The organism is Planococcus circulans (assembly GCF_020023385.1).
Taxonomy (GTDB): domain Bacteria; phylum Bacillota; class Bacilli; order Bacillales_A; family Planococcaceae; genus Planococcus.
Genome location: NZ_JAIQCL010000016.1, coordinates 1 through 50,867 on the forward strand (window position 1 = coordinate 1; position 50,867 = coordinate 50,867).

The window sequence follows — 50,867 nt, forward strand, 5'->3', positions numbered from 1 at the left end:
TGTTGACGTTTTGCTGTTCAGTTTTCAAGGTTCAAGTTGTTTGTCGCGCTCATTGGCGACTCAATTAATATACCATGTTTACTATATGAGAGTCAACACTTTATGCAAAAAAACTTCAAGTATATAAGAAATGCTTTTATTGTTAATGAAGAATGTCCAAAACTTCTATATGAAACAACTGCTCTAATCGAACCTTATTTACTTCCCAAGCCACATTGAGGCATTAAAGAAACCCTTGCAAAGGCACAATAAACTAACTGCAAAAAAGATTGTGCGATTTCCAAGTAAGCTTTATAGTCTGAGACACTGGTGGGCCAGGAGCAGGCTTCGCAGATTCTGAAGACTGCCGTGCGGAGCCTAGCAAATGCAAAAAGGTCTAAGCTAAGCTTCACGTTTTTGTTGAAGACGAAGAAAATAAGCAGAGGTGCCGAAAGACGACGCGCATCTTCCCGTCAAGACAGAAATGTATCCAGGCTCCAAGAGATAACCTTCTATATAATGAATATCCGATTTTGTATTTATGGTAGACAAGAGATCGCACCAAAGAAAACTCCGCAAGAAATTCCCCAGTCCCACAACCAAACAACAGTCTCCAACTTCTCTAGTGTCCTCGTAATTCTTCGAAGCCGCACAAGTCTCTGCTGAAATTTCTCCATAAAAAAGCCCGCTGAATATTTATCAGCGAGCTGCAAGTTCGTTCTTATTCTTCGTCTTCTTCTGGAGTTTCTTCTATATCATCAATCTTCTCGTCAGCCACGACATCTTCTTCTTCATAGACATCTGCTTCAGCGCTTTCTTCGATCAATTTCTTTTCAACATCTTCTTCAAGTTCTTCCAACTCTTCAGGGATGTCGATATCTTTCTTGACTTTAGCCACAGTAGCCACGATTTCATCGTCACCGAGACGAATCAAACGAACGCCTTGTGTGCTTCTGCCTGTTGTTGAAATATCATTGACGTCCATGCGGATCAAAATTCCGTTGACGGTGATCAGCATGATGTCTTCTGTTCCGTTAATCGTTCTAACAGCAACAAGCGGTCCGTTCTTGTCGGTGATCTGGCAGGTCTTGATTCCCATACCGCCACGCGATTGAACCCGGTATTCGGATTCTTTCGTCTGTTTGCCGTATCCTTTTTCCGTGATGACCAATACATTGTCGTTAGGATCCAAAATCTCCATGCCAACCACTGCATCTCCATCACGAAGACGGATGCCCCGGACTCCACTGGCTGTTCGGCCCATGCTGCGAATATCCGTTTCAGGGAATCGGATCAATGCACCGTTTCGTGTGCCGATGACCATTTCCTTACTGCCGTCTGTCAACTTAACTGAAATCAGTTCGTCTTCTTCGCGAAGGCTGATGGCAATCAAACCGTTTTGGCGGATGTTGGCGTAGTTCGTCACAGGCGTCCGTTTGCTGATGCCTTCGCGTGTCGTAAAGAAGAAGAAAGCATCTTCCTTGAATTCGTCGACGCGTATAACAGCTGTCACTTTCTCTTCCTTGCTGATCTCCAACAGGTTGACCAGCGGCAAGCCTTTGGCAGTTCGGCCGTATTCAGGAATCTGATACCCTTTTTTACGGTAGACTTTTCCTTTGTTGGTGAAGAACAGAATTGTGTCGTGAGTGGATGTGTACAGTAAATGTTCTACGAAATCGTCTTCGTTGGTGCCCATCCCCTGCACTCCGCGCCCGCCGCGTTTTTGGCTGCGGTAGGTATTGGCCGGCAAACGTTTGATATAGCCATTATGTGTAAGCGTCAATACAGATGCTTCCACTGGAATCAGATCTTCATCTTCAAACATTTCCGCTCCGCCGGTCGTAATTTCCGTTCTCCGTTTATCGCTGAATCGCTCTTTGATTTCAAGCATTTCTTCCTGAATAATTTCAAGGATGCGGTATTCATTCGCCAGAATCTCTCTAAGGTCGTCAATCAATTTCACCAGACCTAGATATTCTTCCTCGATCTTATCCCGCTCCAAACCAGTCAAGCGCTGCAGACGCATATCTAAAATCGCTTGGGATTGGCGTTCAGACAGATTAAAATCGGTCATCAAGCCATTGCGTGCCTGTTCAGCAGTCTGTGATCCACGGATCAAGGCGATAATGGCATCGATATGATCCAATGCAATACGCAAGCCTTCCAGAATATGTGCGCGGTCTTCCGCTTTGGTCAGTTCGAATTGCGTACGGCGGCGAATCACTACTTTTTGGTGCTCCAGGTAATGGAACAGAATTTCTTTTAAACCAAGAACTTTTGGATGGCCGTCTACTAGTGCCAGCATATTGATGCCGAAGCTTGTTTGCATTGCGGTTTGTTTGTATAAATTATTCAATAACACACTTGCACTCGCATCTCTGCGTACTTCAATGACGATACGCATGCCGTTGCGGTCAGACTCATCCCGAAGATCCGTGATGCCGTCGATCCGCTTATCACGAACAAGCTCGGCGATCTTTTCAATCAATCGGGCTTTGTTTACCTGATAAGGGATTTCGTTGACGATAATGACTTCTTTGCCGTTGGCTTTTGTTTCGATATCGACTACCGAACGGACCATAATCGAACCTTTACCCGTTTCATAAGCACGGCGAATGCCGCTGCGGCCAAGAATGATGCCGCCAGTCGGGAAATCAGGTCCCGGGATGAATTCCATCAGCTCTTCAGTAGTGATTGCCGGGTTTTCAGCCAATGCCAAAACAGCATCAATGGTTTCACCCAGGTGATGAGGGGGAATATTAGTGGCCATACCGACTGCGATGCCTGAAGTTCCGTTTACCAATAGATTCGGGAAACGGCTCGGCAAAACAACCGGCTCTTTTTCCTGGCCATCGTAGTTGTCTCGATAATCAATTGTGTTTTTATTCAAATCACGGAGCAATTCCATGGAAATCTTCGACATTTTAGATTCAGTGTACCGCATTGCAGCAGCAGAATCGCCATCAACAGATCCGAAGTTTCCGTGTCCATCCACCAGCATATAGCGGTAGCTGAAATCCTGTGCCATGCGGACCATGGTTTCATAAACCGCTGTATCGCCGTGGGGATGGTATTTACCAATAACATCTCCGACGATACGCGCTGATTTTTTATAGCCTTTGTCTGCAGTAATCCCTAAATCGTACATTGCATAAAGAATACGGCGATGGACAGGTTTTAATCCATCACGCACATCCGGTAAGGCACGGGATACGATAACGCTCATTGCGTAATCCAAAAACGAAGTCCGCATTTCCGTACTTATATTTATTTCTTCAACACCACTGCTAGGCCGTTCAGCCATACCCGCAGCCTCCTCTCAACTCTATATCACTTAAACGTCCAGATTTTTAACGTATTTCGCATTTTCTTCGATAAAGTTACGGCGTGGTTCGACGTCGTCCCCCATTAGAATATGGAAAGTTTCATCCGCCACCATCGCATCGTTTAATGTAACCTGGAGCAATGTCCGCACATCCGGATCCATTGTCGTGTCCCATAGCTGTGTAGCGTTCATCTCTCCAAGCCCTTTATACCGCTGAATATTCGGTTTCGGTGTCGGAGATAATTTTTCAAGTGCATCTTTCAATTGTTGATCTGTATAAACATAATCCACGTGCTTGCCTTGTTTGATCTGGAACAATGGCGGCTGGGCAATATAAATATAGCCTGCTTCAAGCAATGGGCGCATGTAACGGAAGAAGAACGTCAACAGCAAAGTGCGGATATGGGCACCATCAACATCGGCATCGGTCATGATGACGACTTTATGGTAGCGTGCTTTTTCCAGATTGAATTCTTCGCCGATCCCTGTGCCCAGTGCTGTAATGATATTGCGGATTTCAGCGTTGGTGAGGATCCGGTCAAGACGGGCTTTTTCAACGTTCAGGATTTTCCCTCGAAGCGGCAAAATAGCCTGGAAATGACGATCACGGCCTGATTTTGCAGAACCGCCGGCTGAGTCACCCTCAACGATATAAATTTCACTCACTTTCGGATCACGTGATGAACAATCTGCCAGTTTACCCGGAAGGCTGGAGACTTCAAGAACGGACTTGCGGCGCGTGAACTCACGGGCTTTTTTAGCAGCCATCCGCGCATGGGAAGCCATAATTCCTTTTTCAACGATTTTTCGCGAAACGGAAGGATTCTCCAATAAGAATCGCTCAAATCCGCCAGAGAATAAATTATTGACGATGGTGCTGACTTCCGTATTGCCTAATTTGGTTTTTGTTTGGCCTTCAAATTGAGGATCCGGATGCTTGACGGAAATGATTGCAGTAAGACCTTCTCGCACATCGTCTCCGGTCAAGTTAAGATCCTGTTCTTTCAACATGCCGTTTTTCCGGCCATAGTCATTAATGACACGGGTCAAAGCGGTCTTAAAGCCGGATTCATGCGTTCCGCCTTCGTGGGTATTGATGTTATTGGCGAAAGAGAAGATATTTGCTGCGTAGCCCGCATTGTACTGCATCGCTACTTCAACGGTGATGCCTTCTCTTTCAGCTTCAACAAAGATCGCTTCTTCATGAAGGGGATCTTTGGTTTTATTCAGGTGTTCAACATAAGACTTGATGCCGCCTTCGAAATGATAGACTTTCTCTTTTTCTTCGCCTTCGCGCTCATCTCTTGCAATAATTCTCAAACCGCGGTTCAAATAAGCAAGTTCACGCAGACGATGATCCAGGAGGTCAAATTCGTAGACCGTAGTTTCCGTAAAGATTTCTGCATCGGCTTTAAAACGGATTGTCGTCCCCGTATTTTCTGAATCTCCGATTACACGCAGATCTTCTGTTACCGCTCCGCGCTCAAATTTGATGTAATGTCGTTTGTCATCACGGTTTACAAATACTTCTGTCGTTTCAGACAAAGCATTCACTACAGAAGCGCCTACCCCATGAAGGCCGCCGGATACTTTATAGCCGCCGCCGCCGAATTTACCGCCTGCGTGCAGTACCGTCATAATGACTTCAACTGCCGGACGCCCCATCTTCTCCTGCATGCCGACCGGAATTCCGCGTCCGTTGTCTTCCACACGAATCCAGTTGTCCGGTTCAATTGTTACTTGAATCTCAGTGCAATGACCGGCCAATGCTTCATCTATACTATTATCGACGATTTCCCAAACCAAATGGTGAAGCCCTCTTGAACCCGTAGAACCAATATACATCCCTGGTCTTTTACGAACGGCTTCCAATCCTTCCAACACTTGAATCTGACTAGCTTCATACGACTCCTGTAGACCTTTTTCTTCCATAGCCATTCCATTCACCTGCTCTTTCTTACGCATTTCTTACTTCGACCCTGCATATTCACAATCTATTTTCTTCTATTTTTTTCATGATCGCCTGTGTCCGATAAGGGGAACCGTAGATGAAATCTTCGGTCACCACTAAAGATTTTACGGATTCCACAGGAACAAGCAGCCGCACAAAAGCAGCCGGCATCTTATTTTCATATTGAATGACGGCTATAATGTCAGCTATTGGGAGAATTTGTGCTGCTCCAATCTGGATATACACACATCTTCACTCCTTGACTGTCCCTTCGGAAACCTCAAAAAGACGGGCACTTTGAATCGTTTCATGCTGGATGCCTTCAACACTTGTCGTCGTGACAAAGGTTTGCACGGATCCTTTAATCGTATTTAGTAGATGGGACTGCCTGTAATCATCCAATTCGGAAAGTACGTCGTCCAGCAACAATACTGGTGCTTCTCCGACTTCCTGTTTGATCAGCTCAATTTCGGCTAATTTCAATGACAGTGCCGTAGTGCGCTGCTGTCCTTGCGAACCATAGGTCTGCACGTCATAGCCATTGACGAAGAATTGCAGTTCGTCGCGGTGCGGACCGACAAGGGTCACTCCGCGATCAATCTCACGTTTGCGCACTTCCATCAGTTTCTGCTCTAAAAAAGACGCCATTTCTTCAGGCGTCCATTCAGGCTTTAAACCGCTGATCGGTTGATAGCGGATTTGAAGTTGTTCCAGCCCCCGGGAAATGCCGTGATGGATCGGTTCTGCCCATTTTTGCAAAAGTTCCATGAACTGATACCGCTTGCGGATGATTTTGACAGCCGATTCGATGAATTGTTCTGTGTAGACATCGAACATGACGTCGTTGATTGTTTGTTTCCCATAATGTTGCTTCAATATATGATTTCTTTGTTTGAGGAGTTTTTGATAAGTGACCAAATCATGCAGATAAACCGGAGAGATCTGCCCAATTTCCATATCGATGAAACGTCTGCGCACTTGTGGACTCCCTTTGACAAGGTGCAAGTCTTCCGGGGCAAACATGACGACATTCAATTGGCCAATATAATCACTCAGCCTGCGTTGCTCCAAATGATTGACTTTTGCTTTCTTCCCTTTTTTTGACAAGGTGATTTCAAGGGGCAGTTTGCCGTATTTACGGTAAACATCAGCTTTTATTTTACCATATTCAGCTTCCCAGCGTATCAATTCCTTGTCATTCGAAGTGCGATGCGATTTCGCCATGGATAAAACATACAGAGATTCCATGACATTGGTCTTGCCTTGTGCATTTTCTCCTATAAAGACGTTGATCTCTGGAGAAAAATTCAATTCTAGCGATTCGTAGTTCCGATAATTGACAAGCTCAAGGCGGTCAATCCGCATCGAAGCTCATGCCTTCAGCCGTCACGATACGAAAATCTCCAAACCCTGGAATATTTACGAGATCATTTGGACGCAGCTTGCGGCCTCTGCGGTTTTCAGCCTCACCATTTACGAAAACTTCATGCTCACCCAAAAACCACTTGGCCATTCCGCCTGAACTTATTGTATCCGTCATCTTCAACAATTGCCCAAGTGTTATATATTCAGTCTCAATCCCGATTTCTCTCAAAATGCACTCATCCTTCGATTCATAGTCTATCCCTCTATTTTACCCTATTTTAGCTAAAAAGTAAAAAGGATAGCCTATATGGCTATCCTGAGGGTCTGTTTTAAATTTAATATGTTCGGACAGGAAGAATCAGCTGCAAGATCGAATCATCCAATGCTGATTTCAAGATGAATGGACGCATCGCCCCAGTAAACTGGATGACGACATCTTGCCCGTCGATCGCTTTTAACGCATCCATCATAAATTTGGCACTGAAAGAGATTTTCAGCTCTTCGCCTTCGATGCTTTGTGCCTGAAGCTGCTCTTCCACTTTCCCGACTTCCGGTGAGTTGGAAGAAACTTCGACTTCGTTGCCGGCATTCGCTGAAAAACGCACCACGTTATTGCGTTCTTCTCTAGCCAATAGAGATGCTCGGTCAATTGCCTGAAGAAGTGAGCGGCCGTTTACGGTCACCGTTGTCTTGTATTCTGCAGGGATGAGTCGGCTTGTATCCGGATAGTTGCCTTCTAATAGACGGGAAAAGAAAAGAATGTGCTTGGATTTGAATAAAACCTGCTGGTTGGTCATGACGATTTCAACCGCTTCAGACGTATCATCCAGGATCTTGTTCAATTCGGTCAGGCTTTTCCCAGGAATTACAACGCTGTATTCCCCTTCCGGCAAAGTTTCCAATTTGGTTTTACGGCGTGCTAAACGGTGGCTGTCAGTTGCAACACAAACCAGCTCCCCATCTTTTACCTCCCAGTGGACGCCTGTTAATACAGGGCGTGTTTCAGAACTTGATACAGCAAAAACAGTTTCACGGTTGATGGTCTTCAATAGATCTGCAGGAATCGTAAACAAACGATCGTCCTGAATATCCGGCAATTGTGGATAATCCATTGCATCTAAACCGATTAAATGGAATTCGGACTTCCCTGACCGGATATGGGTCTGGAAATTCCCTGTGATTTCAATTTCGACTTCGTTAGTCGGCAATTTACGGATGATCTCTCCAAATACTTTTGCTTGAAGAACAATACTTCCTCCATCTGTTACCTGGATGATCTGTTCCCCATCTTCTTCAGCAGGAATGAATGTCTGGATCGTGATATCAGAATCACTTCCTGTTAATCTCATCCCATCAGAAGAAACATCCATTTTAATTCCCGTTAAGATCGGAATCGTCGTTTTTGAACTTACTGCTTTCATTACATCGTTTAATCCTTCAACTAATCGCTCACGCTTTATCTCGAATTTCATTCTCGAACCTCGCTTATATATATATTTTATTTAAAGGCTTTTAAAGTAATAGTAGTAGTAGGGGCTGTGAATATGTGGATAAGCCCTTTGAAGTCAATAAAAGCAGCTTATCCACATGTAGACAGTCTGTGCATAAACTGCTTGCTTATTTATTGGGTTATCCACAGCCGATTTTACTTGCCAAGCGCACTTTTGATGTCCTTGACGTCCTGCTGGAGCTGCTGATTGTCTTTCAGCATTTTGGAAATCTTGTCGTGCGCGTGAATAACGGTCGTATGATCACGTCCACCAAACTCTTCGCCAATTTTAGGCAAAGAGAAATCGGTCATTTCACGTGACAGGTACATCGCTACTTGGCGCGGATAAGCAATATCCTTGGTGCGGCGTTTTGTTTTAAAATCTTCCAATTTGACATTGAATTGGTCGCCGACTGCGTTTTGGATGTCCAAGATCGTAATGACCTTTGGTTTGGAATTCGGCATGATGTCTTTTAAAGCTTCTGCAGCCAGTTCGGCGCTCATATCACGGTTGATCAAAGAGGAATAAGCCACAACGCGGATCAATGCCCCTTCAAGTTCACGGATATTCGAATCGATGGAATTGGCAATATAGGTCATGACGTCATTCGGGATATCCAGTCCATCCGCTTTTGCTTTTTTGCGTAGAATCGCAATTCGGGTTTCCAGATCAGGAGGTGTAATATCCGTAATCAGGCCCCATTCAAAGCGGGAGCGGAGGCGATCTTCCAATGTCGGGATCTCTTTTGGAGGCCGGTCACTGGAAATGATGATCTGTTTGGATTCTTCATGGAGCGTGTTGAATGTATGGAAGAACTCTTCCTGTGTCTGCTCTTTACCTGCCAAAAATTGAATATCATCGATCAGGAGGATGTCGACACCCCTGTATTTGTCGCGAAATTCACCCGTTTTATTGTCGCGGATCGAGTTGATGAATTCGTTTGTAAATTTCTCCGAAGACAAGTAAACCACTTTGGCGTTCGGATTGTGTTCGAGGACGTAATGTCCGATTGCATGCATTAGATGTGTCTTGCCAAGTCCTACTCCCCCATAGATAAACAGCGGGTTATATGCTTTTGCTGGCGCTTCGGCCACGGCCAAAGAGGCGGCATGGGCGAAGCGGTTGCCTGAACCAATTACAAATGTGTCGAAAGTGTATTTAGGATTCAGCATGCCAGGCAAAAACTCTTGCTGCTGGTCTTGCCCCGGTTTAATGCGAGGCGCAGGGAGTTGAAAATCATCCATATCCTGATCTTTGGGCACAACAAATTTGATCATCATATCATCACCGGTGGAATCTGATAAGATCCCAGTAATCAAGTGCACATAATGGTTTTCCAACCAATCGCGGGCAAAGGAATTCGGCGCTGAAATGGTGACTGTATCATCCTGGTAGGATAAAAGTTTTGTCGATTTTAACCACGTTTCAAAACTTGGTTTGGAGATTTTAGTTTCAACTTGTGCTAAGACACTCGACCAAAGTTCGTCTAAGTGTTCCAATAGCTCTTCTCCTTTATATATAACGATATTTTATAGTATATCATACACAAAATCACAGCTTGTGGATAACATTCATAAACAGGGTGGTGAATAACTGTCCACACCTTACCCACAATTTGTGGATAACTTATTTAGGGTAAAAACTATTAACAAGTGAAAACAAGTTAATGTTACCAAAAAAGAATAGACAATACAAGAAGTTCTTTGAGTTATCCACACATCTTTTTTTGTTCACACAGGAACTATCCACAAGGGGTTTGTATGTTAAAAAACTGTAGATAAGGCTTGTGGATAATTATTTTTCGGAAAAAAACAATACACAGGTCACGCAGGGATAAGAAAAGGAATTGTGCATAACTCGAGAAGAGGAAAAGAAGGAGATCGAGAGAGGTTTTACAATAAGATATTGACATTTATACCCGTGCGCCCTTATAATAGTCGAGACTGTCTTTAGAAAAATAGTTGACTCTTATTATAGGAGGTGTCACATATGACATTGCGCACATACCAACCAAATACACGCAAACACAGCAAAGTACACGGCTTCAGAGCACGTATGAGCACAAAGAACGGACGCAGAATAATAGCTGCACGCCGTCGTAAAGGAAGAAAAGTATTATCAGCTTAAGTCCACTGACCGCATCAGTGGTCTTTTTTTCTTTTCTGCAGCATTTTCAGCAGAGAAGCATTAAAATAAGCAGGTGAATGAATGAACAAGCACCAACGGATCAAGAAGAACAAAGAGTTTCAGCAGATATTTAAAAAAGGAAAGTCCTTTGCGAACCGGCAGTTCATCGTTTATGTAATGAAAAATGAGCAGCCCGAATTCCGCCTGGGGTTATCCGTCAGCAAAAAAGTAGGAAATGCAGTAGCACGCAACCGCATTAAACGTTATATCCGCCAAACTTTCTTGGAATTGAAAGATGATTTATTGCCGAATGCGGATTACATTATCATCGCCCGACCACAGGCGGCCACTTTGGATTTTCACGAAAGCAAGAAAAGCCTTGAACATGTTTTGAAAATTGCACGTGCATTGCCGAAGAAGTAGAAGGCCATAAAGAATAGATGTTATTATAGAAGTAATTGAAATTAGTTTGGGGGAAGAAGGGTGAATAAGAAATTAGTTTTACTTATTTCACTGATTGCAGTGACATTGCTGCTTGCGGGCTGTACAGAGTTTGATCAGCCGATCAGTGACCAGAGTGAAGGGTTTTGGAATAAGTTTATCGTTTGGCCATTGGTGTCAGCCATCACATACTTCAAAGACATACTGGGAACTTACGGTTTCGGGATTATCGCTGTTACGATCATCATCCGATTGGTGATGCTGCCATTGATGGTCAAGCAGACGAAAAGTTCAAAACGTATGCAGGAAGTACAGCCTGAACTTGTTAAACTGAAAGAAAAATACAAGTCGAAAGATGCTGTCACGCAACAGAAATACCAAAAAGAAATGATGGCGTTGTTCCAGGAAAAAGGCGTCAATCCGATGGCAGGTTGTTTGCCGGTTTTGATTCAAATGCCGGTGTTGATCGGGTTTTATCACGCAATCAGCCGTATGAACAGCACACCTGAAATCGATTTGGGCGCATTTCTTATTTTTCCGCTGGCAGAACCAAGCATCATTTTAGCGGTTATCGCCGGTTTGATGCAGTTCGTCGTATTGCGGACTGGACCAGCAATGGACAATCCGCAAATGAAGATCATGATGTATTTCATGCCGGTTATGATCATTGGATTCGGTATTGTTTTACCGTCTGCGTTGACGCTCTATTGGGTTATCGGGAATATCATTTCACTTATCCAAAACCTGGTCATCTATCGTCCATGGGAGAAAAAAGAAGTACAGCAACCTGTTAAAACGAAAGCAGGAGGGGTTAAAAAGTGAAACAGATTACGCAAACGGGTCTAACTGTTGAAAACGCGATATCTGAAGCATTAGAAAAACTCCAAGTTACACGTGAAGAAGTAGACATTAAAGTAATTCAGGAAGAGAAAAAGGGTTTTTTCGGCTTTGGTGCCAAAAAAGCAGAAGTTGAAATCACTGTAATTGAAAAAACCTCTCTTCCTGAAACAGAAAAAACAGCAGAAAATATTGTTGAAGTTCCGGAAAAGTCCGAAATTCTGCCTGAAAAAGAGGGACAAGAGGAAGAAATTCCTGCTGTTTCCAATGAACAGGCGATCCAAGAGACAAAAAATTACATTCAATCAATTGCTGAAGGCATGAAAATTGAAGATTTGTCGATTACACATGAACAACGCGGTAAAAAAGTGAATTTTTATCTGGAAAGCGAGAAAGTAGCCATGCTGATCGGCAAACGGGGACAAACCTTGAATTCCCTTCAGCAATTGGCTCAACTTGTGGCCAATAAATATTCAAACCAGTTTATGATGGTTCAATTGGACGCTGAGAATTACCGGGAACGCCGCCAGGAGACGCTGGAGCAATTGGCGGATCGGATGGCGGACAAAGCGATTCGGACAGGTGGACGTGTGCAATTCGAACCGATGCCGTCTTACGAACGAAAAGTCATTCACCAAGCCTTATCAAGGCGTTTGGACATCGATACGTATTCGGAGGGGAAAGATCCCAACCGTTATCTCGTGATTGAACCGCATAAATAAGTTGAAGCCCGCCATTTCGGCGGGCTTTTTTTATGCCGAATTGACGGAATTTATCAAAATGAAGTGCTGTGTCTTTTGATTTCAAGCGCTTTATGCTAATGTAGTATGTTAGAAAGCCATGTGCATTTACTGGTTGTCCACATGTGGACAACTTTTTTAAAGCAGAAAATAAAGTTATGAACATATATTGTAGCATTTTGGCTGCTGCGTTGCTTTGTTTGTTATCCACAGGGCAGCGTTGCCGCTTTTCTTAAGAGGAGGGAACATCATGGATTTCGACACAATTGCTGCCATATCGACACCGAGCGGAGAAGGGGCAATCGCAATCGTCCGATTGAGTGGTCCGGAAGCTGTCGCCATTGCGGACAAACTATTCCGGGCTCCCAGCAACAAGGCGCTGGCTGCCCAAACGACCCATACCATCCATTACGGACATCTCGAAGATCCGGCGACAGGGGAAGTCGTAGAGGAAGTAATGGTATCGCTCATGAAAGCGCCCAAAACATTTACGCGTGAAGACGTCATTGAAATCAATTGCCACGGCGGAATTGTTTCAGTCAACCGGGTATTGGAATTGGCATTGCGTGCAGGAGCAAGACTTGCAGAGCCTGGCGAGTTCACCAAACGGGCATTTTTGAACGGCCGCATCGATCTGTCCCAGGCAGAAGCGGTCATGGACCTCATTCGCGCGAAGACGGACCGTGCCATGGATGTCGCACTCAATCAGATGGAAGGGCGGCTGTCAAAGCTGATTGGCACGCTGCGCCAGGCATTGCTGGAATCGATAGCCCAGATGGAAGTCAATATCGACTATCCGGAATATGACGACGTGGAGGAAATGACACGTCCGATCATGCTGGAAAAATCAAAATGGGTCCGTTCGGAAATCGATAAATTGCTTCAGACATCCTCACAAGGGAAAATCTTGAGAGAAGGGCTTTCTACCGTTATTTTGGGGCGCCCCAATGTCGGTAAATCTTCTCTATTGAACAGCCTTGTTCAGGAAAATAAAGCCATTGTTACAGAAATAGCGGGGACGACCCGTGATATAATAGAAGAATACGTAAATGTTCGCGGTGTTCCGCTGCGTTTGGTCGATACCGCGGGAATTCGGGAAACAGAAGATATTGTCGAGCGGATCGGTGTTGAACGTTCACGAAAAGTACTGAAGGAAGCCGATTTGATTCTTTATGTCCTGAATTATGCAGAGGCACTCACTCCGGAAGATGAGCTTTTGTTTGAGGCCGTCAAGGATATGGACTATATTGTCGTTATCAATAAAACCGATTTGCCTCAGAAAATCGACCTGGAGCAAGTGCAGAAACTGGCAGGCGATAAATTGCTGGTGACGACTTCTTTAATCGAAGAAGAAGGCATCGATCAGCTTGAAGAAGCCATTGCTGACCTGTTTTTCCAGGGAGAGATCGAAGCAGGGGACATGACCTATGTATCCAATGTGCGCCATATCGCCTTGTTGCATCAGGCACACCAAACCATTTCAGATGCCATTGGAGCTGCGGAAATGGAAGTTCCCGTAGATATGATTCAAATTGACGTCACCCGAACTTGGGAGATTCTTGGTGAAATTATTGGGGATACCGCAGATGATGGCCTCCTGAACCAATTATTCTCGCAGTTCTGTCTAGGGAAATAAAACTCGAAGGGAATGAACGAACATGCCACAATACGAAGCAGGCACGTTCGATGTCATCGTCGTAGGAGCCGGACATGCAGGAGCGGAAGCTGCTCTTGCATCGGCACGGATGGGCGCTAAAACGCTTGTTTTGACGATGAATCTGGATATGATCGCATTCATGCCATGCAACCCATCCATCGGTGGGCCAGCGAAAGGCATCGTTGTACGTGAAATTGACGCACTTGGCGGAGCCATGGGACGCGTTATCGATAAAACACACATTCAAATGAGAATGTTGAATACAGCTAAAGGACCGGCAGTACGCGCATTGCGTGCGCAAGCCGACAAAGTGCTCTATCAGCAGGAAATGAAACGCCTGATGGAAGAGGAACCGAATTTAACCTTGCATCAAGGAATAGCTGAAGAATTAGTTGTCGAAGACGGCAAAATTCAAGGATTGCTCACACAAGTAGGGGGCATTTACCGTGCAAACTCAGTGGTCATCACAACCGGGACATTCCTGCGCGGTGAAGTCATCATAGGGGATCTGCGCTATTCAAGCGGGCCGAATAACCAGCAGCCGTCCATCAAATTGGCTGAAAATCTGGAAAAGCTCGGTTTTGAAACGGTTCGTTTTAAAACCGGGACACCGCCGCGTGTCAACAGCAACAGCATTGACTACAGCAAAACCGAAATTCAGCCCGGCGACGATGTGCCGCGCGCGTTCGGCCATGAAACCACTGAATACATCACCGACCAGCTGCCATGCTGGCTCACTTACACAAACGAAAAAACGCATCAGATAATTGATGATAATCTGCACTTGTCCCCGATGTATTCCGGCATGATCAAAGGGACCGGACCGCGCTATTGTCCGTCGATCGAAGACAAAGTTGTCCGTTTCAATGATAAGCCACGCCACCAGATCTTCCTGGAGCCGGAAGGCCGTAATACGCGTGAGGTTTACGTACAAGGCCTTTCAACCAGTTTGCCTGAACATGTGCAGCGGAAGCTTCTGGAATCGATTCCAGGGCTTGAGAAGGCTGAAATGATGCGTGCAGGTTATGCCATCGAATACGATGCCATCGTACCGACGCAATTATGGCCGACACTGGAGTCGAAACAGATAGAAAATCTGTATACGGCAGGGCAGATCAACGGAACTTCCGGTTACGAAGAAGCAGCCGGCCAGGGACTGATGGCCGGTATCAACGCAGCCGCGAAAGTGCTTGGCAAAGAAGAAGTCATTCTGAGCCGTTCGGATGCGTATATCGGCGTACTGATCGATGATTTGGTGACAAAAGGGACGAATGAACCTTATCGTCTGTTGACTTCCCGTGCAGAATACCGGTTATTGCTGCGCCACGACAATGCAGATATGCGTTTAACGGAATTGGCTTATGCAATCGGTATGATCAAGGAAGAGCGCTATGAGAAGTTCCTTGCGAAAAAAGACCGCATTGAAGAAGAAATCAAACGCTTGAGAAGCATTATGATCAAGCCGAATGAACTTACCCAGCAGGTGATCCGTGATGCAGGGGGCAGTGAATTGAAGGACGGCATTCGTGGAGCGGATCTGCTGAAACGCCCTGAAATGAACTACGATATGATTTCCCAGCTGACAGCTTCGCTCGTGGACCTTGAAGATGAAGTAAAAGAGCAAGTTGAAATTCATATCAAATATGAAGGCTATATCGAAAAATCATTGCAGCAAGTCGATAAACTTAAAAAAATGGAAAACAAAAAAATTCCCGAAAATATCGATTACCATGCGATTTCAGGAATTGCGACTGAAGCCCGCGGCAAACTTGCAGAAGTTCGTCCGTTGTCCATTGCACAGGCTTCCCGCATCTCCGGCGTAAATCCGGCTGACATATCCATCTTATTGGTGTATATTGAACAAGGAAAGATTGCGAAAATATCAGTTTGATCTTAAAGGCATAAGCTAGACAACAAAATGGGCTGGCTCACACCAGTCCATTTATCTTTTACATAGAAAACCATAAAAGAGGGAGGAAGCCAGTTTGAATGAACAACAGTTTAAAGATGCCCTCAGTGAAAAAGGGATCCTCTTGACCAATGATCAGCTGGAGCAGTTCCGGATCTACTACAAGGAATTGGTCGAATGGAATGAAAAAATGAACCTTACAGCAATCACAGAGCAACCAGCTGTTTACTTAAAACACTTCTATGACTCCATTACTGCAGCGTTTTATTTGGACTTTACAAAATCAATGAAGCTTTGTGACGTCGGTGCCGGTGCAGGATTCCCCAGTATCCCACTTAAAATCTGTTTTCCCCATATCGAAATTACGATTGTGGATTCCTTGAACAAACGCATTCAGTTTCTGGAGCATTTGAGCGGGGAACTTGGACTTACAAAAGTACAGTTCGTCCACTCGAGGGCAGAAGATTTTGGTCAGTCCATTCACCGTGAAAGCTATGACTTAGTGACCGCACGTGCCGTAGCCCGTTTGTCAGTCCTGGCGGAATTATGTGTCCCTCTTGTTAAAAAAGGCGGAGTTTTTGCAGCCATGAAAGCTGCATCTGCAGCCGATGAGTTGGATGATGCAGAAAAAGCTTTGCAAAAGCTGGGTGTTAAGCTGGAAGCTGTCCATTCATTCCTGTTGCCGATGGAAGAAAGCGAACGCTATATCCAAGTCTTTAAAAAGTTCAAAGAAACACCAAAGAAATACCCGCGGAAAGCTGGAGTTCCAAACAAGTCGCCAATCTCTTAATGTTTCACGTGGAACATTTTACTGCCAAGGGAATATGAGTGATAAAGATTCAGCAGCTAAGTGAGCTTGTAAAAGGTGGTGCTTGAGGATGAAAAGTCCTTTTTCACGTTTCTTCGGAGGCGGCGATAAAGCAAATGAGACAGCGAAGAAAGAAGCGGCTGAACACAAGACTTCAGAAGAAGTCATGAAATTGCCGCTCGACAAAATACATGCCAATAAATATCAGCCTAGAACGGTTTTTGATCAAGAGAAGATTGAAGAATTAGCCAGGACCATCCATGTCCATGGAGTGATTCAACCGATTGTGGTCAGAAAATCCGTAAATGAAGGCGAATACGAAATCATTGCGGGAGAACGTCGTTTCCGTGCCATGAAATCACTTGATTGGACAGAAGTTCCGGCAATCATCCGGAACTTGAGCGACAAAGAAACGGCTTCTATTGCGTTAATCGAAAATCTTCAGCGCGAAGAACTTACTTCTATAGAAGAGGCGCATGCCTATCAAAATCTATTGGAGATCCAAGAGATTACGCAGGAAGCATTGGCGCAGCGTCTTGGCAAAGGACAGTCCACAGTGGCCAATAAGCTGCGGCTGTTGAAACTTCCGGAAGAAATTCAGACCGCATTACTGAACAGGTTGTTAACGGAACGGCATGCCAGAGCCCTTTTAAAGGTGAAAGATGCAGACCAGCAGAAAAAGCTGTTCGATGAAACCGTTGAAGAAAAATTAAATGTAAAGCAATTGGAAATGAAAGTGAGTAAATTGCTGACGGCCGAACCGAAAAAGTCGAAAGCGCGTAGAAAAGCGGTCAGCCGGGACATGCGGATTGCGATGAACACCATTAAAGAATCATTGAACATGGTTTCTAAAAGCGGAATTGATTTGACTGCTGAGGAAGAAGAACATGAAGAATATTATCAAATCACTGTAAAAATTCCGAAAAAGAAATCATGAAGCGCTCTTTCCGTATGGAAAGAGTTTTTTTAATGGCTTTGCCATCGTATTGTTGAAAAATTTTGATACAATAAGAAAATGGAAGCCTAATAGAATAGCTAAAACAACGGTTCCGCAGTAAAATGAAGAGAGTATCAAAGAAAGTTGGTGCAAGTGTGGGTAGAACTATTGCGATCGCCAATCAAAAGGGCGGCGTAGGAAAAACAACGTCTTCAGTGAACTTAAGTGCCTGCCTTGCTTATTTAGGCAAAAAAGTTCTGTTAATAGATATCGATCCTCAAGGAAATGCCACCAGTGGAGTGGGGGTAAACAAAGGGGATGTCGATCAATGCATCTACGAAGTTTTGATTGATGATGTGGATGTTAAAAGCACGATCATGGAAACAAAAGTAGAAAATTTGCATGTGGTCCCTGCAACAATTTCCCTGGCAGGAGCTGAAATTGAATTGGTTTCCACCATTTCGAGAGAAGCCCGCCTGAAAAATGCTCTGGAAGAAGTCAAAGATATGTACGATTACATAATCATTGATTGTCCACCGTCTTTGGGGTTGTTGACCTTAAATTCATTGACAGCTTCGGATGCCATCATTATTCCAGTGCAATGTGAATACTATGCGTTAGAAGGACTAAGCCAATTATTAAGTACTATTCGCTTAGTGCAAAAGCATTTAAATCATGATTTAATGATTGATGGTGTGTTGTTGACCATGCTGGATGCTCGGACTAATTTGGGGATTCAAGTTATTGAAGAAGTGAAAAAGTACTTCCAGGACAAAGTCTATAAAACAATCATTCCAAGAAATGTGAGATTGAGCGAAGCACCAAGCCATGGAGAGCCAATTATCATCTATGATCCAAAATCCAGAGGCGCAGAAGTGTATTTAGAATTGGCGAAGGAAGTGATTCATAATGGCTAAAGGATTGGGAAAAGGCATTAACGCGTTGTTTCCGGGCGAAACAATCAACGAAGCGGATAAAGTAAACCAGATAAGCGTCAGCAAAATTGGAGCAAACCCATACCAGCCACGTAAAAATTTCGACCAGGCAGCTTTGGAAGAATTGGCGGAATCCATTAAAGAACACGGAATTTTACAACCGATTGTTGTAAGAAAAAAAGGCGAAAAATACGAACTAGTCGTTGGCGAACGCCGTTTCCGTGCTGCTAAATTGATCAAATTAAAAGAGGTTCCGGCCATCATTAAAGAACTGACAGACCAACAGATGATGGAACTTGCTATATTAGAAAACCTTCAACGGGAAGATTTAACCCCGATTGAAGAAGCGGAAGCTTACCAGAAACTAATGGAAGCCCTGAATTTGACGCAAGAGCAACTTGCTTTCCGTTTAGGGAAAAGTCGGCCTCATATCGCCAACCATGTGCGTTTGTTGGCATTGCCTGAAAATGTACGTACACTCATTTCCGATAAGCAATTGTCTATGGGACATGGGCGGACGCTATTAGGTTTAAGAAGCAAAAAGCTTATTCCTGAAACAGCGGAAAAAGTGGTTAAGGAAAATTTGAATGTCCGCCAGCTGGAGAATTTGGTGCAGCGTTTAAATGAAGATGTTCCACGTGAAACAATCGAGAAAAAGAAAGATCTTTTTATAGAAGAAAAACAATCGGAACTCCGAGATCGTTTTGGCACGAAAGTTCAAATCAAGAAAAACAAGAACAAAGGGAAGATAGAAATTGAGTTTTTCTCAGAAGACGATTTGGAACGGATTTTAGAGTTGCTAAGCTGACGAGTGCCTATTTCCCGGAAAAGGGAAATAGGTTCTGTTTTTGAGAAGTGAAATAATAAAGGATTTAAAAAGCGCTCGAAGAAAACGTTGAATTCTCTTTCAAAAGAGGGAGAAGAGAGATTTTCCGTAAACGAAGTGCAATGTGAGAGAGGAGAAATGCAATGGTTCTCTTAGGGACATTGATAAATGCTATTTTGATTGTAGTGGGAACCATTCTTGGAAGAGCTCTCCGCAATATTCCTGAAAAGATGAAGGAGACCGTCATGTATGTGATTGGCCTGGCGGTGGTTGTACTTGGTTTGCAGATGGGATTTGAAAGCCAGAACTTCGTCATTGTCATCATCAGTTTAGTGCTGGGAACAGTCATTGGAGAATGGATGGATCTAGAAGGCAAACTGAATGGATTCGGTCACTCCATTGAACGAATGTTAGGAGCGAAAGAAAGTAAAGGCAGCCTTGCTCAAGGGTTTGTAACAGCCACTTTAATATTTGTCATTGGAGCAATGGGAATCATTGGTGCGATGGAAAGTGGACTGAGCAATGAGCATGGCGTCCTGATTTCCAAAGGAATCATTGATGGATTCACCTCTATTGTGTTGGCTTCCACGCTTGGCATCGGTGTTTTGCTATCAGCAATTCCTGTATTTGTATACCAAGGATTGATTGCCTTGTTTGCAACTCAAATCAGTTTGGTGATTCCAGATGCGGCACTGGATATGTTCATTATGGAAATGAGCGCAACTGGTGGAGTCATGATTGCTGCCATTGGATTGAATATGATGGGCGTGACGAAAATCAGAGTCGCAAATCTATTGCCGGGAATATTGGTTGTTGGAATAGTGGTTACGATTATCTATAAATTTAATTTGATGTAAGTGCAGGGAAGGTGAAAGAGTGAACATTGAAAAAATGACACAACGAATTATAGGCGTACTATCGGATGAGGCAATGTGGATGGACCTGGTCATCATCTTTTTGAAAGTCGTCTTGATTACCATAGCCGCGGTTGTCCTAGTGAAAGTCTTGCGTGTCTTGATACGGAAAACTTTTTCCGTACGCATCAAAGGTCCGCTCCTTTATAACGAACGGAGACAGCAAACCTTATCAAAGTTATTGTCCAATGTAGTAGCGTATGTTGTGTATTTCATAGCGGCAGTTTCTATTCTGTCGACGTTTACCATCGACATTACCGGTTTGATCGCCGGAGCCGGGGTGCTGGGCTTAGCCGTTGGTTTCGGTGCACAGAACCTGGTGCGCGATGTAATCACCGGATTTTTCATTATTTTTGAAGACCAATTTTCGGTGGGGGACTATGTACGCGTTGGTGTCGCCGAAGGGACCGTGGAAGAGATCGGATTACGGACGACAAAAGTGAAGGCTTGGACGGGCGAATTGTTTATCTTTCCGAATGGCACGATCACGGACGTTGTAAACTTCTCGATTCACAATTCCATTGCGGTGGTCGATGTCAATATTTCCTATGAATCGGACATCACGCGTGTGGAAAGCTTGATTATGGAATTTCTGGACACCTTGCAGGATCGATACGAACAAATCATCAAACCTGCAGAATTGCTGGGGGTACAAAACCTGACAACGACTGAAATCGTTATGCGAATTACAGCAGAAACCTTGCCGATGCAGCACTTTGCTGTGGCTAGAGGAATGCGCCGCGATCTGAAGGACTTCCTGGATCAACGCGGCGTCGAGATTCCGTATCCGCGGATGGTTATGATGCAGCGGAATCCTGAAGAAGCTGCACCAGCCAAAAGTGCGAAAACTTAATGGATAGAAGGAGGCCGACTCATGGAAATGAAGGAGTTTGGACTGAACGATATAGTTGAAATGAAAAAAGGCCATCCATGTGGAGCCAATGCCTGGAAGATTATTCGTATGGGGGCTGACGTCCGGATTAAATGTGAGGGTTGCCAGCACAGTGTGATGCTGCCGCGTATGGAATTCAATAAGAAGATGAAAAAAGTTTTAGTTAAAGCCGAAGCGGAATGAAAAATGGACAATTCGGGTTTTCATTCCTATAATGGAATGGTTGTGTAAAAAATAATTCGTTTTATATAGAGGAAAGGTTGTGCATCCTATGGCATTAACTGCAGGGATTGTAGGATTACCAAACGTGGGGAAATCCACATTATTTAATGCAATAACAAAAGCGGGTGCCGAAGCGGCAAACTATCCGTTCTGTACAATAGATCCAAACGTTGGAATTGTCGAAGTTCCAGATGAGCGTCTTGATAAATTGACGGAATTGGTGGATCCGAAAAAAACCGTACCGACGGCTTTTGAATTCACCGATATTGCGGGAATTGTCGAAGGCGCCAGCAAAGGAGAAGGACTAGGGAACAAATTCCTGTCCCATATCCGTGAAGTTGATGCGATTTGCCAAGTTGTCCGTTGTTTTGCCGACGACAACATCACGCACGTTACGGGAAAAGTAGACCCGATCTCTGATATTGAAGTCATTAACCTGGAATTGATATTGGCGGATATGGAAAGCATCGAAAAACGCATTGCACGCGCAGCGAAATTAGTGAAACAAAAAGACAAAGAAGCTGTTGCCGAAGAACCAGTTCTGATGAAATTGCGTGAAGCCTTTGAAAACGGCCAATTGGCGCGTTCAATTGAATTCACAGAAGACGAACTGCGCATTGCTAAAGGCTTGAACCTATTGACGATCAAACCGATGCTTTACGTGGCAAACGTTTCAGAAGATGAAATCGCAGATGCGGATGACAATGAATACGTTCAGCAAGTCCGTGAGTTCGCAGCGAAAGACAATGCAGACGTCATCGTAATCTGTGCGAAGATCGAAGAAGAAATGGCTGAACTGGAAGACGAAGAAAAAGAAATGTTCCTTGAAGAACTGGGCATCAAAGAGTCTGGATTGGATCAATTGGTTAAAGCTTCGTACAGCTTGCTTGGATTAGCCACTTACTTTACAGCCGGCGTTCAGGAAGTTCGTGCATGGACATTTAAAAAAGGCATGAAAGCACCACAATGTGCCGGCGTCATCCACTCTGACTTCGAACGCGGATTTATCCGTGCCGAAACTGTGGCTTATGAAGACCTGGTTGAAATGGGTTCAATGGCAGCAGCAAAAGAAGCAGGGAAAGTGCGTCAAGAAGGCAAGGAATACATCGTCAAAGACGGCGACGTAATGCTGTTTAGATTTAACGTCTAAAAGCGAGGATGGCCGTCAAGGTTCGACAGGCATAAGGCGAACCAGCAGAGTGGCGCTCTTTGCCACGCCGCTGGGTTGTCTTATGACCCGAGAATCTGGCCACCGCAGCTGGATAAAGCTAAAAGCGGAAACGACCGTTATGCTCTGACAGGCGTAAGACGGTCTGGCGAAGCGGCGTTTTCCAGCCGCACCAAAAGTTCGGATGTTCAGTACCACAAAACTAAAAAATAACCGGGTGCCTTGCCGCATCCGGTTTTTGCATGGAGGAATAGGAAATGTTGTTATTTGCATACGGAACGCTGAAACAGGGCGGGAAGTATCATTGTTATTTGGAAGAAGCGGAATTGGTGGAAGAACAGGCGACAGCTAAAGGAATATTGTATGATACCGGGATGGGTTATCCGGCGATGGTTTTGTCGGACAGTGGACAGATTGAAGGGGAAGTATACGATATCCCGGATGTGTTGTGGCCAGCTTTGGATTTCTTAGAAGAGTATTCGGGCAATCCGGAGACCGATATGTACGACAAGGTGACAGTTGAAGTGGAGGCGGGAAACCACTCTATGGAAACAATTGTGTATATCGCAAAAAGTGAAAAACTGTTGAAAGAACGAATTGAAACAGGGAAATGGGAGAGTACCCATTCTGCAGTATAGAAAAAAACGCCGCTAGTAGTCGGCGTTTTCTGTTTCAGGGTAATCATCATAAACATGCAGGCGCGGCAGTGAAGGATCATCAATGATCCAGGCCGCGCTTTTTTCTTTGCGCAATTCCCAGTACATGATGAAGTCGCCGAAAGCGCCAGCGGTCAGCATCGCTCCCAACAGAACCAGCACCTGGCTGTCAATCCAAAATCCGAGAACGGTAGGTATGAAGGCAGTCGTCCAAAAAGGCAGCAATAAGACTTTGCGCATCGCGTGGTTTTGAACAGGTCTGCTGGTAGTGGCATAGGCAATTCCCATTTTTAAGTTGATGCCATAATTCAATGAAGAAACAGGGACTTTTCCAAACAGCACAAAACCGACCAAGTGGAAGAGTTCGTGCCCGACAATCAATACAACATAGCCGACCACAAAGAGTAAAATGCCAGTTAAAGAAAAACCGAATGATAAAGGTTCATTGAAAAAATGATAGGCTGCAGCGAAAGCTAGCAGTAAAATAATATTGAACCAAAGCGCTTTAGGAGCTATTTCATCCATCTGCAAGTCTATGATATGGCTGGGTGTCATCGCTTCACATCCTTTGGAGTCTATGGTGAAAAGTATAGTGTATTTTAAATGCAAAATCATGCTTGTGAACCTATCGGAATTATGATACAATACTGTGATGTGAGTAATATTTATGAATTGCTTGCTCCTTGCCCGCTGGATACAGCAGGGCCCAAGTCCATGAGGAGGTGACAACACGATGAGAGAATATGAATTAATGTATATCATTCAGCCTGCAATTGAAGAGGAAGCGAAAAAAGCTCTAGTTGAGCGTTTTAACGACATCCTTACTTCTAACGGAGCTGAAATCATCGAGTCGAAAGAGTGGGGTAAACGTCGTTTAGCTTATGAAATCAACGATTTGCGTGAAGGTTTCTACCAGATCGTAAAAGTAAACGCTGGTTCTGAAGCTATCAACGAATACACACGTCTTGCGAACATTAACGAAGACATTATTCGTCATATCGCTGTACGCAAAGACGCGTAAACAGGATACTGGCACTAAAATTTTTTTGACTTGAAGGAGGTTGAATTCTGATGATTAACCGAGTTGTTTTAGTCGGAAGACTGACAAAAGATCCAGATCTTCGCTACACACCAAGCGGCGCGGCAGTTGCCCGTTTTACACTTGCTGTAAACCGGACATTCTCGAACGCTCAAGGTGAACGCGAAACTGATTTCATTAATTGTACCGTTTGGCGCAAACAGGCTGAAAACACAGCGAATTTCCTGAAAAAAGGAAGCTTGGCTGGCGTCGAAGGCCGCATCCAAACTGGTAGCTACGAGGGACAAGACGGGAAACGCGTTTATACGACAGAAGTAGTGGCGGACAGTGTTCAATTCCTTGAACCGAAAAGCGCCAATACGGACCGTTCACAAGGACAGCAGCCTTCCTATCAACAGAACCAATCACCGAGCCCAAGTCAGCAAAACCATACTCGTGTAGATGAAGACCCATTCTCAAGCGGCAGCGGTCCGATCGAAGTATCGGATGACGATTTACCGTTCTAAAATGGACTGAACCTGGCGAACAACTATTAAGTAAAGGAGGTAATTCGATATGGCACCACGTCGCGGAGGAAAAAAACGGAAAAAGGTTTGTTACTTCACTTCCAACAACATCACGCACATTGACTATAAAGATACTGACCTTTTGAAGAAATTCATTTCTGAAAGAGGAAAAATCTTGCCACGTCGTGTTACAGGCACTAGCGCTAAATGGCAACGTAAGTTGACAATCGCTATCAAACGCTCACGTATCATGGCACTTCTACCGTTTGTTGCGGAAGAAAGATAATTAAAGAAAAGCGAAAGCACCCGGCAAGCCCGGATGCTGGAGTCTGGACGATGATTTCAAAAAGACCGGGAAACCGGTCTTTTTTTTGCGTTGAATTAAGAATAGCGAGTTCGGGGAGGAAGAAGCCGCTCCAAACGGACAAGGCAGTGGCCGAAGTAATTTGAACGATGTCTTTACGTGGAGAGGAATTTCAAAATGCCAAGGGCAAACGCATTTAGTTCAATGCATCTTAAGGGAGGTGCTTATAATGTCGTCTCCTGTTTCAGCCTGTTTACGAATCCATGGAATGGACATCGCTCCTTTTGTTCAGGTTCTTGAATCATGGTACAATTACAAGGATGAAATCTGCCCGAAAGAAGGGGAAAAACAGTCATATGCAAAATCAACAAACGCGACAACTTACAAATGGGGCAATGATGGCGGCGGTTTTCACAGTACTGCTGGCAATCTCGGTATACGTTCCTGTTTTAAGTATAGTAAGTACGTTAATTTTGGCATTGCCGGTCGCCTGGTACAGTGCAAAATATCCATGGAAAGCTTCAGCGCTTTTTGCATCGGTCTGTCTGGTGCTGTCGTTTATCATCGGTGGCCTTTTGTCAGTGCCGCTGGCGTTGATCCATGTACCGCTGGGATTGGCAATCGGCATCTCGATTTATTATAAGAAGAGCAAATTATTCATGTTCATGAGTGCCAGCATTGTTCTGCTGATATCCTTAATGGTTCAATACGTGGCTTCCATTGTGCTGTTCGGCATCAATGTGCTGGAAGAGTTCACTGTCTTGTTCGATGAATCCTATGAACAGACAGGTTCGTTGATGGAGCGTTTCGGGGCTTCTGAAACCTCCCTCGAAGAATACAATGAACTTGTTGCGCAGTTGCAGTTTTCGTTTGAAACGATGTTGCCTGTGTTATTGGTACTGGGTGTGTTCATGTCGGTCTGGATGCTATTGTTGATCCTGTTACCGATTCTGAAGCGTCTCGGAATTGAGGCGCCTAAGTTTCCGCCTTTCCGGAACATGAAATTGCCGAAATCCGTTTTATGGTATTATTTAATCGTGTTGCTTGTCTCGTTGTTATCGGAGTTTGAACCCGGAACGATGGCATACATGATCTTCATTAATGCAACCGTGTTGCTTCAATTCTTGCTGTTCCTGCAAGGTGTTTCTTTTTATCATTTCTACATCCACCAGGAAAGCTGGCCGAAATGGGTGACAGTGCTGGTGACTATCTTAGCATTGCCATTACAATCATTTACGAGTATTGTCGGAATCGTAGACCTTGGATTTGATATCCGGGGTTGGGTCAAGCGGGCACACGAGTTTAAAGGAAAATAAGGAGCTGAAGAATAATGTCGGCTTTTTTTAGAAAAAGAAAACTTCGATATCCGCTTATAGCGCTGCTTTCTCTTGGTATGGCCGCGGCGATTCTGATTTCATTTTGGTCGGAATGGGCAGCTGGAATCTTTACACTGCTGTTTGTGCTTGCTTTTACAGCGGCGTGGGTGACGGAAAAAAGAATCTATGAAGCTACTGAAAAACATATTGAAACATTGTCGTACCGTATGAAGAAGGTCGGAGAAGAAGCACTGCTCGAAATGCCGATTGGAATTTTACTGGTCAATGAAAAATACGAAATTGAATGGGCAAATCCCTACATGACTTCGACGCTCGAGTACGACACGCTGATCGGCGAGTCACTTTATACATTGTCGGATGACTTCCATACGTTGGTGAAGTCCGAAGAAGCGAGAGAGCTGACGATTACATTGGGCGAGCGGAAATACCGCGTGTATTATAAAGCGGATGACCGCCTGTTCTATCTTTTTGATATTACCGAACAAGTGGAAATCGAGACGCTTTATTATGCGGACCGTTCCGTTATCGGGATTCTGTTCATCGATAATTACGATGAGTTGGCGCAGGGAATGGATGATCAGACACGCAGTAACATAAACAGCCTGGTCACTTCACTCATCAACCAATGGGGGGCAGACCACGGAATCTTTGTGAAGCGTATTTCATCTGACCGCTTTATGGCGGTTTTCAACGAGTCGATTTTAAAAGAGTTGGAACTGTCAAAATTCGCTATCTTGGATGATATCCGCGAAGTCACCGCCAAAGATAATCTGGCATTGACCTTGAGTATCGGAGTGGGTGCCGGTTCTGCATCGCTTGTCGAGCTTGGCAGCCTGGCGCAATCCGGGCTGGATCTGGTGCTCGGCCGTGGTGGAGACCAGGTTGCCATCAAACATCCGAGTGGAAAAGTGAAGTTCTACGGGGGCAAGACCAATCCGGTTGAAAAACGGACACGGGTTAGGGCCCGGGTTATTTCACACGCCCTGCGTGACCTGATCCAGGAAAGTGACCAAGTGTTTATCATGGGCCATAAAATGCCTGATATGGATTCGATCGGCGCCGCAGTCGGTGTCGCCAAAATGGCCGCCATGAACAAAGTCAAAGGCAAGATCATCATTGATTTTGATGAATATGACCGCAGTGTCATGAGACTGATGGAAGCGATTGAAGGCGAGCCCGAGTTGTTTGAGCAGTTCATCACGCCTGAAGAAGCGCTGGCGGATATGACCGAGCATTCCCTGCTCGTCGTCGTGGATACGCACAAGCCATCAATGGTCATCGATGAACGTGTATTGCAGCGGATGGAACGGGTCGTGTTGATCGACCACCACCGGAGAGGCGAGGAATTCATCACCAATACGATGCTGGTCTATATGGAGCCTTATGCTTCGTCAACCGCCGAGTTGGTGACTGAATTGATCGAATATCAGCCGAAACACGAAAAACTGTCCATGCTGGAAGCGACTGCTATGCTGGCTGGAATCATTGTCGATACGAAGAGCTTTACCTTACGGACAGGAGCCCGTACGTTTGAAGCAGCATCCTATCTGCGTTCGAATGGAGCCGATACCGTGCTCGTTCAGCGCATCTTGAAAGAAGATCTGGAAACCTATATTGAACGCGCGAAAATCGTTCAGACAGTGGAATTTGTCGGGGAAGGCATCGCCATCGCAAAAGGCGAGCATGACCGCGTCTACAGTCCGGTATTGATCGCGCAGACGGCAGATATCCTGCTGACCATGAAAGATGTCAACGCGTCCTTCGTAGTGGCGGAGCGCCAAGAAGGCGGCATCGGCATCAGTGCCCGGTCGCTTGGCGAAGTAAATGTCCAGATCATCATGGAAAATCTCGGCGGCGGCGGCCATTTAACCAACGCAGCCACCCAAATGCCGAACACCACAATTGAAGAAGCGGTCAATCAATTAAAAGCGGTAATTTTGGAAGACGATGAAGGAGGAGCAAACGAATGAAAGTAATATTTTTGAAAGACGTAAAAGGCAAAGGCAAAAAAGGTGAAATTAAAAATGTGGCGGATGGCTACGCGCATAACTTCCTGCTGAAAAACAATTTGGCGATTGAAGCGAATCAGGCGACCATCAGCAAATTGGACGGCCAAAAGAAAAAAGAACAGAAAGAAGCCGATCAGGAGCGCCAGGAAGCTGAACAGCTGAAAGAAAAGCTGGAAAGCCTGACAATTGAATTGACGGCTAAATCCGGAGAAGGCGGCCGCCTTTTCGGATCGATCACCACTAAACAAGTGGCGACAGCACTTGAGAAAAAACATGGCATCAAATTGGACAAGCGTAAAATGGATTTGGATGACGCGATCCGTGCGCTTGGCTACACCAATATTCCTGTCAAGCTGCATCACGATGTGACCGCTACGCTTCGAGTTCATGTTACTGAAGAAGCGTAAGGTGGGAGACCGATGAACGAAACGATCGATCGCGTCCCCCCGCATAACCATGAAGCCGAGCAATCGGTCATTGGCGCCATCTTCTTAGAACCACCATCCCTCATCACGGTTGCTGAAATCGTGATGGCGGAAGATTTTTACCGGATTGCCCATCAGAAGATTTTCCAGACGATGTTGAATTTATCGGATCAGGGAAAAGCGATTGATGTGGTGACCGTGACAGAAGAGCTTTCTGTCAAAAAAGAGCTGGAGGACGTTGGCGGCTTATCGTATTTAACGGAAATCGCCAACGCTGTCCCTACGGCCGCAAACGTTGCGCATTACGCTCACATCGTCGAAGAGAAGGCGCTGCTGCGCCGCCTCATCCGCGTAGCGACAACGATCGTGGAAGACGGTTTTACACGCGAAGATGAAGTGGAAGCGTTGCTTTCCGAAGCCGAAAAGAAAATGATGGAAGTATCGAGCCGAAAAAAGGCCGGTGACTTTACCCACATTAAAGATGTGCTGGTCAAGACCTATGACAATATCGAACTTTTGCATACACGCAAAGGGGACGTTACAGGCATTCCTACGGGCTTTCAGGACTTGGATAAGATAACTGCAGGGTTTCAGCGGAATGACTTGATCATCGTGGCTGCACGGCCTTCTGTCGGTAAGACGGCTTTCGCTTTGAATGTCGCGCAGAACGTCGCGACGAAAACAGACGAGAACGTCGCCATCTTCAGTCTGGAGATGGGCGCTGAACAGCTGGTCATGCGTATGCTCTGTGCGGAAGGCAATATCGATGCACAGGTGCTGCGGACAGGAGCGCTTCAAAATGAAGATTGGCGCAAACTGACGATGGCGATGGGCAGCTTATCGAATGCCGGAATTTTCATCGATGATACACCGGGGATCCGGGTCAATGATATCCGCGCGAAATGCCGCCGCCTGAAGCAGGAATACGGCCTTGGCATGATCATGATCGATTATCTTCAGCTAATCCAGGGGCCCGGCAAATCCGGTGAAAACCGGCAGCAGGAAGTATCGGATATTTCCCGTTCCCTGAAAGGCCTGGCGCGTGAATTGGAAGTTCCGGTCATCGCTTTGTCGCAGTTATCCCGTGGAGTGGAGCAACGGCAGGACAAGCGGCCGATGATGTCCGATTTACGTGAATCCGGAAGTATTGAGCAGGATGCCGATATCGTATCTTTCCTGTACCGGGAAGATTATTACGACAAGGAAACCGAAGATCAGAACATGATTGAAATCATTATCGCCAAACAGCGTAACGGCCCGACCGGTACGGTGAAACTGGCTTTTGTGAAGGAATACAATAAATTCGTCACCATCGACTGGAGTCAGCATGAATCCGGTGGAAACTTTTAAACACGAACATTAAATGTGGTAACACATTTATATGTTCGTGTTTTCTTCTATTTTATATTGACGATACCGTCTTTCATTGGTACAATTAACACTGTTTGAGACAGGGCATATGCCTAACGGAGGTGCGGACGATGACATCAGTCGTAGTAGTAGGAACGCAATGGGGAGACGAAGGAAAAGGAAAGATCACAGATTTTCTATCTGAACATGCAGAAGTGATTGCACGTTACCAAGGCGGGAACAACGCTGGACATACCATTATTTTTGGTGGAGAAACGTACAAATTGCATTTGATTCCTTCAGGGATTTTCTATAAGGATAAAACATCCGTAATCGGGAACGGCATGGTCGTAGATCCGAAAGCGCTTGTAAAAGAATTGAAAGGTCTTCATGACCGTGGAGTGACAACGGAGAACCTGCGCATTTCCAACCGCGCACATGTCCTATTGCCATACCACATCAAGCAGGACGAAGTGGAAGAAGCACGCCGCGGAGCAAATAAGATCGGAACAACGGGCAAAGGCATCGGACCTGCTTATATGGACAAAGCAGCGCGTGTCGGAATTCGCATGGCGGATTTGTTGGACCATGTTGTGTTCGAGGAAAAACTGCGCATGAACTTAAAAGAGAAAAACCGTCTGTTCGAAAAGTTCTATGAAACAGAAGGATTCACTGTAGAAGAAATCATGGAAGAGTATTATGCATACGGCCAGGAAATCGCTAAATACGTAACGGACACATCAAAAGTATTGAACGATGCCATTGATGCAGGCCGCCGCGTATTGTTCGAAGGCGCTCAAGGCGTTATGCTCGATATCGACCAAGGGACTTACCCGTTCGTCACATCTTCCAACCCGGTAGCGGGCGGCGTGACAATCGGTGCAGGTGTTGGCCCGACAACGATCCAGCACGTCATCGGTGTCTGCAAAGCCTATACTTCACGTGTCGGCGACGGACCGTTCCCCACTGAATTATTCGATGAAGTGGGCCAAAGAATCCGCGAAGTCGGCAAAGAATACGGAACAACCACTGGACGTCCACGCCGCATCGGCTGGTTCGACAGTGTTGTTGTGCGCCATGCAAGACGCGTCAGCGGTTTGACGGATTTAACGGTCAACTCGATCGACGTATTGGCAGGCCTTGATACGGTGAAGATTTGTACAGCTTACCGCTACCAGGGGGAATTGATCACGGAATACCCAGCGAACCTGCGTATGCTTGCTGATTGCGAACCAGTCTATGAAGAGCTGCCAGGCTGGCCGGAAGATGTAACCAACTGCAAATCACTGGATGAATTGCCTGCGAACGCGCGCCATTACTTGGAGCGTATTGCTCAATTGACAGGCGTTCAGATTTCGATTTTCTCTGTCGGTCCTGACCGTAACCAGACGAATATCGTTACGAGTGTTTGGAGATAATTTCAACTAAGAATCCATAAAAACTTCAGGAAGCAGTCGCCTTTGGGCGGCTGCTTTTTGTGGTTTTTTGTCTTTTCCCAGTTTCGTCACATGTGAAGAAGTGGAGGTGGAAAGCGTTGTGACAAATATGACAGATGATGGAGCGGTAAAGACGGAAAGAGTAAGGTTTTAGACTCGATTTCCATAGATTTTTTCTCAGCTGATTTGATGTAAAGCAAAATAAATCCAATTAATAACTATAAGTGGATTGAATGATACATTTATGTGACATAGGCTAATATTTTGTTGTTCATTGGGTTGATTATGATAAAGTTGGGAAGGCAAAAACCAGCATCTGCAGAATCGCTGCAGAAATGGTGCGCACTCGTTATGAAGGAGTTAACCAAGACATGAAATTCACTTTGAAAGAAAATAAAGGGCTTCAATTGAAGCTGGGGGCTGCAGCGGCGCTGTTGCTGTCAGTGATTGGAGCGAATACAATATTTGCGGAAAATCCAAAAGAAGAATTTGAAACGATTCATCATTTGTACAGCGAGGGTGAGTACCTTGGCGCGGTTTCACAGGAGGAGTCGATTGAAGAGCTGGTTGATGACAAGCTGGCGGCAGCGGACCAAAAGTTCAAAGAGTTGAAGCTGGAACTAAGCGAAGAGTTCAATGTGGTGACGGAGCAGAGCTTTTCACCGAATGCGGCTGATGAGGAAGAGGCATTGGAGCGGCTGGATGATCAATTGGCGATCCAGGCATCAGCCTTTGCCCTCGCAGTCGACGATGAATTGACGGTTTATTTAAAGGACCGGGCAGCGTATGAAGAAACCGTCAGGCACTTAAAGCTTGCGGCTGTGCCTGAACCGGAATTGAAAGCTTGGGAAGATCAACAGGCATCTGAGGAAAGCCTGCCTGAACTGAAAGCTGGAGAAACACGCATAACGGATGTAGCCATCGATCAAAAAATATGGGGTGTGACCAAGCAGGTCGATCCGAAAAGCGTCAAGACCCCGGAACAGGCAGCGGCTTTTCTCTTGGATGAAGCCAAAGTGAAGGTCACTGTGAAGAAAGAACAAAAAGAAAAAGAAGCGATCGATTACAAAGTCGTTGAAAAAGATAATAAAAACCTGTTTATCGGAAAAACAAAAGTGGATCAAAAAGGGAAAAAAGGCGAGAAGACCGTGAGCTATACGATCACTGAAGAAAACGGCAAGCAGCTGGAGCGCGTAAAAGATAGGGAAGAAATAACCAAAAAGCCTGTAGAAGAAATTAAGTTGAACGGCATTAAAGAACTCCCTGCAGTAGGAACCGGAAGATTTGCATGGCCGGCTGAAGGCGGCTATATTTCGAGTGAGCGTGGGCAGCGCTGGGGCAGAATGCATAACGGCATCGATATTGCCCAGCCGGATGGCCTTGCCATCAAGTCTGCAGACCATGGAGTTGTGAAGGCTGCAGGAGCTGCAGGGACATTCGGCAATCGTGTAGTGGTCAATCACCAAAATGGCTACGAGACGATCTATGCCCATCTGTCAGCGATTGATGTAAAGGTAGGGGACACAGTTCCAAAAGGCACCAAGCTAGGAGAGATGGGGAATACGGGACGCTCGACAGGTCTCCACCTGCATTTGGAAATCTCATTGAATGGTGTTACCCAAAATCCACTAAATTATATCTCATCTTGATGTTCAGAACCGCGCCATGGCAATGGGCGGTTTTTCTTTGTGTCTAATGGGGCTGGACAGGGGCTTAGCCGCTGATAGGTGCGAAATGGCCTAAACAATGATAAAGTATAGGGTAGTAAAGAATGTGCAACGAAAAGAAAAAAGGGTGTAAGCGTGAAGAAAAAGGGGAGAATTAATGATGAGCAAAACCATTCTGGTTGTAGACGATGAGAAACCGATTGCAGACATTCTGCAGTTCAACTTAAAAAAAGAAGGCTTTAATGTAGTGTGTGCTTATGATGGAGATGAAGCGATCAAGATAGCGGGAGAAATCCAACCGGACTTGATGTTGTTGGATATTATGCTGCCAAATCGTGATGGCATGGAAGTATGCCGTGAAATCCGGAAGAAATTCGACTTTCCAATCATTATGCTGACGGCAAAAGACTCGGAGATCGATAAAGTTCTCGGCCTGGAATTGGGTGCGGATGATTATGTCACCAAACCTTTCTCGACCCGTGAATTGATTGCACGCGTGAAAGCGAATTTGCGCCGCCAAAATATTGCGCCGGCTGAAGAAGAAGGCCAAAACTCAAACGATATCCAAGTCGGCTCACTAACGATTCAGCCCGATGCCTATCTTGTGTTGAAGCGTGAAGAAACCATTGAATTGACACACCGTGAATTTGAATTGCTGCATTACCTCGGCAAGCATATCGGCCAGGTGATGACGCGCGAGCATTTGCTGCAGACGGTATGGGGATATGATTATTTCGGCGATGTTCGGACAGTGGATGTCACGATTCGCCGATTGCGTGAAAAAATCGAAGACAACCCGAGCCATCCAGCATGGATCGTAACGCGTCGCGGTGTCGGGTATTATTTGCGAAATCCTGAACAGGAGTAACTGAATGTCAAAAGTAAACTTTTTAAAATCGATACATGTAAAATTTGTTTTGATCTATATTCTGCTGATTCTTTTAGCCATGCAGATTATCGGACTTTATTTTGCCCAACAGCTTGAAGAAACCCTGAAAGGGAATTTTGAAAGCTCTATTGAAGACCGGATGGAAATCATCGAATTCAGTGTGCGGGAAGAAATGATCAAAGAACGTACAGAGGAAGATTTGACGCTTGAGCAGACGCTGCGGACAGTGTTATATGGTTTCCAATCGGATGATATCAATGAAATCCGCGTCGTCAACACACGCTACAGCATTTTGGCGTCTTCAGATATCGAAAACCAGTCGTTGGTCGGCCAACGATCGACAACCGACCTGGTACGGCAAACCATTATCGGAGAAACCGAAATGGAACAGACCTATGTCGACCCAGACAGCGAAGAGCGGGTTTGGGTGCGAACCCAGCCGATTATTGCAGCAGGCGGCGAGATTCTTGGAACCTTATACGTTGTAGCGGAAATTGAAAACGTCTATGACCAAATGGACGATATCAATTCCATACTCGCGGGAGGCACCGCCATTTCCCTGGTCATCACGGCAATTTTAGGAATCCTGGTCGCCCAGACGATTTCACGGCCGATTGCGGATATGCGCAAGCAGGCACAGGCCATGGCAAAAGGGAATTTCTCGCGCAAAGTACGGGTGTACAGCGATGACGAAATTGGCCAGCTTGCCCGCGCCTTCAACCATTTGACGAACAGGCTGCAGGAATCCCAACAGTCGACCGAAAGTGAACGCCGCAAACTGGCGTCAGTCCTTTCCAATATGACGGATGGCGTACTGTCGACAGATAGAAGAGGCCGAATCATCCTGATCAATGACCCTGCGCTCCAATTGCTGAATGTTTCACGTGAAACGGTGATTAATCGCCCGGTAACGAGCATATTGGGGTTGGAAGAAGAATATACGTTTGAAGACTTGATCGATATGAAAGAGGCAGTAACACTTGATTTCGGTTCGCACGAACAAAGTACCTTATTGCGAACGACATTTTCGGTCATTCAAAAAGAGACCGGCTTTGTCAACGGGTTGATTGCAGTTTTGCATGACAATACCGAGCAGGAAAAGATCGATATGGAACGCCGTGAATTCGTGGCCAATGTATCGCATGAATTGCGGACGCCTTTGACCACTATGCGCAGTTACCTGGAAGCATTGGCTGATGGCGCGTGGCAGGATCCGAATCTGGCTCCGAACTTCCTGAATGTCACGCAGACAGAAACAGAGCGGATGATCCGGCTCGTCAATGATTTGCTGAAGTTATCAAAAATGGACTCCAGCGAAACCGAAATGAGCAAGGAAATGGTCGAGTTCAATGTCTTTTTCAACCGAATCATCGACCGTTTTGAAATGTCGAAATCACAAAAAGTGCGTTTTGAACGGCATTTGCCCAAAGAACAGTATTTTGTGGAAATCGATCCTGACAAACTGACGCAGGTAATTGATAATATTATTTCCAATGCGTTGAAATATTCTCCGGAAGGCGGAAAAATCCGCTTTGGCATGACTGTGGAAGAAGGATTTTTATTGATCCAAATCAGTGATGAAGGAATGGGGATTCCGAAAGAAAATGTAGATCGTATTTTTGATCGTTTTTACCGTGTCGATCGCGCAAGATCCCGTGAAATGGGCGGGACTGGTTTAGGGTTGGCCATTTCAAAAGAAATGATCAATGCACATGGAGGCGTCATCTGGGCAGAGAGCAAGTATGGAAAAGGAACGACTATTTTCTTTACACTGCCTTTCGAGATGGACGATGGGAGTGAGTGGGATTGAAATATGTAGAGCAAATTAAATCGTTTGCGTTACTTTTGCTGATCCTGCTCAGTCTGGCATTGACCTTCACCATCTGGACTTTCACTCCTACACACGAAACCATCGAGCCGTCGACTACAGTGGATGAGCCGATCGCACAAACCAAAAATCCTGAGGAAGTTGTCAGGCCTGTAAAATTACTGTTTCATACTGAGGATACGGTCAGAGGAACTACTGAACAAAGCAATATCAATCTGCTGATCGACTCTCTGAAACTATGGGAGATCCAAGATATAAGAGTGGTACAGGAAGATGCGACTCCTGCGACGCTGGAATCCTATATGCATAGCGCGAACCGTGCCGTTATCTACTACCCGGGCGTGGTTCCTTTTCCGGTATTCGATTCGATCACCAATATTGTCGATACGGCGATTCCTGAATCTTCATTTGACCGGATCGTCATTGAATGGGAAGCTCCGGCTAACGATCGTCCGGCTTTGTATTTCATCAATAGCCTATCGGGGAGAATTTATAAAGCCGCTGTTCCGGCAGAAGATCTGCGCCAATTCCAAGCTGACATTTTACCGGAAACGGTTGACTACGAACCTTATATTACTGATGAAAAAATCGGGCCCTTACCGATTTATGTACAGGAAGACGAAGTCGAGAAATCCAGCATCTATTACGTACTGGAAGAAACACCGACTGCAAAATTTGCTGAAGCTTTGCTCGACAGCCCGGGGCTGGCATTGTCAGCAGATTTAACGACACAGGAATACAAAGATGATTCCGGTGCGCTGATGAGGGAGAATTCGGCCAACAAAAGCATCAGCTATATTCAGCCGAAAGCTGAAACTTCCGATCCGGCAATTCCTTCCGACTTGTTATTCGATTCCTTCGGCTATATCAATGAACATGGCGGCTGGACGGATGATTATTTCTACGCCGGAATGAATTCGGTGAGCCAGCAAATCAAGTATCAATTGTATGTAGAAGATTTACCGGTTTTCAGTACCAGCACCACAACCAGCTTGGATATCATATGGGGGATAGACGCTGGCGAGGAGCAGGTTTACAGCTATCTTCGTCCGACCTACCAGCTGGATTCTGAAGCTGAGAAAAGAGTGGCCATCCTGGCTTCCGGAGAAGCGGTTCTAAAAGCCATCACAGAAATGGACGATCAGGATCCATCCGATGTAACGGCGATTGCCCCTGCCTATAAGTTGACGAGAAGTGAAGAGCGTTTGATCACTTTTGAGCCGGCATGGTATTTCGAAGTGAATGGTGTATGGACCGAACTGACGAGCGAATTGACAGGAGGGCGTAAACTTGGATTGGAATAAAACCAAGACGATCTTTATCATTGTCTTTTCTATTTTGAACGTCTTTTTGTATTCCTTGTATTTGGACCGTTATACAGAATCCAAAAACACGGAAGTCCTTTCGGAATCTTCAGTGGAGGAAAAAATGAAAGGTGACGAAATCACCTATTCGAATCTGCCGGAAATTACCGAGAGCATGCCGTATATTCGCGGGGAAACGAAACTGCTCACTGCTAAAGAAGCACCACAAGAAAATGTTCAGGTCAATATCCAAGATGGGAAACAGTTGCAGGTTGCCTATGAAGCGCCTGTTCCCCTGACAGGGGGAGAAGAAAGCGCGGAAGCCTTGACGATGTTCGTTGAAGAAAATGTTCATGAAGGTGCTTCCTACGAATTATGGGAAATCGATGAAGAACAAAACAAAGCTGTCTTTTTCCAAAGCTTTGAAGGGGATACGCTATACCTTAGCAAAGATGGGAAATTGACCGTTTACTGGGATAATGCAGGGAATATTGTCCGTTACGAACAAACGATGTTCACGGATATTATTGAAAACGAAGAACCGAAAGAATTAGTGTCCGCCATCAGAGCGATTCACACGCTTTACCAAAAAAATATGCTGGAACGTGAATTGGCGATTACGAAAACCGAGTTGGGCTATTCCGTCCATGTACAAGTATCGGAAAATCGCCATATGTTTGTACCGACCTGGCATATTCAAGCGGAGCTTTCCGATGGCAGCCGTCAGGACTTTTTCGTGAATGCCGTAAAAGATGGCGTCATCGAGTTGAACAAACAACAAGAGGAAGAAGTAGAGTAAGGAGATTTTGCTATGCAATTCAGTGTATTAGCCAGCGGCTCAAGCGGCAATGCCACTTATATAGAAAATGGGGAACATTCCTTCCTGGTCGATGCGGGACTCAGCGGCCGCAAGATGGAAGAGCTGTTTGCGGCAATCGGCAAGAAAATGAGCGATTTGGATGGAATTTTGGTCACGCATGAACATAGTGACCATATCAAAGGGCTTGGCATCGTTGCGCGCAAACACAAGGTGCCCATTTATGCCAATGCCAAAACCTGGACAGCAATGGACGGACTAATCGGAGCGGTTCCGGTCGAACAGCGTTTCCATTTTGATATGGATACTGTGAAGACCTTCGGTTCGCTGGATATTGAATCCTTTGCCGTGTCCCACGATGCAGCAGATCCGATGTTCTACGTTTTTCATGCGGCCGGCCGGAAGCTGTCGCTGATTACCGATACCGGCTATGTCAGCGACCGGATGAAAGGTGTGATTCAGGCGTCCGATTCCTATGTGTTTGAAAGCAATCATGATGTCGGCATGCTCCAGATGGGCCGCTATCCATGGTCTGTCAAACGCCGGATTCTCAGCGATGTCGGCCACGTCTCCAATGAAGATGCAGCAGTCGCCATGAGTGAAGTGCTTGCTGAAAAACCGACCCGAATTTACCTGTCGCATTTGAGCAAAGACAATAACATGAAGGACCTGGCACGCATGAGCGTCGAACAGACCCTGCAGACAAAAGGCATCATCGTTGGCGAGTATGTCGACCTTCTCGACACGGATGCCAATATCCCAACTAAATTAATCGTTGTGTAACCAACAGCCGGAAGCGGATCAGCTTCCGGCTGTTTTTGTTTGGAGGGAGATAGACTAATTGGCGAAGTGGTTTCTAAAAAGATGAATATATAAGTTGAATTAAAGAAACCAGCTTTTACCCAACGCTTCGGACGCGCCGGCGCTAAGAGATTTAGGGAATTCAAAGAAAGCCTGCAACTCTTCCAGCTTGCTTTGTCTGTTTCAACTTTCTAAACTAAGGTTAAAGAGATAGAAGAAGAGAAAGGATGAAGGCAATGGGCTATTACAATCAGACACCGAGTGGCAGGCAAAAGCCGAGCCGTTTGGGCGCATTTGCTGCAGGGCTGGCGGGAGTGGCGGCCGGTGCTTTATTGGTATGGTTGTTGTTCTATACGATGCCAGAGCTGAGACCCGATACGGGTAGTGAAACGCAAATCGTCCAACAGGAATCCGAGGGGCAATCCGAGTCGGTTTCAGTCGAAATTACGACGGATGTGACAGAGGCGGTTGAAATTGCAGCGGATTCTGTAGTGGGGGTTACAAATCTACAAGCGGTCGGCGATTTCTGGTCCCAATCACCTCAGCCTCAACAGGAGCAGGAAGTTGGAACCGGCTCAGGCGTCATTTATAAAAATGAAGATGGAACAGCTCATGTTGTTACCAACCATCACGTGATTGACGGTGCCAGTGGCATAGAAGTGACGCTTTCTGATGGTTCTAAAGTGGAAGCGACTTTGGTCGGCAGCGACATCTGGACAGATTTGGCTGTTCTTGAGATGGATGGAGCCAAAGTACAGGCTGTTGCTCAATTCGGCGATTCGGATGCCTTAAAACAAGGAGAGACCGTCATCGCCATCGGCAATCCGCTGGGCCTTGATTTCTCGGGCTCGGTGACAACAGGCGTCGTGTCCGGAACAGATCGAGCAGTCCCAGTGGATTTGGACGGGGATGGCCAAGAGGACTGGCAGGCAGAAGTGCTGCAGACGGATGCTGCGATCAATCCCGGCAACAGTGGCGGTGCGCTTGTTAACCTGGCAGGCCAGCTGATCGGCATCAATTCCATGAAGATCGCCACCTCAGCAGTGGAAGGCATCGGCTTTTCGATTCCGATCAATTCCGCTATGCCGGTTATCCGTTCACTTGAAGAAAACGGCGAAATGATTCGTCCGGCAATGGGGATTACATTGATGGATCTTGCTCAAGTGCCTCAAATGCACCGCGAGGACACCTTAAACTTGCCTGAAGACGTCACACAAGGTGTTGTCGTTAATTCAGTTGTAGATGGATCAGCGGCAGATGAGGCCGGAATGGAGCAGTATGACGTCATTGTGGAGATGGATGGTATAGCGATAGCCGATATCATCGAATTGCGCCAGCATCTGTACAATGAAAAAGAAATTGGCGACACAATGACCGTAAGTGCTTACCGCGATGGTGAATTGATGGAGTTTGAGTTGGAGCTTGTTGATAATTCAGCTTTATAGGAGTGAACCCGTGTAGAATTTCGATTCTACGCGGGTTTTTTGCTGTTAGGTTAAGAAAGCACTTTAGGCGGACAATGGAGTGCTTTCTATTATTTCTTTAAAGAGTGTCAGAGATATAAACGATTGTTTGGCTAATATGCTTTGGTGTAATACTATTCGAAATTGCAAATGCGTAGATTAATCACCGCACATATTGTTCGGGAATAGGAAAAGGGCGTGTGGATAACTTTTTGACTGTAAATTTTTTATTAACAATCCACAGTGGGAGAAAAGCTTCGCTATCCGTAGCTCTTTTCTTCTGTTAAAATGGGTTGTGGATAAAAGGTGATGAAATGTGTATAACTGTGTGGAATATTCGGAAATCGAAAGAGGTGTAAAAAATGGAGATAAAATGCTGTAAAACCCATGTAGAGCATGCGTTGGACATGTTCGTAGCAGAGACGAAAAGCTATCCAATACTTACAGAATTATCAGAAACAGAAAAGTTATCCACAGTGTGTGACTACTGTGAAGAGGCTGCAACGTATCTTGTGGCAAACGAATGATCGGGCACAAGATGTAGAAAATCCTGTGGATATGTGTATAACATTTGTGGGCAACTTGTTTGTAAATTTATTGTGAAGGGGGATAACATGTGAATATCTCAATTATCAGTGTAGGAAAGCTGAAGGAAAAATACTTGAAGTCGGGTATTGAAGAGTATACAAAACGGCTGGGAAGCTATACAAAAATAAATGAAATCGAAGTAGCAGACGAAAAAGCGCCGGAACAACTGAGCGAGGCGGACATGGAAATCGTCAAAAAGAAGGAAGCGGAGCGAATTTTGGCAAAAATTTCCCCGGATGCATATGTTATTGCATTGGCGATCGACGGCAAAATGAAAACGTCCGAGCAGCTGGCAAAAGACATCGAATCGCTGATGACCTACGGCCGCAGCAAAATCGTCTTTGTCATCGGCGGCTCTTTGGGTCTGCATGATGAAGTATTGAAGCGGGCGGATGAAAAACTGTCATTTTCGAAGATGACGTTTCCGCATCAATTGATGAGATTGATTTTGGTGGAACAGGTGTATCGGGCTTTCCGGATTATGAAGGGTGAACCTTACCATAAGTAAATGAGGTTTTTAATTTGGTATCAATTACAGTGGTTTTACTATAATTGATGCTATTTTTTATGGAAAAACTTACAATTTGCAGCTTTATTGGGGAAAGGCACAACTTATTCTAGAAGAAATATTAACAAGCCCACTAAATAACAGCAGCAAACATATAATCAGATTAATTATTAAATTATGTTTACTATTTTATTGAACAACAAATCTTTGCAAGTTCTTGTAATAGAAATTTGATATAAAATAAAAATGGTATAATGTAAGTAAATACCAATTAATTTGGAGGGCGTGATAAAACTTAATATTAAAGAAATTTTAACATTGCCTGCATCGATTATGGTCGCACTTTTTTTAACCAGTGGAATACTAGTATTCTCGCCAGTTTCCATTCCAGAAAAACTGTTCATGATAGGATTTAGAGAACAAAATGGTTTTGCTATTGGGATAGTATTTATTGTGTCTATTTCAATTTTGACAATTAATCTTATTTACTCTATATCGAAGTTAATTCAAAGCGCAGGAGCACGTAACAATTTTATTCAAGCGCGGAAGTAAGACTAAGAAATCTTACAAGTTGTCAAAAGGCGATTATATATTTACTTTTTAAGCAATATAACCGTACTTTTGGTTTACCAATTTATGACGGTGCAATTAATGAACTTGAAAGCAATATAAAGATAAAAAGACGACTATTCAATATATAGTGAGTGATTTAAATAATGCAAGATTTCCATACCTGCCACAGCCATGGGTATCAAATAAATTACAAGAGAATACGGAATTATTAGAGGCTTTTAAAGTCTCCTTTAATTCTTTTAATAATAACTTTGTTTATTAGGGGGAGTATTATGGACTTCATTTTAGATGCAGTTAAAAGGTACGCATCATTACCTGAAACACAGTATGCAATTCAAATTAATGGTCCTTGGGGGACAGGGAAAACTTATTATGTAAAAAAACATTTAATCCCAGAAGTAAACCGTGTAAAAAATTCTGAGGGTGAACATTATAGATGTTGTTATATCTCATTAAATGGATTTTCAAGTGTAGATCAAATTGGTGAAGCTGTATTTTTTGAGTTGGCAGAAGGAAAGAACAAGATTGCCTATCAAGGAGCTAAATATTTAGGAAGGTATGGAGGAGTATTAAATTTTCTTGGTGACTTTGAAGGAGTGGCATCAAATTTAAAACAAGATATTACAAGTATGTTAAGTAAATCAACGGATAATCTCTTAAAAAGTATTTTTTTAATCTTTGATGATTTAGAAAGAATTGACGACAACTTATCTTTAAAACAAGTTTTTGGATATATAAATTCGAATTATATTGAGCAAGAAAAAGTAAAGGTCTTGTTTATTTCTAATGATGAAAAGATTGATACAGCTACGAATTATAAAGAAATTAGAGAGAAAGTTATAGGTAGAACATTAGAGTTTAAATATACTAACTCGGAAGTAATAGAAAATATAGTTCATACCATTTATGAAGATAATCCTTTATTTGTTTCATTCTTCGAAAATCATACCGAGGAACTTATCAACGTAATTAACCAAGTATTTGATAAATTAAATTTGAGAACATTAAGGTTTATCTTTGATATATATAGTACGTTGCTTATAGAAATAACTAAGGCTGGAATAGAAGATGAATCTTTATTTAAGACGATGTTTTTAAATATATTAATAGTTAGTAAAGAGTATAAAGATGGAAATGTTTCAAATACCGATGATTTTAATTTTGTACATGGAAGTTTCCATTTTCACTTTTACGGATCTTCGAATAAGGAAGAGCAAAGTTATGAAAAATCCTTTTTAGAAAGATATCATCAAAATAATGATTATATCATTAAGAATATACATTATTTTAGAAGTATTAGCGAAAATGTGATAACCGGCTTTTTAGATGTAGATATTTTTATTGGGGAAGTCCAAGATTATATAGCGTACAAGAGAAAAAGTATGGCTAAAAATTCTGATCAGGAAATCCCACCTATAGATATACTACGTTATTTTGGATTATATGATGATGATGCGCTAAGAGATGCACAAATTGAAGTTCTCTCAAAAATACAAATAGGAGTGTACACATGTACAGAAATTGTTGAAATTACAAACGTGTTTTTAAACCTTGAGGATAACCAAATGTTATTTGATGAAACTAAAAACGCATTGCAAATATTAAACCAACAATTTGAAAAGTTATTAGTTGAATGGGAGATTCCAGAACGTTTCGATATATGGGACTTTAAAAATAGAGGCATGCATACAGGTGTAACCGACATGCTTGAAGCGCTACGAGTTAATTTTGAAGAAAAAAACTACGAGGTAAGAAAGCAAGCTGTTTATAATTGGTTACAAGCATTAATAGATGATAAAGTAACCAAAGAATTATATGAGAAAGTAGAGTTTGAGAGGGATTTTTTTAAAATCATAATTGATCTTCAATTTATTGATTACTTATCGAATTCAAATGAATTTATTGTAAATATAAACCGCTTGTTAAATCAGAAATATTTAAGAATATCTAATGCCTCAGATTATCACTCACATGAAATTGAACATATTGATACATTGATAGGAATGGTAGACAAGTATGTTGAAGAGAACGATGGAAAGTTAGGTAAAGTAAAAACATTCAATTTAAGAAATTTATTAAAAAGGTTATCAGAAGTAAAAGAGCATTTATAAAAGTAATTTGCTATCTTGTTGTTAATTTAAAATTCGCGAATTAATGAATCGGTATGAGAAATAATAAAGCATTTATCCCATAGTTCACTTTACGATTTTTGTAAGTATTATCACGCTTATTAAGTGGAATTAGAGCACGTGACGTATATTTTTAAATTAAGAGCTATTGGAGTAAGGCTGTCCATCAATCTTTATTCGAGTAGAAAATCGACTAGCATACTAGAATGAGTTAGATAAAGCATATAATACAAGGATTATGATCATTTAGTTTAGTTGTTGCTAACGAGTAAGAGAAATCCGCACTTAGCCATGTTACGGCGAACCTTATCATAAATAAGGATAAACTATTAAGGGACTCTAGTAGGTCCCTTTTATATCTATTAACTGTAATAGAGCTTATTGACCAAATATGTAGCTGCTGTCCGAGGGCGGGATATATCGTTTTCAGTAATTCAGAGCCAGTCTTCCATAAGTCAGGGTCAATCATAGTAGCATGAACAAGGGGACAGGGGCTTTGTCTTAAAATAAAGTCCCTGTCCCCTAAATTCACTTATTTTAACGAGTAGCCGCCATCTACAACTATTTCTGCACCGTTTATATAGGATGCTTTTTCTGAAGCTAGGAACAGCACGACTTCTGCAATCTCGCTTGGTTTCCCGTAACTTCCTCTAGGGTGTCCCTTTGACTGTTTTTCATAATTGTCTATTCCGCCATATGCTTTAATGGCCAGGTCGGTTTCTGTAGGGCCAGGGGATATGCAATTGACCCGGATTCCTTGGTTCGCAAAGCGAAGTGCCGTGCTTTGGGTCATCGCAACCACAGCTGCTTTGGTCCCGCTGTAAGCTGGCAGCATCGGATTGACTTTATCGTTTCCAAGGATTGCTGCATTATTAATGATGACTCCGTTTTTTTGCTTACTCATCAAGAGTAAAGAATATTTCATGTAGAGGAAAATGGCCGTTTGATTGACGGCAATCAACTGATTCCAGTCATCTAGCTTTACGCGAGACAATGGCCCCATTCCTATAGACAGAATACCGGCATTGTTGAATAAAATATCAACATCATGCCCATCATTTTCAAGTGCTTTAAAAAAGCTTTCGATTTCTTCCACATTTTCGTTATGGACTTGGTAAAAATGAGCCTTCCCGTTGCATTCACTCTCTACCTGAGAGCCTTTGGTACGATCTCTTCCAGTAAAATGAACGGCAGCCCCTTCTTTACAAAAGAAACGAACCACTTCTTTGCCAATTCCATCCGTTCCACCATTCACAATCACTACTTTGTTTTCGAACATCATGAGATCCCTCCAAACATCATATTAAAGTCTGTTTATTCAGTATATAGCATTCGTATCAGCGTAGGAAATCTGAGTATTCACCACCCGATGGGACATGGGTGGTGTCTTATATGAAGGATTCGACGCACACTTTTCCCTTCATTATGTGGAGCCGTTCATGTTTAGTTCGCTTAACGGTTACTTCCCATCCCACCAATATAAAGAAGCGCCAGGATCATCCTCCTGGCGCTTCTTTATATTGAAACTTTCACGACGTTGACTGCTCATTAAATACATTTGCACCAGCTTCCGCAACTTGCACATCATGAGGCACTGAACTTCCGCTGACGCCTATGGCACCCACTACTTTGTCATCGACGACAAGCGGGATTCCGCCACCAAAAACGACAAGGCGTCCGTTGTTGGTTGTGTTTAACCCATAAAGTTCAGCTGCAGGAACGGTCGCATCCGCCAGGTTTCCTGTCGGCATTTTTAGGGCTACGGATGTCCATGCTTTGTTTTGGGCAATGTCGATACTCGCCAACCACGCATCATCCATCCGGTGAACGGCGACTAGGTTGCCGCCATCATCCACGACAGAAATAACCATGGCAATGCCGAGTTTAGTGGCTTCTTCTTCAGCACCAGCAATCACTTTCTTTGCCAATTCCAATGTAATTTTATTCATAAGAAAGAACCTCCTTGTTTTTCTATGAGCATATAGGAAAATATCTTACTTATTAAAATTTCCATGAGGATCGATGACAAACTTTTTGGAAGCGCCTTGGTCAAATTCAGCGTATGCTTCCGGTGCTTGGTCTAAAGTGATCACAGTGGCATTTACCGCTTTGGCAATTTGTGCTTTTCCGCTTAAAATCGACATCATCAAGTCACGATGATACCGCATCACTGGAGTCTGGCCTGTTACAAAAGTATGTGCTTTTGCCCAACCAAGTCCTAGGCGCACCTTCAAGGTTCCGATTTTTGCATCCTCGTCGGAAGCACCTGGATCACCGGTTACATAGAGTCCAGGTATACCAAGACGTCCACCTGCACGCGTAACTTCCATAATGGAATTTAATACAATAGCTGGTGCTTCACCGGCTCCCTCGCCATGTCCACTAGCTTCAAAGCCGACGCAATCAATCGCGCAATCAACTTCTGGGACACCCAGGATTTGAGCGATTTGCTCCCCAAGATCTGGATGTTCCCGAAGGTTTACGGTTTCACAGCCAAAACTATGGGCCTGTGCAAGTCGCTCCTTGTTTAAATCACCCACGATGACAACAGATGCACCCAGCAGTTGGGCAGAATGGGCAGCGGCTAAGCCTACAGGGCCAGCCCCGGCAACATAGACAGTAGACCCTGGTTTTACACCAGCACTCACGGCACCATGATAGCCTGTCGGGAAAATATCAGAAAGCATCGTTAGATCCAGTATTTTTTCCATCGCCTGATCTTTGTCCGGAAATTTCAGCAACTGGAAATCTGCGTAAGGGACCATGACATATTCCGATTGGCCACCGACCCAACCGCCCATGTCGACATAGCCATAAGCAGAACCTGGGCGATCCGGATTTACGTTCTCGCAAATATGTGTATCTTGCTCTTTGCAGCTGCGGCAGCGGCCGCAAGCAATGTTAAATGGGACAGACACGAGGTCGCCTTTTTTAATGAATTCAACATCACGGCCCACTTCAATGACTTCGCCTGTTATTTCATGGCCGAGGACGAGCCCTTCAGGAGCTGTCGTCCGGCCGCGCACCATGTGTTGATCACTTCCGCAAATATTCGTTGTAACGATTTTTACAATCACTCCATGTTCACATTTGCGCCCTACATTCAATGGATTTACCCCGGGACCGTCTCTAATGATCAATTCAGGGTAACTAATGTCTTCAACCGCTACACTTCCAGCACCTCTGTATACCACCGCTCTGTTTCCTGCCATTTCTGTCATCTCCTATCCAATTTTGCACATATCAGATTTACTCTTTGCACCAAGGCCAGCATCTGAGAAAGGACGAAACTGTAATAGATTATATTAACTATTCTCTATCTTCCGTTTATTCTAAATTATAATTCTTTTTATTGGAAGAACGCACTTTTTTGTGAGAAGGTTACCAAAAGGATACTTTCAGGAAGAAATGGGAGGAAGGGGCAGTCTCATGGATGATTTGCGGTCAGAAATAAAAAGGGAAATTGAGTATGGCGAATTTAATTGCGAAAAAGAACTGACCTTGTCTATCATTAGCGGCAAATGGAAAATCATCATTATTTATTATTTAGGAACAGAGGGTGTTTTACGATTCAGCGAGATTAAACGGTTGCTTCCAAAAATTACGCATAAGGTGCTCACTACTCAAATCAGGGAGTTAGAAGAGGATGGTATTGTTCATCGGAAAGTATTTCCTGAAGTTCCGTCGAAGGTGGAATATTCGTTGACAACTTTGGGGGAAAGCCTAATTCCAATCGTGTTGATGATGGATGAATGGGGAAAGAAAAACATCAAACACTTTCCGATTGCAAAGAATGTGTGAGGATCTCTTCGCGGGGTCCTCTTTCATTTCCAAAAAGAACTGCTGGTCTCCGATTGATTTGGCTCTTCGTGTAGATGGGCTGCGGTCTGCATATTCCATAAGTAACTCAGATTTATGGTTATAATTTTAGTCAAAGAAGAGGTAACGCTCTACCTAAAGATGAGAAAGAAAGGTGAACTGTTATGAAAATTATTGTTTTCGGAGCAACAGGCGGTGTAGGCCAATCCGTCGTGAAGCAAGCCGTGGAGAATGGTTTTGACGTCACAGCGTTTGTACGGACGCCCTCAAAACTTGAACTTACACATGAGAAGTTAAGTGTAGTCCAAGGGGATGCCTTCAATCCAGCGGAAGTGGCAGCGGCAATAGCGGGCCATGACGCGGTCGTGTCGTGCTTAGGCTCGAGCCAGGGAATGAAGAAATCGTCAGAGCTCCAAGAGATGGTGAAAAATATCGTGGCAGGTATGCAGGAACATGATGTGAAACGGATCGTCTACACGGCCTCTGCAGGAATTTACAACGAACTGCCGGGCATAAGCGGGAAGTTGATGATGGGAATGCTTAAGAATGCACTGAAGGATCACCGGGCTGCGACTGATCACATTGAAGCCCATGGACTGGACTACACAATTGTTCGGCCGATGGGGTTAACGAATGGTCCGTTTTCAGGCAAGTACAGAGAAGCGGCGGAAGGTGTACCGGAAAAATCGAAGTCCATCTCACGTGCGGATGTTGCCCATTTCATCCTAAAAGCATTGAAAGACAAGAAGTATGAAACCACCTCGATTGGAATTGCACATTAAATCAGTATAACTACTACGGAATTCAACAAAATCCGTAGTAAGGCACAGCACACGAAGGAGGAGTCGACAATGATCAGCGAAACAGATTTAAAGCATTTGCGGCGATGTGTGGAGTTGGCGGAAACCGCATTAGGGAAAGGTGACCAGCCATTCGGTTCCGTACTTGTTTCGGCTGCGGGAGACGTTCTATTTGAAGACCATAACCACGTGGCAGGTGGTGACCATACACAGCATCCGGAGTTTGCGATCGCAAGGTGGGCGGCCAATCATTTGTCTCCTGAAGAAAGAAGCAAAGCGACGGTTTATACGTCAGGAGAACATTGCCCGATGTGTGCGGCGGCTCACGGATTGGTCGGCTTGGGAAGAATCGTGTACGCAAGCTCATCTGCACAATTGGCTGATTGGCGAAGCGAAATGGGCGCCACGCCATCGCGTGTGCGGAATCTGCCGATACAAGAAGTGATCAAGGATGCAGCAGTAGACGGGCCAGTTCCTGAACTGGCAGAGCGGGTCCATCAACTTCACCGGCGGTTACAGGAAGAGAGCCGTTAAGCGGGTTGTGACATTAACTTGAATAGTAGCTCTATTTCTTTCTTTGCCTAAAATATTGGTATAATAACAGAGTGTCAAAAGCTGACCAAAGCTTTGGATGCTCTTTTTTTGTGCATCACATGGATTTTATTAGCCAGGGAGTTGGAATTGGAAATGAACAAAAAAGATATAGCAGATATTCGTAAACGATTTAAACTGGATACCGATTTATTGAAAATCGCTGAAATCTATAACATCTACATCCAACAGGAAAGTACAGAGATCTACCACGAGGAGAGCCGCTCCTTTGCCATGTTGGACCGCGAGCAGCAGGAATTGTTTTTCGATAACTTTAAAAAGGTCTTGGGCGGGAAACTGGATGCCAAAATGTTCGAAGTGAAATTCCAGCCGCAAGAAGAGGGACAGGCGGACCATACGCAGAAGCTGCTGTATGAAGGGCTTCAGGCCGCGGAGGTTGCTGAATGGAAAGAGAATATGCAGCGCATCGCCTTGAAGATGGTGGAAGAGCGCTCCTATGAAAAAGATATGGTGGTCACGTTCATCCGCGGGAATTACTCTAAGACGACGAGACGCCAGCCCGACGAAACGGAAATCGACATGCGGGATGAAGTCTATACGACTTCGTTTATCCTCTGCAGCATGAACCAAACCGAATTGCCGAAAAGTTCACTGGTCTTTGATTTTGTCGAAAAGGAGTACAAGGCAAATGTGCTGGTCGACCCCGTCATTAAACTAAGCTCGCCAATCGGAGGGTTTTTGTTCCCGAGTTTTACGGATAACGCCGCAGACATCCATCACATCCTGTACGCAGCGGGCAAAGCCAATAAACCGGACTTCCAGTTTATCGAGAATGTCTTGAATGGTGATGAAATTGTTACGGCTGAGGAAGAAAAAGCGGTATTCGAAGAAATTGTCAAAGCCGTTATTGGCGGCGATGAAGTGAATTCAAGAACGCTCGCCGGCGTATACGACGAAATCAACCAGATGCTGGTTGTGGCACAGGAAAGTGAAGACGACGAAGAAAGTGCGCCGATTTTGGATACGACTGAGATTACACGTGTGCTGAAGGCAAGCGGTGTAAAAGATGTCAGCGCGGAAAAAGTGGAGCGGGCATTCCAACAGGTGGTGGAGGACAAGACCTATGAAATGAAAGCAAGCCATATCGTACCAAGCTATGCATCCAAATCCATCAAAATCAGCACGAAAGTCGCGAATATTGCGATCAGTCCCCAAGACTTACGATACGTCAAAGAAGTCAATTACAACGGCAAACGCTGTATCCTGATCGAAGTGGAAGAAGACACGATGATCGAAGGGTTCAAGCTGCTTGCGGAAGAAGAGTTGGAGTAGGGGAACTTGATCCTTGGGCTGGTGATGTAATAGGGAAAACAGGTGTTTTATGGAGATTGCAGTATCTATCATCGTCATTTTTTTAATCTAATCATCTTTATTTTTAATTCATAGAGAGTACTGTGCTTGTTGTATCAACAAAAAAAAGCGGAATCCACCACAGGATTCCGCTCAGACTGTAGACAAAGCCTGACCAAAATGTATAGCAGTGC

The 50,867-nt window shown here is 44.5% G+C and carries 48 protein-coding genes and 1 pseudogene; 38 read left to right on the forward strand and 11 right to left on the reverse strand.

Annotated features, from left to right (window positions below):
- Positions 1–700: 700 nt before the first annotated feature.
- From gyrA to dnaA, 7 genes are all read right to left on the reverse strand, one after another.
- Complete coding sequence (gene gyrA, locus K8U60_RS17990; protein WP_223643311.1) at positions 701–3,283, reverse strand: DNA gyrase subunit A; 2,583 nt, start codon at positions 3,281–3,283, stop codon at positions 701–703.
- Between the two features lie 30 nt (positions 3,284–3,313).
- Positions 3,314–5,242, reverse strand: coding sequence for a DNA topoisomerase (ATP-hydrolyzing) subunit B (gene gyrB / locus K8U60_RS17995; RefSeq protein WP_394121107.1), 1,929 nt, complete (start codon positions 5,240–5,242; stop codon positions 3,314–3,316).
- A 49-nt stretch (positions 5,243–5,291) separates the two neighbouring features.
- Complete coding sequence (locus K8U60_RS18000; RefSeq protein ID WP_223643313.1) at positions 5,292–5,501, reverse strand: hypothetical protein; 210 nt, start codon at positions 5,499–5,501, stop codon at positions 5,292–5,294.
- A gap of 6 nt (positions 5,502–5,507) precedes the next feature.
- The gene (gene recF, locus K8U60_RS18005) at positions 5,508–6,620 is read right to left on the reverse strand and encodes a DNA replication/repair protein RecF (protein ID WP_223643314.1); all 1,113 of its coding nucleotides are present in this window, start codon (positions 6,618–6,620) and stop codon (positions 5,508–5,510) included.
- Positions 6,610–6,849: a S4 domain-containing protein YaaA gene (yaaA, locus tag K8U60_RS18010; RefSeq protein WP_263298735.1), complete on the reverse strand. Its 240-nt coding sequence runs from the start codon at positions 6,847–6,849 to the stop codon at positions 6,610–6,612. The genes recF and yaaA overlap by 11 nt, the downstream gene beginning before the upstream one ends.
- Before the next feature lie 106 nt (positions 6,850–6,955).
- Positions 6,956–8,092: a DNA polymerase III subunit beta gene (dnaN, locus tag K8U60_RS18015; RefSeq protein ID WP_223643316.1), complete on the reverse strand. Its 1,137-nt coding sequence runs from the start codon at positions 8,090–8,092 to the stop codon at positions 6,956–6,958.
- Between the two features lie 173 nt (positions 8,093–8,265).
- Positions 8,266–9,609 (reverse strand): chromosomal replication initiator protein DnaA, encoded by a 1,344-nt coding sequence (gene dnaA, locus K8U60_RS18020; RefSeq protein WP_223643319.1) that lies wholly within the window; start codon positions 9,607–9,609, stop codon positions 8,266–8,268.
- Between the two features lie 490 nt (positions 9,610–10,099).
- On the opposite strand from dnaA, the gene rpmH reads away from it, so the two are divergent.
- The 15 genes from rpmH (at position 10,100) to K8U60_RS18095 (ending at position 23,161) form a co-directional block, all read left to right on the forward strand.
- On the forward strand, positions 10,100–10,237 hold the full coding sequence (gene rpmH, locus K8U60_RS18025) for a 50S ribosomal protein L34 (RefSeq protein ID WP_038705267.1): 138 nt from the start codon (positions 10,100–10,102) through the stop codon (positions 10,235–10,237).
- An 81-nt stretch (positions 10,238–10,318) separates the two neighbouring features.
- Complete coding sequence (rnpA, locus tag K8U60_RS18030; RefSeq protein ID WP_223643321.1) at positions 10,319–10,660, forward strand: ribonuclease P protein component; 342 nt, start codon at positions 10,319–10,321, stop codon at positions 10,658–10,660.
- 60 nt (positions 10,661–10,720) lie between these two features.
- Entirely contained in the window at positions 10,721–11,500 is a 780-nt protein-coding gene (yidC, locus tag K8U60_RS18035) for a membrane protein insertase YidC (protein WP_223643324.1), read from the forward strand.
- On the forward strand, positions 11,497–12,237 hold the full coding sequence (jag, locus tag K8U60_RS18040; protein ID WP_223643326.1) for an RNA-binding cell elongation regulator Jag/EloR: 741 nt from the start codon (positions 11,497–11,499) through the stop codon (positions 12,235–12,237). The genes yidC and jag overlap by 4 nt, the downstream gene beginning before the upstream one ends.
- 268 nt (positions 12,238–12,505) lie before the next feature.
- Positions 12,506–13,891 carry a tRNA uridine-5-carboxymethylaminomethyl(34) synthesis GTPase MnmE gene (gene mnmE / locus K8U60_RS18045; protein WP_223643328.1) on the forward strand — a complete coding sequence of 462 codons (1,386 nt, stop codon included), beginning with the start codon at positions 12,506–12,508 and terminating at the stop codon, positions 13,889–13,891.
- Positions 13,892–13,913: 22 nt separating this feature from the next.
- Positions 13,914–15,803: a tRNA uridine-5-carboxymethylaminomethyl(34) synthesis enzyme MnmG gene (gene mnmG, locus K8U60_RS18050; protein WP_223643330.1), complete on the forward strand. Its 1,890-nt coding sequence runs from the start codon at positions 13,914–13,916 to the stop codon at positions 15,801–15,803.
- 94 nt (positions 15,804–15,897) lie between these two features.
- A complete protein-coding gene (rsmG, locus tag K8U60_RS18055; protein WP_223643332.1) occupies positions 15,898–16,611 on the forward strand; it encodes a 16S rRNA (guanine(527)-N(7))-methyltransferase RsmG in 714 nt (237 codons plus the stop codon).
- A gap of 88 nt (positions 16,612–16,699) precedes the next feature.
- Entirely contained in the window at positions 16,700–17,566 is an 867-nt protein-coding gene (gene noc / locus K8U60_RS18060) for a nucleoid occlusion protein (protein ID WP_223643334.1), read from the forward strand.
- A gap of 155 nt (positions 17,567–17,721) precedes the next feature.
- Positions 17,722–18,483 (forward strand): ParA family protein, encoded by a 762-nt coding sequence (locus K8U60_RS18065; protein ID WP_006830554.1) that lies wholly within the window; start codon positions 17,722–17,724, stop codon positions 18,481–18,483.
- On the forward strand, positions 18,476–19,309 hold the full coding sequence (locus K8U60_RS18070) for a ParB/RepB/Spo0J family partition protein (RefSeq protein ID WP_223643336.1): 834 nt from the start codon (positions 18,476–18,478) through the stop codon (positions 19,307–19,309). Before K8U60_RS18065 ends, K8U60_RS18070 begins: the two co-directional genes overlap by 8 nt.
- Positions 19,310–19,470: 161 nt before the next feature.
- The gene (locus K8U60_RS18075) at positions 19,471–20,184 is read left to right on the forward strand and encodes a DUF554 domain-containing protein (protein ID WP_223643338.1); all 714 of its coding nucleotides are present in this window, start codon (positions 19,471–19,473) and stop codon (positions 20,182–20,184) included.
- A 19-nt stretch (positions 20,185–20,203) separates the two neighbouring features.
- A complete protein-coding gene (locus K8U60_RS18080; RefSeq protein ID WP_223643340.1) occupies positions 20,204–21,094 on the forward strand; it encodes a mechanosensitive ion channel family protein in 891 nt (296 codons plus the stop codon).
- A gap of 21 nt (positions 21,095–21,115) precedes the next feature.
- Positions 21,116–21,316: a DUF951 domain-containing protein gene (locus K8U60_RS18085; protein ID WP_146555360.1), complete on the forward strand. Its 201-nt coding sequence runs from the start codon at positions 21,116–21,118 to the stop codon at positions 21,314–21,316.
- Positions 21,317–21,404: 88 nt separating this feature from the next.
- Positions 21,405–22,505 (forward strand): redox-regulated ATPase YchF, encoded by a 1,101-nt coding sequence (gene ychF, locus K8U60_RS18090; RefSeq protein WP_223643342.1) that lies wholly within the window; start codon positions 21,405–21,407, stop codon positions 22,503–22,505.
- A gap of 275 nt (positions 22,506–22,780) precedes the next feature.
- Positions 22,781–23,161: a gamma-glutamylcyclotransferase family protein gene (locus K8U60_RS18095; protein ID WP_223643345.1), complete on the forward strand. Its 381-nt coding sequence runs from the start codon at positions 22,781–22,783 to the stop codon at positions 23,159–23,161.
- 12 nt (positions 23,162–23,173) lie between these two features.
- Here the strand turns inward: K8U60_RS18095 and K8U60_RS18100 are convergent, their stop codons facing one another.
- Positions 23,174–23,734: a DUF3267 domain-containing protein gene (locus tag K8U60_RS18100; RefSeq protein ID WP_223643347.1), complete on the reverse strand. Its 561-nt coding sequence runs from the start codon at positions 23,732–23,734 to the stop codon at positions 23,174–23,176.
- Positions 23,735–23,912: 178 nt separating this feature from the next.
- Between K8U60_RS18100 and rpsF the strand changes: the two genes are divergently transcribed.
- The 19 genes and pseudogenes from rpsF (at position 23,913) to K8U60_RS18195 (ending at position 44,134) form a co-directional block, all read left to right on the forward strand.
- Positions 23,913–24,200 (forward strand): 30S ribosomal protein S6, encoded by a 288-nt coding sequence (gene rpsF / locus K8U60_RS18105; RefSeq protein ID WP_106533339.1) that lies wholly within the window; start codon positions 23,913–23,915, stop codon positions 24,198–24,200.
- Between the two features lie 50 nt (positions 24,201–24,250).
- Positions 24,251–24,724 carry a single-stranded DNA-binding protein gene (ssb, locus tag K8U60_RS18110; RefSeq protein WP_008497641.1) on the forward strand — a complete coding sequence of 158 codons (474 nt, stop codon included), beginning with the start codon at positions 24,251–24,253 and terminating at the stop codon, positions 24,722–24,724.
- Between the two features lie 49 nt (positions 24,725–24,773).
- Positions 24,774–25,010 carry a 30S ribosomal protein S18 gene (gene rpsR / locus K8U60_RS18115; RefSeq protein WP_006830564.1) on the forward strand — a complete coding sequence of 79 codons (237 nt, stop codon included), beginning with the start codon at positions 24,774–24,776 and terminating at the stop codon, positions 25,008–25,010.
- Between the two features lie 374 nt (positions 25,011–25,384).
- Positions 25,385–26,344: a YybS family protein gene (locus K8U60_RS18120; RefSeq protein WP_223643349.1), complete on the forward strand. Its 960-nt coding sequence runs from the start codon at positions 25,385–25,387 to the stop codon at positions 26,342–26,344.
- 14 nt (positions 26,345–26,358) lie between these two features.
- Complete coding sequence (locus K8U60_RS18125) at positions 26,359–28,335, forward strand: DHH family phosphoesterase (protein ID WP_223643351.1); 1,977 nt, start codon at positions 26,359–26,361, stop codon at positions 28,333–28,335.
- Positions 28,332–28,781, forward strand: a complete 450-nt coding sequence (gene rplI, locus K8U60_RS18130; RefSeq protein ID WP_146555366.1) for a 50S ribosomal protein L9 — start codon at positions 28,332–28,334, stop codon at positions 28,779–28,781. Before K8U60_RS18125 ends, rplI begins: the two co-directional genes overlap by 4 nt.
- Before the next feature lie 12 nt (positions 28,782–28,793).
- On the forward strand, positions 28,794–30,149 hold the full coding sequence (dnaB, locus tag K8U60_RS18135) for a replicative DNA helicase (RefSeq protein WP_223643353.1): 1,356 nt from the start codon (positions 28,794–28,796) through the stop codon (positions 30,147–30,149).
- 131 nt (positions 30,150–30,280) lie between these two features.
- Positions 30,281–31,567, forward strand: coding sequence for an adenylosuccinate synthase (locus K8U60_RS18140; RefSeq protein WP_223643355.1), 1,287 nt, complete (start codon positions 30,281–30,283; stop codon positions 31,565–31,567).
- Positions 31,568–31,956: 389 nt separating this feature from the next.
- Positions 31,957–33,234 carry a M23 family metallopeptidase gene (locus K8U60_RS18145; RefSeq protein WP_223643357.1) on the forward strand — a complete coding sequence of 426 codons (1,278 nt, stop codon included), beginning with the start codon at positions 31,957–31,959 and terminating at the stop codon, positions 33,232–33,234.
- A 178-nt stretch (positions 33,235–33,412) separates the two neighbouring features.
- Entirely contained in the window at positions 33,413–34,120 is a 708-nt protein-coding gene (gene yycF, locus K8U60_RS18150) for a response regulator YycF (protein ID WP_146555369.1), read from the forward strand.
- Between the two features lie 4 nt (positions 34,121–34,124).
- Positions 34,125–35,951 carry a cell wall metabolism sensor histidine kinase WalK gene (walK, locus tag K8U60_RS18155; protein ID WP_223643359.1) on the forward strand — a complete coding sequence of 609 codons (1,827 nt, stop codon included), beginning with the start codon at positions 34,125–34,127 and terminating at the stop codon, positions 35,949–35,951.
- Positions 35,942–37,273, forward strand: a complete 1,332-nt coding sequence (locus K8U60_RS18160; protein ID WP_223643361.1) for a YycH family regulatory protein — start codon at positions 35,942–35,944, stop codon at positions 37,271–37,273. Before walK ends, K8U60_RS18160 begins: the two co-directional genes overlap by 10 nt.
- A complete protein-coding gene (locus K8U60_RS18165) occupies positions 37,260–38,072 on the forward strand; it encodes a two-component system regulatory protein YycI (RefSeq protein ID WP_223643363.1) in 813 nt (270 codons plus the stop codon). The genes K8U60_RS18160 and K8U60_RS18165 overlap by 14 nt, the downstream gene beginning before the upstream one ends.
- 12 nt (positions 38,073–38,084) lie before the next feature.
- Positions 38,085–38,873 carry an MBL fold metallo-hydrolase gene (locus K8U60_RS18170; protein ID WP_223643365.1) on the forward strand — a complete coding sequence of 263 codons (789 nt, stop codon included), beginning with the start codon at positions 38,085–38,087 and terminating at the stop codon, positions 38,871–38,873.
- A 254-nt stretch (positions 38,874–39,127) separates the two neighbouring features.
- Positions 39,128–40,336 (forward strand): S1C family serine protease, encoded by a 1,209-nt coding sequence (locus K8U60_RS18175; RefSeq protein ID WP_223643367.1) that lies wholly within the window; start codon positions 39,128–39,130, stop codon positions 40,334–40,336.
- Between the two features lie 380 nt (positions 40,337–40,716).
- Entirely contained in the window at positions 40,717–40,881 is a 165-nt protein-coding gene (locus tag K8U60_RS18180; protein WP_223643369.1) for a CxxH/CxxC protein, read from the forward strand.
- 89 nt (positions 40,882–40,970) lie between these two features.
- Complete coding sequence (gene rlmH / locus K8U60_RS18185) at positions 40,971–41,450, forward strand: 23S rRNA (pseudouridine(1915)-N(3))-methyltransferase RlmH (protein ID WP_142830272.1); 480 nt, start codon at positions 40,971–40,973, stop codon at positions 41,448–41,450.
- Between the two features lie 333 nt (positions 41,451–41,783).
- A pseudogene (locus K8U60_RS19205) lies at positions 41,784–42,151 on the forward strand (super-infection exclusion protein B).
- 144 nt (positions 42,152–42,295) lie between these two features.
- Positions 42,296–44,134: a P-loop NTPase fold protein gene (locus tag K8U60_RS18195; protein WP_223643371.1), complete on the forward strand. Its 1,839-nt coding sequence runs from the start codon at positions 42,296–42,298 to the stop codon at positions 44,132–44,134.
- A gap of 550 nt (positions 44,135–44,684) precedes the next feature.
- Here the strand turns inward: K8U60_RS18195 and K8U60_RS18200 are convergent.
- From K8U60_RS18200 to fdhA, 3 genes are all read right to left on the reverse strand, one after another.
- A complete protein-coding gene (locus tag K8U60_RS18200) occupies positions 44,685–45,434 on the reverse strand; it encodes an SDR family NAD(P)-dependent oxidoreductase (protein ID WP_223643373.1) in 750 nt (249 codons plus the stop codon).
- A gap of 247 nt (positions 45,435–45,681) precedes the next feature.
- On the reverse strand, positions 45,682–46,101 hold the full coding sequence (locus tag K8U60_RS18205) for a GlcG/HbpS family heme-binding protein (protein WP_223643375.1): 420 nt from the start codon (positions 46,099–46,101) through the stop codon (positions 45,682–45,684).
- A gap of 45 nt (positions 46,102–46,146) precedes the next feature.
- Entirely contained in the window at positions 46,147–47,364 is a 1,218-nt protein-coding gene (gene fdhA, locus K8U60_RS18210; RefSeq protein ID WP_223643377.1) for a formaldehyde dehydrogenase, glutathione-independent, read from the reverse strand.
- Positions 47,365–47,581: 217 nt separating this feature from the next.
- Here fdhA and K8U60_RS18215 point away from each other — a divergent pair, with 217 nt between their 5' ends.
- The 4 genes from K8U60_RS18215 (at position 47,582) to K8U60_RS18230 (ending at position 50,655) form a co-directional block, all read left to right on the forward strand.
- Positions 47,582–47,953 (forward strand): winged helix-turn-helix transcriptional regulator, encoded by a 372-nt coding sequence (locus K8U60_RS18215; RefSeq protein WP_223643379.1) that lies wholly within the window; start codon positions 47,582–47,584, stop codon positions 47,951–47,953.
- A 182-nt stretch (positions 47,954–48,135) separates the two neighbouring features.
- Positions 48,136–48,753: an NAD(P)-dependent oxidoreductase gene (locus K8U60_RS18220; protein WP_223643381.1), complete on the forward strand. Its 618-nt coding sequence runs from the start codon at positions 48,136–48,138 to the stop codon at positions 48,751–48,753.
- Between the two features lie 69 nt (positions 48,754–48,822).
- Positions 48,823–49,305: a nucleoside deaminase gene (locus K8U60_RS18225; protein WP_223643383.1), complete on the forward strand. Its 483-nt coding sequence runs from the start codon at positions 48,823–48,825 to the stop codon at positions 49,303–49,305.
- Positions 49,306–49,458: 153 nt separating this feature from the next.
- A complete protein-coding gene (locus K8U60_RS18230) occupies positions 49,459–50,655 on the forward strand; it encodes a DUF4317 domain-containing protein (RefSeq protein ID WP_223643385.1) in 1,197 nt (398 codons plus the stop codon).
- Positions 50,656–50,867 lie beyond the last annotated feature (212 nt).

What these genes read in the sequence shown, in the direction of transcription:
- gyrA (WP_223643311.1), bottom strand. Translation starts at nt 3,283, where the DNA reads ATGGCTGAACGGCCTAGCAGTGGTGTTGAAGAAATAAATATAAGTACG.
- gyrB (WP_394121107.1), bottom strand. Translation starts at nt 5,242, where the DNA reads ATGGCTATGGAAGAAAAAGGTCTACAGGAGTCGTATGAAGCTAGTCAG.
- recF (WP_223643314.1), bottom strand. Translation starts at nt 6,620, where the DNA reads ATGCGGATTGACCGCCTTGAGCTTGTCAATTATCGGAACTACGAATCG.
- dnaN (WP_223643316.1), bottom strand. Translation starts at nt 8,092, where the DNA reads ATGAAATTCGAGATAAAGCGTGAGCGATTAGTTGAAGGATTAAACGAT.
- rpmH (WP_038705267.1), top strand. Translation starts at nt 10,100, where the DNA reads ATGACATTGCGCACATACCAACCAAATACACGCAAACACAGCAAAGTA.
- rnpA (WP_223643321.1), top strand. Translation starts at nt 10,319, where the DNA reads ATGAACAAGCACCAACGGATCAAGAAGAACAAAGAGTTTCAGCAGATA.
- mnmE (WP_223643328.1), top strand. Translation starts at nt 12,506, where the DNA reads ATGGATTTCGACACAATTGCTGCCATATCGACACCGAGCGGAGAAGGG.
- mnmG (WP_223643330.1), top strand. Translation starts at nt 13,914, where the DNA reads ATGCCACAATACGAAGCAGGCACGTTCGATGTCATCGTCGTAGGAGCC.
- noc (WP_223643334.1), top strand. Translation starts at nt 16,700, where the DNA reads ATGAAAAGTCCTTTTTCACGTTTCTTCGGAGGCGGCGATAAAGCAAAT.
- K8U60_RS18070 (WP_223643336.1), top strand. Translation starts at nt 18,476, where the DNA reads ATGGCTAAAGGATTGGGAAAAGGCATTAACGCGTTGTTTCCGGGCGAA.
- K8U60_RS18075 (WP_223643338.1), top strand. Translation starts at nt 19,471, where the DNA reads ATGGTTCTCTTAGGGACATTGATAAATGCTATTTTGATTGTAGTGGGA.
- K8U60_RS18085 (WP_146555360.1), top strand. Translation starts at nt 21,116, where the DNA reads ATGGAAATGAAGGAGTTTGGACTGAACGATATAGTTGAAATGAAAAAA.
- ychF (WP_223643342.1), top strand. Translation starts at nt 21,405, where the DNA reads ATGGCATTAACTGCAGGGATTGTAGGATTACCAAACGTGGGGAAATCC.
- K8U60_RS18095 (WP_223643345.1), top strand. Translation starts at nt 22,781, where the DNA reads ATGTTGTTATTTGCATACGGAACGCTGAAACAGGGCGGGAAGTATCAT.
- K8U60_RS18100 (WP_223643347.1), bottom strand. Translation starts at nt 23,734, where the DNA reads ATGACACCCAGCCATATCATAGACTTGCAGATGGATGAAATAGCTCCT.
- rpsF (WP_106533339.1), top strand. Translation starts at nt 23,913, where the DNA reads ATGAGAGAATATGAATTAATGTATATCATTCAGCCTGCAATTGAAGAG.
- ssb (WP_008497641.1), top strand. Translation starts at nt 24,251, where the DNA reads ATGATTAACCGAGTTGTTTTAGTCGGAAGACTGACAAAAGATCCAGAT.
- rpsR (WP_006830564.1), top strand. Translation starts at nt 24,774, where the DNA reads ATGGCACCACGTCGCGGAGGAAAAAAACGGAAAAAGGTTTGTTACTTC.
- K8U60_RS18120 (WP_223643349.1), top strand. Translation starts at nt 25,385, where the DNA reads ATGCAAAATCAACAAACGCGACAACTTACAAATGGGGCAATGATGGCG.
- K8U60_RS18125 (WP_223643351.1), top strand. Translation starts at nt 26,359, where the DNA reads ATGTCGGCTTTTTTTAGAAAAAGAAAACTTCGATATCCGCTTATAGCG.
- rplI (WP_146555366.1), top strand. Translation starts at nt 28,332, where the DNA reads ATGAAAGTAATATTTTTGAAAGACGTAAAAGGCAAAGGCAAAAAAGGT.
- dnaB (WP_223643353.1), top strand. Translation starts at nt 28,794, where the DNA reads ATGAACGAAACGATCGATCGCGTCCCCCCGCATAACCATGAAGCCGAG.
- K8U60_RS18140 (WP_223643355.1), top strand. Translation starts at nt 30,281, where the DNA reads ATGACATCAGTCGTAGTAGTAGGAACGCAATGGGGAGACGAAGGAAAA.
- K8U60_RS18145 (WP_223643357.1), top strand. Translation starts at nt 31,957, where the DNA reads ATGAAATTCACTTTGAAAGAAAATAAAGGGCTTCAATTGAAGCTGGGG.
- yycF (WP_146555369.1), top strand. Translation starts at nt 33,413, where the DNA reads ATGAGCAAAACCATTCTGGTTGTAGACGATGAGAAACCGATTGCAGAC.
- walK (WP_223643359.1), top strand. Translation starts at nt 34,125, where the DNA reads ATGTCAAAAGTAAACTTTTTAAAATCGATACATGTAAAATTTGTTTTG.
- K8U60_RS18170 (WP_223643365.1), top strand. Translation starts at nt 38,085, where the DNA reads ATGCAATTCAGTGTATTAGCCAGCGGCTCAAGCGGCAATGCCACTTAT.
- K8U60_RS18175 (WP_223643367.1), top strand. Translation starts at nt 39,128, where the DNA reads ATGGGCTATTACAATCAGACACCGAGTGGCAGGCAAAAGCCGAGCCGT.
- K8U60_RS18180 (WP_223643369.1), top strand. Translation starts at nt 40,717, where the DNA reads ATGGAGATAAAATGCTGTAAAACCCATGTAGAGCATGCGTTGGACATG.
- K8U60_RS18195 (WP_223643371.1), top strand. Translation starts at nt 42,296, where the DNA reads ATGGACTTCATTTTAGATGCAGTTAAAAGGTACGCATCATTACCTGAA.
- K8U60_RS18200 (WP_223643373.1), bottom strand. Translation starts at nt 45,434, where the DNA reads ATGATGTTCGAAAACAAAGTAGTGATTGTGAATGGTGGAACGGATGGA.
- K8U60_RS18205 (WP_223643375.1), bottom strand. Translation starts at nt 46,101, where the DNA reads ATGAATAAAATTACATTGGAATTGGCAAAGAAAGTGATTGCTGGTGCT.
- fdhA (WP_223643377.1), bottom strand. Translation starts at nt 47,364, where the DNA reads ATGGCAGGAAACAGAGCGGTGGTATACAGAGGTGCTGGAAGTGTAGCG.
- K8U60_RS18215 (WP_223643379.1), top strand. Translation starts at nt 47,582, where the DNA reads ATGGATGATTTGCGGTCAGAAATAAAAAGGGAAATTGAGTATGGCGAA.
- K8U60_RS18220 (WP_223643381.1), top strand. Translation starts at nt 48,136, where the DNA reads ATGAAAATTATTGTTTTCGGAGCAACAGGCGGTGTAGGCCAATCCGTC.
- K8U60_RS18225 (WP_223643383.1), top strand. Translation starts at nt 48,823, where the DNA reads ATGATCAGCGAAACAGATTTAAAGCATTTGCGGCGATGTGTGGAGTTG.
- K8U60_RS18230 (WP_223643385.1), top strand. Translation starts at nt 49,459, where the DNA reads ATGAACAAAAAAGATATAGCAGATATTCGTAAACGATTTAAACTGGAT.